This is a genomic window from Paractinoplanes ferrugineus (assembly GCF_016862195.1).
GTDB classification, from domain to species: Bacteria; Actinomycetota; Actinomycetes; order Mycobacteriales; family Micromonosporaceae; genus Actinoplanes; species Actinoplanes ferrugineus.
Map to the genome: position 1 here is coordinate 1 of NZ_BOMM01000057.1, position 55,829 is coordinate 55,829.

Annotated in this window: 54 protein-coding genes (1 of these 54 running past the window's edge); 22 read left to right on the forward strand and 32 right to left on the reverse strand. The window is 71.1% G+C overall.

Features of this window, described 5'->3' with window-relative positions:
• Window positions 1-3: 3 nt before the first annotated feature.
• Complete coding sequence (locus tag Afe05nite_RS32235; protein WP_203821048.1) at window positions 4-420, reverse strand: hypothetical protein; 417 nt, start codon at window positions 418-420, stop codon at window positions 4-6.
• A gap of 190 nt (window positions 421-610) precedes the next feature.
• Between Afe05nite_RS32235 and Afe05nite_RS32240 the strand changes: the two genes are divergently transcribed.
• The 3 genes from Afe05nite_RS32240 to Afe05nite_RS32250 all read left to right on the forward strand — a co-directional run bounded on the left by Afe05nite_RS32240 (window position 611) and on the right by Afe05nite_RS32250 (window position 4,502).
• Window positions 611-1,597: a LacI family DNA-binding transcriptional regulator gene (locus Afe05nite_RS32240; protein WP_239118369.1), complete on the forward strand. Its 987-nt coding sequence runs from the start codon at window positions 611-613 to the stop codon at window positions 1,595-1,597.
• A 133-nt stretch (window positions 1,598-1,730) separates the two neighbouring features.
• Window positions 1,731-3,134 carry a cellulase family glycosylhydrolase gene (locus Afe05nite_RS32245; RefSeq protein ID WP_203821050.1) on the forward strand — a complete coding sequence of 468 codons (1,404 nt, stop codon included), beginning with the start codon at window positions 1,731-1,733 and terminating at the stop codon, window positions 3,132-3,134.
• Window positions 3,135-3,263: 129 nt separating this feature from the next.
• Window positions 3,264-4,502 (forward strand): GNAT family N-acetyltransferase, encoded by a 1,239-nt coding sequence (locus Afe05nite_RS32250; RefSeq protein WP_203821051.1) that lies wholly within the window; start codon window positions 3,264-3,266, stop codon window positions 4,500-4,502.
• Between the two features lie 20 nt (window positions 4,503-4,522).
• On the opposite strand, the gene Afe05nite_RS32255 is transcribed toward Afe05nite_RS32250, so the two are convergent.
• A complete protein-coding gene (locus Afe05nite_RS32255) occupies window positions 4,523-5,281 on the reverse strand; it encodes a universal stress protein (protein WP_239118344.1) in 759 nt (252 codons plus the stop codon).
• A 146-nt stretch (window positions 5,282-5,427) separates the two neighbouring features.
• On the opposite strand from Afe05nite_RS32255, the gene Afe05nite_RS32260 reads away from it, so the two are divergent.
• Complete coding sequence (locus Afe05nite_RS32260; RefSeq protein ID WP_203821052.1) at window positions 5,428-6,249, forward strand: SAM-dependent methyltransferase; 822 nt, start codon at window positions 5,428-5,430, stop codon at window positions 6,247-6,249.
• A 41-nt stretch (window positions 6,250-6,290) separates the two neighbouring features.
• On the opposite strand, the gene Afe05nite_RS32265 is transcribed toward Afe05nite_RS32260, so the two are convergent.
• The gene (locus Afe05nite_RS32265) at window positions 6,291-6,896 is read right to left on the reverse strand and encodes a TetR/AcrR family transcriptional regulator (RefSeq protein ID WP_239118345.1); all 606 of its coding nucleotides are present in this window, start codon (window positions 6,894-6,896) and stop codon (window positions 6,291-6,293) included.
• A 106-nt stretch (window positions 6,897-7,002) separates the two neighbouring features.
• Here Afe05nite_RS32265 and Afe05nite_RS32270 point away from each other — a divergent pair, with 106 nt between their 5' ends.
• The 3 genes from Afe05nite_RS32270 to Afe05nite_RS32280 all read left to right on the forward strand — a co-directional run bounded on the left by Afe05nite_RS32270 (window position 7,003) and on the right by Afe05nite_RS32280 (window position 8,444).
• The gene (locus Afe05nite_RS32270) at window positions 7,003-7,797 is read left to right on the forward strand and encodes an SDR family NAD(P)-dependent oxidoreductase (protein WP_203821054.1); all 795 of its coding nucleotides are present in this window, start codon (window positions 7,003-7,005) and stop codon (window positions 7,795-7,797) included.
• Window position 7,798: 1 nt separating this feature from the next.
• Window positions 7,799-8,161 (forward strand): saccharopine dehydrogenase family protein, encoded by a 363-nt coding sequence (locus tag Afe05nite_RS32275; RefSeq protein ID WP_203821055.1) that lies wholly within the window; start codon window positions 7,799-7,801, stop codon window positions 8,159-8,161.
• 106 nt (window positions 8,162-8,267) lie between these two features.
• Window positions 8,268-8,444, forward strand: coding sequence for a hypothetical protein (locus tag Afe05nite_RS32280; RefSeq protein ID WP_203821056.1), 177 nt, complete (start codon window positions 8,268-8,270; stop codon window positions 8,442-8,444).
• Here Afe05nite_RS32280 and mmsB read toward each other — a convergent pair.
• The 3 genes from mmsB to chvE form a co-directional block, all read right to left on the reverse strand.
• Entirely contained in the window at window positions 8,419-9,651 is a 1,233-nt protein-coding gene (gene mmsB, locus Afe05nite_RS32285) for a multiple monosaccharide ABC transporter permease (RefSeq protein WP_203821057.1), read from the reverse strand. The genes Afe05nite_RS32280 and mmsB overlap by 26 nt on opposite strands.
• Window positions 9,648-11,189, reverse strand: a complete 1,542-nt coding sequence (gene mmsA / locus Afe05nite_RS32290; RefSeq protein ID WP_203821058.1) for a multiple monosaccharide ABC transporter ATP-binding protein — start codon at window positions 11,187-11,189, stop codon at window positions 9,648-9,650. The genes mmsB and mmsA overlap by 4 nt, the downstream gene beginning before the upstream one ends.
• Before the next feature lie 62 nt (window positions 11,190-11,251).
• Window positions 11,252-12,370, reverse strand: coding sequence for a multiple monosaccharide ABC transporter substrate-binding protein (chvE, locus tag Afe05nite_RS32295; RefSeq protein ID WP_203821059.1), 1,119 nt, complete (start codon window positions 12,368-12,370; stop codon window positions 11,252-11,254).
• A gap of 351 nt (window positions 12,371-12,721) precedes the next feature.
• On the opposite strand from chvE, the gene Afe05nite_RS32300 reads away from it, so the two are divergent.
• Window positions 12,722-13,492, forward strand: a complete 771-nt coding sequence (locus tag Afe05nite_RS32300) for a hypothetical protein (RefSeq protein WP_203821060.1) — start codon at window positions 12,722-12,724, stop codon at window positions 13,490-13,492.
• Window positions 13,493-13,589: 97 nt separating this feature from the next.
• Here Afe05nite_RS32300 and Afe05nite_RS32305 read toward each other — a convergent pair whose 3' ends face one another.
• From Afe05nite_RS32305 to pflB, 3 genes are all read right to left on the reverse strand, one after another.
• The gene (locus Afe05nite_RS32305; protein ID WP_203821061.1) at window positions 13,590-14,462 is read right to left on the reverse strand and encodes a hypothetical protein; all 873 of its coding nucleotides are present in this window, start codon (window positions 14,460-14,462) and stop codon (window positions 13,590-13,592) included.
• A gap of 93 nt (window positions 14,463-14,555) precedes the next feature.
• Window positions 14,556-15,326, reverse strand: coding sequence for a pyruvate formate-lyase-activating protein (gene pflA / locus Afe05nite_RS32310; RefSeq protein WP_203821062.1), 771 nt, complete (start codon window positions 15,324-15,326; stop codon window positions 14,556-14,558).
• A 2-nt stretch (window positions 15,327-15,328) separates the two neighbouring features.
• Window positions 15,329-17,581, reverse strand: coding sequence for a formate C-acetyltransferase (pflB, locus tag Afe05nite_RS32315; protein WP_203821063.1), 2,253 nt, complete (start codon window positions 17,579-17,581; stop codon window positions 15,329-15,331).
• 265 nt (window positions 17,582-17,846) lie between these two features.
• Between pflB and adhE the strand changes: the two genes are divergently transcribed.
• Together adhE and Afe05nite_RS32325 are read left to right on the forward strand one after the other, a co-directional pair.
• Entirely contained in the window at window positions 17,847-20,438 is a 2,592-nt protein-coding gene (gene adhE, locus Afe05nite_RS32320; RefSeq protein WP_203821064.1) for a bifunctional acetaldehyde-CoA/alcohol dehydrogenase, read from the forward strand.
• A 122-nt stretch (window positions 20,439-20,560) separates the two neighbouring features.
• Window positions 20,561-21,115, forward strand: a complete 555-nt coding sequence (locus Afe05nite_RS32325; protein ID WP_203821065.1) for a hypothetical protein — start codon at window positions 20,561-20,563, stop codon at window positions 21,113-21,115.
• 52 nt (window positions 21,116-21,167) lie between these two features.
• Here Afe05nite_RS32325 and Afe05nite_RS32330 read toward each other — a convergent pair whose 3' ends face one another.
• The 3 genes from Afe05nite_RS32330 to Afe05nite_RS32340 all read right to left on the reverse strand — a co-directional run bounded on the left by Afe05nite_RS32330 (window position 21,168) and on the right by Afe05nite_RS32340 (window position 24,572).
• Complete coding sequence (locus Afe05nite_RS32330; RefSeq protein WP_203821066.1) at window positions 21,168-23,054, reverse strand: IPT/TIG domain-containing protein; 1,887 nt, start codon at window positions 23,052-23,054, stop codon at window positions 21,168-21,170.
• Window positions 23,055-23,165: 111 nt separating this feature from the next.
• Complete coding sequence (locus Afe05nite_RS32335; RefSeq protein ID WP_203821067.1) at window positions 23,166-24,080, reverse strand: NAD-dependent epimerase/dehydratase family protein; 915 nt, start codon at window positions 24,078-24,080, stop codon at window positions 23,166-23,168.
• A 63-nt stretch (window positions 24,081-24,143) separates the two neighbouring features.
• On the reverse strand, window positions 24,144-24,572 hold the full coding sequence (locus tag Afe05nite_RS32340; protein ID WP_203821068.1) for a DoxX family protein: 429 nt from the start codon (window positions 24,570-24,572) through the stop codon (window positions 24,144-24,146).
• Between the two features lie 276 nt (window positions 24,573-24,848).
• Between Afe05nite_RS32340 and Afe05nite_RS32345 the strand changes: the two genes are divergently transcribed.
• Entirely contained in the window at window positions 24,849-26,330 is a 1,482-nt protein-coding gene (locus Afe05nite_RS32345; RefSeq protein ID WP_438869302.1) for a M1 family metallopeptidase, read from the forward strand.
• A 48-nt stretch (window positions 26,331-26,378) separates the two neighbouring features.
• Here Afe05nite_RS32345 and Afe05nite_RS32350 read toward each other — a convergent pair whose 3' ends face one another.
• The 7 genes from Afe05nite_RS32350 to Afe05nite_RS32380 all read right to left on the reverse strand — a co-directional run bounded on the left by Afe05nite_RS32350 (window position 26,379) and on the right by Afe05nite_RS32380 (window position 35,010).
• Entirely contained in the window at window positions 26,379-27,386 is a 1,008-nt protein-coding gene (locus Afe05nite_RS32350) for a sugar phosphate isomerase/epimerase family protein (protein WP_203821070.1), read from the reverse strand.
• Window positions 27,387-27,502: 116 nt separating this feature from the next.
• A complete protein-coding gene (locus Afe05nite_RS32355) occupies window positions 27,503-28,429 on the reverse strand; it encodes a sugar phosphate isomerase/epimerase family protein (protein ID WP_239118346.1) in 927 nt (308 codons plus the stop codon).
• 523 nt (window positions 28,430-28,952) lie between these two features.
• A complete protein-coding gene (locus Afe05nite_RS32360) occupies window positions 28,953-30,125 on the reverse strand; it encodes a Gfo/Idh/MocA family protein (RefSeq protein ID WP_203821072.1) in 1,173 nt (390 codons plus the stop codon).
• A 24-nt stretch (window positions 30,126-30,149) separates the two neighbouring features.
• Window positions 30,150-31,190, reverse strand: a complete 1,041-nt coding sequence (locus Afe05nite_RS32365) for a substrate-binding domain-containing protein (RefSeq protein WP_203821073.1) — start codon at window positions 31,188-31,190, stop codon at window positions 30,150-30,152.
• Between the two features lie 43 nt (window positions 31,191-31,233).
• On the reverse strand, window positions 31,234-32,238 hold the full coding sequence (locus tag Afe05nite_RS32370; protein WP_203821074.1) for an ABC transporter permease: 1,005 nt from the start codon (window positions 32,236-32,238) through the stop codon (window positions 31,234-31,236).
• A 28-nt stretch (window positions 32,239-32,266) separates the two neighbouring features.
• The gene (locus Afe05nite_RS32375; RefSeq protein WP_203821075.1) at window positions 32,267-33,823 is read right to left on the reverse strand and encodes a sugar ABC transporter ATP-binding protein; all 1,557 of its coding nucleotides are present in this window, start codon (window positions 33,821-33,823) and stop codon (window positions 32,267-32,269) included.
• Window positions 33,820-35,010: an ROK family transcriptional regulator gene (locus Afe05nite_RS32380; RefSeq protein WP_203821076.1), complete on the reverse strand. Its 1,191-nt coding sequence runs from the start codon at window positions 35,008-35,010 to the stop codon at window positions 33,820-33,822. The genes Afe05nite_RS32375 and Afe05nite_RS32380 overlap by 4 nt, the downstream gene beginning before the upstream one ends.
• 304 nt (window positions 35,011-35,314) lie before the next feature.
• Between Afe05nite_RS32380 and Afe05nite_RS32385 the strand changes: the two genes are divergently transcribed.
• A complete protein-coding gene (locus Afe05nite_RS32385; RefSeq protein WP_203821077.1) occupies window positions 35,315-36,478 on the forward strand; it encodes a YihY/virulence factor BrkB family protein in 1,164 nt (387 codons plus the stop codon).
• A gap of 45 nt (window positions 36,479-36,523) precedes the next feature.
• Here the strand turns inward: Afe05nite_RS32385 and Afe05nite_RS32390 are convergent, their stop codons facing one another.
• Genes Afe05nite_RS32390 through Afe05nite_RS32415 form a run of 6 tightly spaced genes read right to left on the reverse strand, consistent with a single transcriptional unit; the run spans window position 36,524 to window position 42,659 of the window.
• Entirely contained in the window at window positions 36,524-37,333 is an 810-nt protein-coding gene (locus tag Afe05nite_RS32390) for an ABC transporter permease (RefSeq protein ID WP_203821078.1), read from the reverse strand.
• Window positions 37,333-38,091: an ABC transporter permease gene (locus tag Afe05nite_RS32395; RefSeq protein ID WP_203821079.1), complete on the reverse strand. Its 759-nt coding sequence runs from the start codon at window positions 38,089-38,091 to the stop codon at window positions 37,333-37,335. Before Afe05nite_RS32395 ends, Afe05nite_RS32390 begins: the two co-directional genes overlap by 1 nt.
• Complete coding sequence (locus Afe05nite_RS32400; protein ID WP_203821080.1) at window positions 38,091-39,014, reverse strand: ABC transporter ATP-binding protein; 924 nt, start codon at window positions 39,012-39,014, stop codon at window positions 38,091-38,093. Before Afe05nite_RS32400 ends, Afe05nite_RS32395 begins: the two co-directional genes overlap by 1 nt.
• A 32-nt stretch (window positions 39,015-39,046) precedes the next feature.
• Window positions 39,047-39,568 (reverse strand): hypothetical protein, encoded by a 522-nt coding sequence (locus Afe05nite_RS32405; protein ID WP_203821081.1) that lies wholly within the window; start codon window positions 39,566-39,568, stop codon window positions 39,047-39,049.
• Window positions 39,565-41,430 (reverse strand): DNA primase, encoded by a 1,866-nt coding sequence (dnaG, locus tag Afe05nite_RS32410; RefSeq protein ID WP_203821082.1) that lies wholly within the window; start codon window positions 41,428-41,430, stop codon window positions 39,565-39,567. Before dnaG ends, Afe05nite_RS32405 begins: the two co-directional genes overlap by 4 nt.
• Before the next feature lie 11 nt (window positions 41,431-41,441).
• A complete protein-coding gene (locus tag Afe05nite_RS32415; RefSeq protein WP_203821083.1) occupies window positions 41,442-42,659 on the reverse strand; it encodes a deoxyguanosinetriphosphate triphosphohydrolase in 1,218 nt (405 codons plus the stop codon).
• Between the two features lie 44 nt (window positions 42,660-42,703).
• On the opposite strand from Afe05nite_RS32415, the gene Afe05nite_RS32420 reads away from it, so the two are divergent.
• Entirely contained in the window at window positions 42,704-44,260 is a 1,557-nt protein-coding gene (locus tag Afe05nite_RS32420; RefSeq protein ID WP_239118347.1) for a methyl-accepting chemotaxis protein, read from the forward strand.
• On the opposite strand, the gene Afe05nite_RS32425 is transcribed toward Afe05nite_RS32420, so the two are convergent.
• Window positions 44,254-44,613: a VOC family protein gene (locus tag Afe05nite_RS32425; protein ID WP_203821084.1), complete on the reverse strand. Its 360-nt coding sequence runs from the start codon at window positions 44,611-44,613 to the stop codon at window positions 44,254-44,256. The two genes, Afe05nite_RS32420 and Afe05nite_RS32425, sit on opposite strands and share 7 nt — an antisense overlap.
• Window positions 44,614-44,733: 120 nt before the next feature.
• Here Afe05nite_RS32425 and Afe05nite_RS32430 point away from each other — a divergent pair, with 120 nt between their 5' ends.
• From Afe05nite_RS32430 to Afe05nite_RS32450, 5 genes are read left to right on the forward strand one after another with little or no spacing between them, the layout of a single operon-like run.
• Window positions 44,734-45,249, forward strand: a complete 516-nt coding sequence (locus Afe05nite_RS32430) for a hypothetical protein (RefSeq protein ID WP_203821085.1) — start codon at window positions 44,734-44,736, stop codon at window positions 45,247-45,249.
• Between the two features lie 9 nt (window positions 45,250-45,258).
• A complete protein-coding gene (locus Afe05nite_RS32435; RefSeq protein WP_203821086.1) occupies window positions 45,259-45,639 on the forward strand; it encodes a hypothetical protein in 381 nt (126 codons plus the stop codon).
• Window positions 45,640-45,661: 22 nt separating this feature from the next.
• Window positions 45,662-46,711, forward strand: coding sequence for a DUF4388 domain-containing protein (locus Afe05nite_RS32440; RefSeq protein WP_203821087.1), 1,050 nt, complete (start codon window positions 45,662-45,664; stop codon window positions 46,709-46,711).
• 37 nt (window positions 46,712-46,748) lie between these two features.
• Complete coding sequence (locus tag Afe05nite_RS32445; RefSeq protein WP_203821088.1) at window positions 46,749-47,237, forward strand: roadblock/LC7 domain-containing protein; 489 nt, start codon at window positions 46,749-46,751, stop codon at window positions 47,235-47,237.
• Window positions 47,238-47,297: 60 nt separating this feature from the next.
• Window positions 47,298-47,669 (forward strand): hypothetical protein, encoded by a 372-nt coding sequence (locus Afe05nite_RS32450; RefSeq protein ID WP_203821089.1) that lies wholly within the window; start codon window positions 47,298-47,300, stop codon window positions 47,667-47,669.
• A gap of 149 nt (window positions 47,670-47,818) precedes the next feature.
• Here the strand turns inward: Afe05nite_RS32450 and Afe05nite_RS32455 are convergent, their stop codons facing one another.
• The 3 genes from Afe05nite_RS32455 to dusB form a co-directional block, all read right to left on the reverse strand.
• The gene (locus tag Afe05nite_RS32455; protein WP_275407530.1) at window positions 47,819-48,631 is read right to left on the reverse strand and encodes an MFS transporter; all 813 of its coding nucleotides are present in this window, start codon (window positions 48,629-48,631) and stop codon (window positions 47,819-47,821) included.
• Between the two features lie 87 nt (window positions 48,632-48,718).
• The gene (locus Afe05nite_RS32460) at window positions 48,719-49,849 is read right to left on the reverse strand and encodes a DUF2786 domain-containing protein (protein WP_239118348.1); all 1,131 of its coding nucleotides are present in this window, start codon (window positions 49,847-49,849) and stop codon (window positions 48,719-48,721) included.
• Window positions 49,850-49,928: 79 nt separating this feature from the next.
• Window positions 49,929-51,080, reverse strand: a complete 1,152-nt coding sequence (gene dusB / locus Afe05nite_RS32465; protein WP_203821090.1) for a tRNA dihydrouridine synthase DusB — start codon at window positions 51,078-51,080, stop codon at window positions 49,929-49,931.
• Window positions 51,081-51,179: 99 nt separating this feature from the next.
• On the opposite strand from dusB, the gene Afe05nite_RS32470 reads away from it, so the two are divergent.
• Window positions 51,180-51,662 (forward strand): XdhC family protein, encoded by a 483-nt coding sequence (locus tag Afe05nite_RS32470; RefSeq protein WP_203821091.1) that lies wholly within the window; start codon window positions 51,180-51,182, stop codon window positions 51,660-51,662.
• 9 nt (window positions 51,663-51,671) lie between these two features.
• Here the strand turns inward: Afe05nite_RS32470 and Afe05nite_RS32475 are convergent, their stop codons facing one another.
• From Afe05nite_RS32475 to Afe05nite_RS32485, 3 genes are all read right to left on the reverse strand, one after another.
• Window positions 51,672-53,051: a glycine--tRNA ligase gene (locus tag Afe05nite_RS32475; protein ID WP_203821092.1), complete on the reverse strand. Its 1,380-nt coding sequence runs from the start codon at window positions 53,049-53,051 to the stop codon at window positions 51,672-51,674.
• A 67-nt stretch (window positions 53,052-53,118) separates the two neighbouring features.
• Window positions 53,119-53,601 (reverse strand): hypothetical protein, encoded by a 483-nt coding sequence (locus tag Afe05nite_RS32480; RefSeq protein ID WP_203821093.1) that lies wholly within the window; start codon window positions 53,599-53,601, stop codon window positions 53,119-53,121.
• Window positions 53,602-53,687: 86 nt separating this feature from the next.
• Window positions 53,688-54,029 carry an antibiotic biosynthesis monooxygenase family protein gene (locus tag Afe05nite_RS32485; protein WP_203821094.1) on the reverse strand — a complete coding sequence of 114 codons (342 nt, stop codon included), beginning with the start codon at window positions 54,027-54,029 and terminating at the stop codon, window positions 53,688-53,690.
• On the opposite strand from Afe05nite_RS32485, the gene Afe05nite_RS32490 reads away from it, so the two are divergent.
• The 3 genes from Afe05nite_RS32490 to Afe05nite_RS32500 all read left to right on the forward strand — a co-directional run.
• Window positions 54,028-54,318 carry a DUF6703 family protein gene (locus Afe05nite_RS32490; RefSeq protein ID WP_239118349.1) on the forward strand — a complete coding sequence of 97 codons (291 nt, stop codon included), beginning with the start codon at window positions 54,028-54,030 and terminating at the stop codon, window positions 54,316-54,318. The two genes, Afe05nite_RS32485 and Afe05nite_RS32490, sit on opposite strands and share 2 nt — an antisense overlap.
• A gap of 110 nt (window positions 54,319-54,428) precedes the next feature.
• The gene (locus tag Afe05nite_RS32495) at window positions 54,429-55,325 is read left to right on the forward strand and encodes a metal ABC transporter substrate-binding protein (protein WP_203821095.1); all 897 of its coding nucleotides are present in this window, start codon (window positions 54,429-54,431) and stop codon (window positions 55,323-55,325) included.
• On the forward strand, window positions 55,322-55,829 hold the 5' portion of the coding sequence (locus Afe05nite_RS32500; protein ID WP_203821096.1) for a metal ABC transporter ATP-binding protein. Its footprint extends 275 nt past the window's final position; the window shows 508 of its 783 coding nt (coding positions 1-508); its start codon is at window positions 55,322-55,324; its stop codon lies off the right edge, out of view. The genes Afe05nite_RS32495 and Afe05nite_RS32500 overlap by 4 nt, the downstream gene beginning before the upstream one ends.

A 55,829-nucleotide genomic window follows, 5' to 3' on the forward strand; every position in this document is an offset into this window, starting at 1 on the left:
CTGCTAGCTGCCGAAACCGCCGCCGCCCAGCATTCCGCCGCCGGGGCCGCCGTTGCCCGCGCCGCCGCCCGGGAACTGGCCCTGCTGAGTGGAGCTGCCGCCGGAATCGACGGCCATGCCGATACCGAAGCCGGCCCCACCGGCCAGGGCCGCGGTCAGCGCCACCGCCGCCGCCACCTTCTTCCCGGTCCAGCGCCCGGCGCCGGACACCCCCGCCCCGTCGCCCGGGACAGGAGCGCCCGGGACAGCGGCACCCGGGACAGCGGCACCCGGGACAGCGACGGCTGGAAAGGCCGAGGTCGGCACGGCGGCGGTGGTCGGGACGGCGGCCCATCCCTCGGTAGGCGGCGCCCACGCCTGATCGGGAGCGGGCGACGTGGAAAAGGTGGTCGTGGGGGGCGTGTCCTGCTCAGTGCTCATGGGTCGAAGGTGCCGGACCCGGCTGTCCGCGGGCTGTGCCGGAGGTACGAATTGGTGCGGCGTGGGCCGGGAGGCAGCGTCAACACGGCGGAGACGGGTCCACGCCGGCCGGCCGGAAAGGCAACGTCTGCGAGCGAGTCGGGATTCATGAAAGTCGATGCCGTCCGGGGGTAGGGTGATCGCCGTGGGCATGCGCGAGGTCGCCAGCGCGGCGGGCGTCTCGGTGTCGACCGTGGCCAACGTGCTCAGCCGGCCGGCGATCGTGGCGCCGGCGACGGTCGAGCGGGTGCGGCGTGCCATCGACGAGGTCGGCTACGTGCCCAACGGGCCCGCCCGCCAGCTGCGTGGCCGGCCCAGCCCGATCGTCGGCAGCGTCACGCTCGACCTGGCCAATCCGTTCCACGCCGAGGTCAACCGGGGCATCGAGGACCGTCTCGCCGAGGCCGGCTGCGTGCTGCTGACATGCAGCACGGACCTGCGCCCGGCGACCGAGACGCGGCTGCTGCGAGTGCTCGAGCAGCAGGGCGTCCGCGGCATCATCATCTCCCCCGCGGACGCCGCCCAGCTGCCCGCGATCAGCCGCCGGGGCACCCCGGTCGTGCTGCTCGACCATCCGAAGGAGCGGCTCGACCTGTGCGCGGTCGCGGTCGACGACGTGCTCGGCGGCCGGCTCGCCGGGGAACACCTGCGGGCGCGCGGCCACCGCCGGATCGCCTATCTGGGCGCCACCGTCGATCCGGCTCCGGTGGCCCGGCGCCGGGCGGGCCTGCGGGCGGCGGTGGGCGAGATCATCGACGTCCGGGTGGACATGCACCCGCCGTCGCTCGGTGCGGCGGCGGCCGCGGCCGCGGAACGGATCGTCGCCCTGGCCCCGACCGCGGTGGTGTGCCTCAACGACACCGCGGCGCTCGGGCTTCTCGACGGGCTGGCGGCTCTCGGCGTACGCGTGCCGGCGGATCTTTCGGTCGTCGGTTACGACGACCTGCCGTTCGCGCGCCGGCTCGCCCCGGCACTGACCACCGTGCGCCAGCCGACATACCAGCTCGGCCAGGCGGCGGCCGAGTTGCTGCTGGACGAGGAGCGGCCCGGGCACACGCATCGGGAGGTGCGCTTCCAGCCGTCGCTGGTGGTGCGCTCGTCGACCACTTACATTGACGAACATCGCTTGACCGGGTAGCTTTTCCAGCACGTCGATTACAGACGTTACAACGGTGTCATTCAGACATCCCGAGGGCGAGCGCGTTGCCGGACGGCGGCGGGCTGGGGTGCGCACTTCCCCTTCCCCGATCCCCCGTTCCCTGAGGCAGGTCATGAGAAAACACCTCATCGCGCTCGGTGCCGTCGTGCTCGCGATCGCGGCCACCGTCGTCGGTTTCGGCAGCCCCGCCTTCGCGGCCACCGGTCTGCACGTCTCCGGCACCGACATCGTCGAGTCCAACGGCAACGTCTTCGTGATGCGCGGCATCAATCACGCGCACACCTGGTACACCAACCAGACCAGTTCGTTCGCCGACATCAAGGCCACCGGCGCCAACACGGTACGGGTGGTGCTGTCCGGCGGCCGCTGGACGGCCAACTCGGCGGCCGAGGTCGCCAACATCATCTCGCTGTGCAAGGCCAACAAGCTCATCTGCGTCCTCGAGGACCACGACACCACCGGGTACGGCGAGGACAGCGCGGCCTACACCCTCGACCAGGCGGTGAACTACTGGATCGGCCTGAAGAGCGTGCTGGTCGGCCAGGAGGACTACGTCGTCATCAACATCGGCAACGAGCCGATCGGCAACACCAACCCGGGCCAGTGGACCGCCGCCACCGTCGCCGCCGTCCAGAAGATGCGCAGCAACGGCTTCCAGCACCTGCTGATGATCGACGCACCCAACTGGGGCCAGGACTGGCAGTACACGATGCGGGACAACGGCCAGGCCATCCTCGACGCCGACACCCGGAAGAACACGATCCTTTCCATTCACATGTACGCCGTCTTCAACACCGCCGCGTCGATCGTGTCCTACCTCGACACGTTCAAGAGCAAGGGCTGGCCGCTGCTGATCGGCGAGTTCGGTTGGCAGTTCAGCGCCGGCGAGGTCGACGACCGGACGATCATGAGCGAGGCCGTGAAGCGCAACCTCGGCTATCTCGGCTGGTCGTGGTCCGGCAACACCGACCCGATCCTGGACATGACCACCGGCTTCGACCCGGCCGAGCTGACCACCTGGGGGCAGCGCATCGTCAACGGCCCCAACGGCTTGAAGTCGAACAGCAAGCAGGCCACCATCTTCGCCGGCGGCACCCCCACCACGTCGCCCACCTCGGCCTCGCCGTCCCCCTCGGTGTCGGTGTCGCCGTCCAGCTCGCCCTCGCCGTCAATCTCGCCGTCCACCTCCCCGAGCACCTCCCCGAGCCCCGGCGCCGGTGCGTGCTCGGCGTCCTACGCGGTGACCGGCTCGTGGCCCAGCGGCTTCCAGGGCGAGGTGAAGGTGACCGCCGGCAGTGCACCCATCAACGGGTGGACCGTGACGTGGACCTACGCCGACGGCCAGACCGTGTCCCAGGCCTGGAACGCGGCGCTGACCAGCAGCGGCTCCTCGGTGACCGCGAAGAACGCCGGCTACAACGGCAAACTGGCGGCCGGCGCCTCCACGACCTTCGGCTTCCTGGGTTCGTGGACCGGCACCAACCGCGTCCCCACGCCGACCTGCACGTCGAGCTGACCCCTTGACCGCGGAGCCGGGTGCGGGTGCGAACGCATCCGGCTCCGTGCCCGGCCCGCCACGCCGTCCCGCGGGCTCGCCGGGCGGCCCGGCCGATCTCGAGGTGTCCGCATCGGACATCATCGAGGCGTGGGCGACCTCCTGATCAATCTGCTGGCGAGCGTCATCGCCGGTACGGCCGTCTGGCTCGCGGGCTTCCTGCTGCGCCGGCGCAGGCTGAGCCGCGAGCGCGCCTTCTTCGGCCTCACCGCCGGGGCGAGCTGCCTGCTCGTGGTGTCCCGGCACGCGTCCTCGCCCCGCGAGTTCAGCGTCCACCGCCGCGACGTCGCCGCCCTGGTCGAGCTGGCGAGCATCGCCCGGGAGTGCGGCGCGCGCGCCGACCGGGTCGGCGAGAACCAGCCGGCCGGCGAGATCGGCCGGCTCACCGAGTTCTGCGTGGGCGGTCCCGGCGGTGCGAGCCCGCGCAGCGCCACCCACGTACGCACCATCCTGCGCGGCGTGACCTACCGGGTGTTCGACGAGGGCGAGCGCCGGATGTCGTTCATCGTCGGCGGCACCGAGTACACCTTGAGCCCGCGGACCAGCTACGTGCTGCTCGCCCGGTTCTGGGGCCCGGCCGGCGGCCACCCGGTGTTCTTCCTCGGCGGCCTGAGCGCGGGCAGCAACCTCGCCGGCGCCCGCTACCTCGCCGGCCACCACGCCGACCTCGCCCGCACGTACGGCGCGGACCGCCCGTTCGCCCTCGTGCTGCGGATCGTCGAACCGGCCGCCTACGGCACCGACTTCACCGAACTGGCCGCCGACGTGAGCGATGTCGCCTTCCGGCCGGGCCCCGTTATCGAGTTGCCCGCGCCGCCGGACCCGCACAGCATGAGCGCCATGAGTCCCACGGAGGCCGCCCGCCGGCCGGAACCCACGTCCCGCCGCGCCGGCCCGCAGGACGCCCCCGCGGTCGCGGACATCCTCATCCGGTCCCGCCGTGCCACCGAGAGCATCCCTGCGCCGGTCCACTCCGAGGCCGAGATCCGCGACTGGGTCGCCGCCGTCGTCGTCCCGGACCGGGAGGTGTGGCTGACCGAGGACCACACCGGCCGCCCCGTTGCCGTCCTGGTCCTGGACGACGACTGGATCGATCAGCTCTACGTCGACCCCGCCGCCACCCGCCGGGGCCTCGGCTCCCGGCTCCTCGAGCTGGCCAAGTCCCGCCGCCCGGCCGGCCTGCAGCTGTGGACCTTCGCCACCAACACCGCCGCCCAGCGCTTCTACCTCCGGCACGGCTTCACCGAGGCGGAGACGACCGACGGCTCCGGGAACGAGGAGAAAGCCCCGGACATCCGCTTCGTCTGGGCCCCCACCGCGGACTCGTAGCCCCGGGTGGGCAGCGCCGGTCAGGAGCTTGCCGGGACCACCGCGACGGTGCAGGAGCTGTGCCGCAGCAGGTGCTGGCTCACCGAACCGAGCAGCATGCCGCGCAGCGCGCCGCGGCCGCGGGTGCCGACGACCAGCATCTGGGCGGTCTCGCCGGCGACCGCCAGTTCGGTCGTGGGGCGGTCGACGGCCTCGTGCACCCGCAGCGGCACGGACCGGGCGGCGGCCAGTTCGGTGGCGAAGTGCAGGGCGGACCGGGCCGGGGCGGAACCGTCGACGCCGACGACGACGGGTGCGCCCGCCGGCGCCTCGCCCCGGACCACCACCACCGGGCAGCGGGCCTGGGCGCTCACCGCGATGCTGACCGAGCCGAACACGCCCGTCATGTCGTCGTGGCCGCGGCTGCCGAGCACGATCAGGCTCGCCTCGGCGGACCGCTCGATGAGGGTGCCGGCCGCGCCCGCCCGCTCGATCGAGATCTTGGTGCGCACGCCCGGGTGGGTCTGCCGGGCGTTGGCGACCGCCTCGTCGAGCATGCCGTTGACGGCCCGGTCGGTCTCGCCGCCGGGCCAGACCGGAGCCGCCCCGATGGTCCGGCTCGCCGGCGCCCAGCTCGGCCATTCGTAGGCGAAGAAGAACTCGACCAGGGCGCCGGTCCGGGCGGCCTGGCCGAGTGCCCACACCGCGGCGGCCTTGGCGTCGGCCGAACGGTCGTAGCCGACGATGATCTTCTTGGTGGTCTTGATGGTCTTGGCGGTCATGGCGGTCTTGGCGGTCATGGCGGGCGCCCCTCTCCGGTCCCTTCCATCGTCGAGTCCATCGATGTGACCGGGCAGGGCGAAGGGTCATCGCGGACCCGCCGAAGGTCCCGACCCGGCCGGCATATTCGGTCGACTTCGGGGCCCGGCGCTGCCATCCTGCCCGGATGACCGACGAGCGGGAACGCACGGCCGAGGCCCGGGACGCACAGCTCCGCCGGCGGTTCGACCGGCCGCGGTTCCCCCGCAGCGCGGGCTACGATCCGCTGTGGATGATCGAGAACTGGATGGGCCCGAATGCCCTCTGGCTGCTCGAATGGCTGTGCTCCGGGCTCGATCTGGCGCCCGGCTCCCGGGTGCTCGACCTCGGTTGCGGCCGGGCCGCCACGTCCATCTTCCTGGCCAAGGAGTACGACGTGCAGGTGGTCGCCGCCGACCTCTGGGTCAAGCCCACCGAGAACTGGCACCGCATCGACGCCGCGGGCCTGGCCGGGCGGGTGACGCCGATCCTGGCCGAGGCGCACGACCTGCCGTTCGCCGAGGGCTACTTCGACGCCGTGGTCAGCGTCGACGCCTTCCACTACTTCGGCACCGACGAGCTCTACCTGCCCTACCTGAGCCGGTTCCTGGCCCCGGGCGGGCGCCTCGGCATCGCGGTGCCGGGACTGGTCGCCGAATTGGACGACGGTCTGCCGGAGCACCTCGAGCCGTACTGGGAGCCGGATTTCTGGTCGTTCCACTCCCCCGCGTGGTGGCAGCGGTTGTGGAGCCGCAGCGGCGTCGTCGACGACGTACGCGCCGATTTTCTGGCCGACGGCTGGCGCGACTGGCTCGACTGGAGTGAGGCCGTGCTGGAGGTGACCGACAACGAGTTCGCCCTGCGGATGGTGCCCCGCGAGGTGGCGATGACCCGCGCCGACGCCGGCCGCCACCTCGGCTTCACCCGGGTCACCGCCCGCCGCGCCGCGCCCTGGGCGAACGCCGGCTAGCCGGGCGTCAGGGCCGGCCGGGCATCAGCGCCGGCCCAGCATCAGGGCCGGCCCAGCATCAGCGGCAGGACGGTGCGGACCTGGGCGGACAAGCCGGTCAGGACCGGCTCGCCGGCGCTCAGGTAGGTCAGCAACGCCTGCTGGAACAGGCCGTCGAGCATGCCGTAGGCGGCGGCCGGGCCGACTGCCGGTGGCCGGCCGGACAGGGTGGCGTAGCGGTCGACCACCCGCCAGATCATGGCTTCCAGGGTCGCGTCGATCTCGGTGATCGCCTCGCGCAGGCCGTCCTCGAACATGCTCTGGGTGCGCAGGTCGTACCAGAGGCGGTGCATCGGCGCCTCGTCACGGATGGTCTGCGCCAGTTTCGCGGCGAACGCCTCGACCAGTTCACCGGCCGTGGCCGAGTCGCGCACCACGGCGTCGTAGCGGGTCACGCAGCGCGCCTTGTAGTGGCGAATGCTGTAGATGACCAGTTCCAGCTTGTCGTCGAAGTAGTAGTGCACGACGCCGTGGCTGAACGGCGAATTGCCGGCGATCTCCCGCAGGCTGGCCCGGGCGTAGCCCAACTCCCCTAGCGTGAGCAGCGCGGACTCGGCCAGCTCGGTGCGGCGGCGGTCGAACTTGTCGACGGGGCGGGTGGCGGTCACCCCCGCATCGTACGAGCTTGACAAGCGTCCGGACATCTCTTGACAACTGTCAAGATCGGGCATGTGATGTGGGTCTCGTTCACCCCGCAACACCCCGGGAGCCTCCATGGCACAGCTAGATCTCACCGGACGTCACGCCCTCGTCACCGGCGGCGCACAGGGCCTGGGCGAAGGCATGGCCCGCGCACTCGCCGCGGCCGGCGCCTCCGTCGTCGTCGCCGACCTGCAGGACGACCTCGGCCCCGAGGTCGCCGAGTCGCTCGGCCACCGGAGCGGCTTCGTGCACCTCGACGTCACCGACGACGCCAACTGGGCGGCCGCCACCGACCAGGCGACCGGCATCATGGGCGGGCTCGACATCGTGGTCAACAACGCCGGCATCGAGATCACCAGCCTGATCGTCGACCTCGACCCGGCCGCGGTCCGCAAACAGCTCGAGGTCAACCTGCTCGGCACCGCGCTGGGCATCAAGCACGCGTTCCGCGCCATGCGGCCGGGCGGGCCGGCCGGCACCGGTGGCGTCGTCATCAACGTCGCCTCGGTGGCCGCCACCATCGCGTTCCCCGGCATCGCGGTCTACTCGGCCACCAAGTCCGGTGTGGACCGGCTCACCCGGGTGGCCGCCATGGAGTCCGGCAAGCTGGGCTACGGCGTACGCGTCAATTGCCTCTATCCCGGCCTCGTCCCCACCGCCATGGGTGCCGGACTCGCCGACGACGTCGCCCGGCTCGGGCTGTTCGGCTCGCCGGAGGAGGCGGTCGGCGCCGTCGTCGAGCTCACCCCGTCGGGCCGTCTCGGCGAGGTGACCGACATGGCCGACGCCGTCGTGTTCCTGGCCTCCGACGCGGCCCGCTTCATCAACGGCGCGGGGCTGCCGGTCGACGGCGGAATGGGGATGTGAGATGACCGCCAAGCCCGTCGTCGTCTACGGCGCCTCCGGTTACACCGGCCGACTGATCTGCGAATACCTCCGCGAGTACAACGTCCCGTTCGTCGCCGCCGGCCGCGACGCCGCCCGGATCGAGCAGTCGATGCAGGAGAACGTGGCCGGCATCGAGACCGCCGACTACGAGGTCGCCGAGGCCTGCCTGGCCGCCGGGACGCATTACCTCGACACGACGGGCGAGCAGGACTGGATGATGACGCCCGCAAGATGGCCGCCCGGCTCCGCGAGCACGGCCATGCCGTCGCCTATTACGAGAACGTCGAGGGCGGGCACGGTGGGGCCGCCGACAACGAGCAGGCCGCCACCATCTCCGCGCTGACCCTGGAGTTCCTCTGGCGCAACCTCGGCGGGGCACCACCCGATCGCCGTCGCCGACAGTAGTGTTCTCATCACTCCCAGCGATTCGGCGGAGGGGTTCGGCGGACGTGCGCAGCCTCGCGCTGGTGCCGGTCCGCGAGGCCGACCCGCTCGGCGCGATCGGGGTCCACCGGGCGAAGCCGTTCCGGCCGGCCGAGCCGACGGTCGCCCGGTTGCGGGCGCTCGCCACGGCGACCGGAACGGCCCTGGAGCGCATCCTCACTTGGCGCGGCGCTTGTTGGTGATGTCGAAGGCCACGGCCGCGATGAGAACCAGGCCCTTGACCGCCATCTGCCACGACGGGTCGACGTTCATGATGGACAGGCCCATGTTGAGTACGCCCATGATGAACGCACCGATGATCGCCCCGGTCACCTTGCCGATGCCGCCGCTGACCGCGGTCCCGCCGATGAACGCGGCCGCGATCGCGTCGAGCTCGAAGTTCTGCCCGGCGGCCGCCACCGCGGCGCCCGCTCGCGACGTGGTGACCACCGCCGCGACCCCGGCCAGCAGACCCATGTTCACGAAGATCATGAAGTTGACGCGCTTGGTCTTCACGCCGGAGAGCATCGCCGCCGGCAGGTTGCCGCCCATCGCGTAGATGTGCCGCCCGAAGACGGTGTTGTTCATGACGAACGTGTAGAGCAGCACCAGCCCGGCCACGATGATCAACACCACCGGGGTGCCGCCGGCACTCTTCGCCAGCAGGTAGGTGATGTAGCCGATGGCCAGCACCGCGAGGACGAGCTTGCCGGCGAACGCGGCGAACGGCTCGGCCCGCAGATCGTTGCGCAGCAGCGCACGGCGGGCGCGGAGCTGGGCCCCGGCCAGGCCGGCGATCGCGACGACGCCGATCAGCAGGGTCAGGCCGTCGAGGTCGGCGAGGAAGCCGAGAGCGCTCGGCAGCGAGCCGTTGCTGATGTCGTTGAAGCCGGCCGGCAGGCCCGCCACGGTGGTGCCGACGAAGACGATCGCCAGCCCGCGGAAGAGCAGCATGCCGCCGAGGGTCACGATGAAGGCGGGAATGCCGACGTACGCCACCCAGAAGCCCTGCCACGCGCCGACCACCAGGCCGAGCCCGATCGAGAGGACCACCGCGAGCAGCCACGGCACCCCGTGCTCGCTGATCAGCAGCGCGCAGATGCCGCCGATGAAGGCGACCACCGAGCCGACCGACAGGTCGATGTGGCCGGCCACGATGACCATCACCATGCCGATCGCGAGGATCAGCACGTACGCGTTCTGCTGGATCAGGGCCGCGATGTTGTTCGGGTACAGCAACTTGCCGTCGGTCAGGATCTGGAACAGCACGACGATCACGACGAGGGCCGCCATCATCCCGTACTGCCGCAGGTTCTGTCCCAGATAGGCGGTCAAGGACCCGCTGTTGCCGGTGCCGGACGGCTCGGCCGCCGGGGGCGGCGGCTGGTCCAGCGTCGTCGATGCGCTCACCGCGCTGCTCCGCTCTTCTCCATCGTCATGAAGCGCATGAGACCCTCCTGGGTGGCCTGTGCGCGGGGAATCTCGCCGGTGATCCGGCCCTGGCTCATCGCGTAGATCCGGTCGCAGATGCCGAGCAGTTCGGGCAGCTCCGACGAGATGACGAGGACGGCCTTGCCGGCGTCCGCGAGGCGGTTGATGATCTCGTAGATCTCGTATTTCGCGCCGACGTCGATGCCGCGGGTGGGCTCGTCGAGGATGAGCACGTCCGGCTCGGCGAAGAGCCACCTGGACAGGACCACCTTCTGCTGGTTGCCGCCGGACAGCTTGCCGACCGGCACGTCCACGCTCTCCGCCTTGGTCTTCATCTCCCGGCGGTACCGGTCGGCGGCGGTGATCTCCTTCGCCGCGTCGATAACGCCGAACCGCGAGATGCGCCGCAGCTTCGCGGCCGAGGTGTTGCGCTTGATGTCCTCGATCAGGTTCAGGCCGTAGTGCTTGCGGTCCTCGGTGGCGTACGCGATGCCGTGCGCGATCGCGGCGTCCACCGTCCTGATCGTGACCGGCTTGCCGTGCAGGTGGAGCTGCCCGGAGATGCCGCTGCCGTAGCTGTGCCCGAAGACGCTCATCGCCAGCTCGGTGCGGCCGGCCCCCATCAACCCGGCCAGCCCGACGATCTCACCGGCCCGCACGGTGAGCGTCGCGTCGTCGACCACGGTGCGGGTGCGGTCGATCGGGTGGTGCACGGTCCAGTTCTCGACCCGCAGGATCTCCTCGCCGATCCGCGGCTCGTGCTCGGGGAAGCGGTGGGCGAGGTCACGGCCCACCATGGCGCGGATGATGCGGTCCTCGCTCACCGGCTCGGCACCGCGCATGTCGAGCGTCTCGACGCTGCGGCCGTCCCGGATGATCGTCGTGGTGTCGGCGATCGCGGCGATCTCGTTGAGCTTGTGCGAGATGATGATGCTGGTGATGCCCTGGTCACGCAGTTGGCGGAGCAGGTCGAGCAGGTGGGCGCTGTCCTCGTCGTTCAGCGCGGCCGTCGGCTCGTCGAGGATGAGCAGCTTGACCCGTTTGGACAGCGCCTTGGCGATCTCGACGAGCTGCTGCTTGCCGACCCCGAGGTCGATGATCCGGGTGTCCGGCGGCTCCGCCAGGCCGACCCGGGCGAGCAGCTCGGCCGCCTGCTTGTTGGTCTCGGTCCAGCTGATCACGCCGCGCCTGGACCGCTCGTTGCCGAGGAAGATGTTCTCCGCGATCGAGAGGTACGGGCTGAGCGCGAGCTCCTGGTGGATGATCACGATGCCGCGCTCCTCGGAGTCGCGGATGGTGCGGAACCGGCCCGGCTGCCCCTCGAAGACGATCTCGCCCGCGTAGCTCCCGTGCGGGTAGACGCCGCTGAGCACCTTCATCAGCGTGGACTTGCCGGCGCCGTTCTCGCCGCAGACGGCGTGCACCTCCCCGCGCGCCACGGTCATCGTGACGTCCTGCAGCGCTTTGACACCGGGGAAGGTCTTGGTGATCCCGCGCATGTCGAGGATCGGACTCATGGTGGCCACTTTCGCCGGACGGCCGAGCCCCTTCTGACGCCGGGGCCCGGCCGTGAACTTGACTAGAGGCCGAGCTTGTCGGCGGTGTAGAAGCCGGAGTCGACCAGCTTCGCCTTGACGTCGTCCTTGGTGACGACGACCGGCGCCAGGAGGTACGACGGCACGACCTTGACGCCGTTGTCGTAGCTCTTGGTGTCGTTGGTCTCGACGGTGGCGCTCTTGACGATCTGGTCCACCATCTTGGCGACCTGGTCGCCCAGGGCCCGGGTGTCCTTCCAGACGGTCATCGACTGCTTGCCGGCCAGGATGTTCTTGGTGTTCGCCAGGTCGGCGTCCTGCCCGGTGACGACCGGCCAGCCGGCGCCCACCCGGTAGCCCTTGGACTCCAGCGACTGCTCGATACCCAGCGCCAGCGAGTCGTTCGGGGACAGCACGACGTCGATCTTCTTGCCGCCGGTGTAGAACGAGTTGATCCGGTTGTCCATCTCGGACTGAGCCTTCTGCGAGCTCCAGCCGTCGATGCTGACGTTCTTCCAGTCCTCGTCGCTCGCCGGCTTCTTGCCCGACGGGATGACCAGCTTGCCGCTGTCGACGTACGGCTTGAGCACGTCCCAGGCGCCGGAGAAGAAGAACTTGGCGTTGTTGTCGTCGGACGACCCGGCGAACGGTTCCAGGTTGAACGGTCCCTTGCCGCTGTCGAGGCCGAGCTGCTTGACGACGAACTCGCCCTGCATCTTGCCGACCTGGTAGTTGTCGAACGTCGCGTAGTAGTCCACGTCCGGCGTCGAGTTGATCAGCCGGTCGTACGCGATGACCTTGATCTTCTGCTGGGCCGCCTTCGCCAGGACCGGGCTCAGCGCGGTGCCGTCGATCGACGCCACGACCAGCACCTTCGGGTTCTGGTTGATCATGTTCTGGAGCTGGGTGATCTGCTGGTCGACCTTGTTGTCGGCGAACTGCAGGGTGGTCGTGTAACCGGCCTTCTTGAGCAGGTCGTCGAGGTGCGCGCCGTCGTTGTTCCAGCGCTCGAGACTCTTGGTCGGCATCGCGATGCCGATGAGGTCGGCGCTCGAACCGGAGCCGGCGCCACTGTCCTCGGCCCGGCTGGCGCTGCACGCCGTCGTCGCGGCCAGGGTCGCGGCCAGGGCTACCGCCGCGAAGACGCGGAGTTTCTGGGCCACTCCGGCGCCTCCTTTCTCTTTATTCCACTCAGATTTGTTTCCGCGGCCAACATAAACCCGCGGAGAAGGGCCGCCGAAGCGATTTTCAGTAACGAATCGCTAACGCGGGCGATTCGATTTCTAATTACCCTGAGCAGCACAAACCTAAGTCCTATAAAGGTCAGGGCCGAAGACCCTTTCTTTTGTACGACCACTGGTTAATTCCCCGGAGCTCGCCTGGAAATCGCGATCCGGAATTGACGCGCGGCGACCGCGTGAACGGACCCGTCAGCCTTTCGTCCGAGCTGCACGGGCCGCCTGTCGGTCTCCGGACGGATGCGCGGGCGGCGTCCGGACCGGTGGGATACGACGATGAAGATTCGGCTCAGTTCAAGGCCCGCGATCGCGGCACTGGCCCTCGCCGGCGCCGGGTCGGTGGCCGCGTTCCTGCTCGCCCCGGCCGCCCTCCTGAGTGGAGCCGGCGGCGCCTTCCCGGACGAAGCCGCACTGACCGACGCGCTCGGGCGCGGTCTCGTCGAGTACTGGCAGGGCGGCCGACCGGCCTATCCCGCCCTGCTCGCGAGCCTGGTCGACTACTGGTTCCGCTGGCACGCGATCAAGGTGCTGGTCAGCGGGCTGATGCTCGCGGTCTTCGCGCTGCTCGCGACCGCGCTGTGGCGCCGATATGTGCACGGCCCGGCCCGGTACGCGACAACCGCCGCCGGTGCCACCGTCCTTCCGGTTCTCGCGGCCGGGCTGCTGATCCTGAACATCCAGGCCACGGCCGTACCCCTGGTGGCACTGCTGCCGCTGGCCGACAGTGCCGAGTTCGTGCGCGAGGTCCGCGACGGCTTGACCGAGCCCGCCGGGCCCCCCGCGCTCGCCCGGCTTCTCGCCGAGGTGGCGCGCTACCACTGGGTCATGGCCGCGCTCGCCGGCGTGGCGATGGCGGCGACCGCCCTGGCCGCCGCCCACCTCTGGCGGCACCGCGGCACCGGTCCCCCGCGGGCGGCCCGCATGCGCCGTTCCCTCGCCGTGATCCTGGGTCTCACCGCGGCGCTGCTGCTCGCCGTGGCCGCGGTCAGCCTGCTGTCCGCCCTCGACCCACCCGCCGCGCTCCTCGGCCTCCTGGGCGAAGGGTGACGGGCGACGGGCGACGGGCCTCCACCGGCCGGAACGGCGAAGCGTTCCTGGTTCTCGGACCGGAACCAGGAACGCTTCGCCGCACTCGGGTGAGCTCTCAGATCTTCACCTTGGCGGTGATGCCGGAGACCACCGAGCCACGGGTGGACCCGGTGCCGGTGAGGTTGACGGCGGCGCCGATCGGCAGGCCGGCCAGGGTGGCCCGAGCGCCGTTGACCTTGATGGTGGCGTTCGGGGCGACGTCGAGCTTGACCGCGGCACCGTCGGCGTCGACCGTGACGACGCCCTTGGCGGCGTCCACCGCGGACACTGTGCCGGACAGCTTCAGGTCCCAGCGGGACAGCGCGGTCAGCGACTTCGCCGAGTAGACCTGGCAACCGATCACCGAGCCGAGGACCACGATGTGGGCCCCGGCCGGCAGGGCCGACAGGGCCACCTTCCGGCCGTCCAGGGTGATCGATGCGGCCGGGGCGACCGGGTAGCTCCGGGCGGTCCGGTCCGAGCCGAGCAGCGGGGTCACCGAGACGGTCTTGTCCTCGAGGTCGACCCCGGACACCGAGCCGGCCGCGACGAACGGGCGGACACTCGACGCGTCGACGCGGGTCGCCACCGAGACGCCGTCGGTGGTGTTGCCGGACAGCTTGACCCGGGCGCCGAGCGGCAGGGCCACCAGCTTGGCGGTGTTGCCGTCGAGCGTGACGGCGGCCTTCGGGTCGACCGTGACGGCGGTCCGGCCGTTGTCGCCGGTCAGGCTCAGTCTCAGGCCGCTCAGGGCGGCGAGCGTGCCGTCGGCCGAGAACACCGTGGCGGTGCCGGCCGCCGGCTTGGGCGTACCGGCGCCGGTGGTGGCCAGGGCGGGGCCGGCCAGAGCGGGGCCGGCCAGGGCGGGGCCGGCCAGGGCGGGGATGGCGCCGGTGACGGCGATGCCGGCTACGGCGGCGACGACGGCGGCACGGTGGCGAATCTTCAAGATGGGGGCTCCTCACATGGACGTCGGGTGACCATGACCATCGGTCGCCGAACGGATTCCAGGAGAAGCGAGCGGGTGTGCTTCGGTTGCTTGTCAGGTCGCGCTGACCGGCACGCCGTGGTCGGCGAAGACGGCGGCGGCCGCGGCCAGCTGGCCGGCGGTGGGCGGCGGCACCCCGTCGAGCGGATAGCGCAGGCCCAGCTCCTCGTACTTCGACACGCCCAGGCGGTGGTAGCCGAGCACGTCGACCTGGTCGACGTTGCCCCAGCGGGCGGCCAGTTCGGCCACTCCCTCGATGTTCTCCCGGGCGTCGGTCAGACCCGGGACCAGCACGAACCGGATCCGGATCCGGTTGCCGCGGGCCGCCAGCCGGTCGCCGAAGGTGATCGTCGGGGCCAGCGGAGCACGGGTGACCTTCCGGTAGAGCTCCGGGATCGACGACTTCACGTCGAGCAGCACCAGGTCGGTGTCGTCGAGCAGCTGGTCGGTGGCGCGGGCGCCCAGGAAGCCGGACGTGTCCAGCGCCGTGTGCATGCCGTACTCCTTGCAGCGCCGCAGGTAGGCCTCGACGAAGCGGGGCTGCAGCAGCGGCTCGCCGCCGGAGACGGTCACCCCGCCCCCGGCGGCCCGGATGAACGCCCGGAACGTCAACATCTTGGCGACCAACTCCTCGACCGCCATCAGCTGACCGTTGCGCCGCTGCCACGTGTCCGGGTTGTGGCAGTACTGGCAGCGCAGCGGGCAGCCGGCGAGGAACGTCACGAACCTGGTGCCCGGCCCGTCCGCGGCCGTCACGACGTCCCAGGAGTGCACCGAACCGGTCGGGACCAGGGTGTCGGGCGCCGGGAGCGGGCGGGCGACCATGGCTACAGCGCCCCGTGGAACGTACGCGAGACGACGTCCTTCTGCTGTTCGTGGGTCAGCCGCACGAAGTTGACCGCGTAACCGGAGACCCGGATGGTCAGCTGCGGGTAGTTCTCCGGGTGCGCCATCGCGTCCTCGAGGGTGGCCCGGTCGAGCACGTTGACGTTCATGTGGAAGCCGTTGACGGCGTTGTAGCCGTCGAGCACCCCGGCCAGGTTGGTGACCTGCTCGGTCCGGGTGTTGCCGAGGCCGGCCGGGGTCACCGTGGTGGTCAGCGAGATCCCGTCGAGGCTGTGGTCGTACGGCAGTTTCGCCACCGACATCGCCGCCGCCACCATGCCGTGCCGGTCCCGGCCGTTCATCGGGTTGGCGCCGGGGGCGAACGGCTCACCGGCGCGCCGGCCGTCCGGGGTGTTGCCGGTGGCCTTGCCGTAGACGACGTTCGACGTGATGGTCAGCACCGACTGGGTGTGCACCGCGCCGCGGTAGGTCGGGTGCGCCCGGATCTTCGCCATGAAGATCTCGACGAGCTCGGCGGCGATCTTGTCGGCCCGGTCGTCGTTGTTGCCGTACGTCGGGAACCCGCCCTCGACCGTGTAGTCCGTGACCAGGCCGTCCGGGCCGCGGACCACCCGTACGGTGGCGTGCTTGATGGCCGACAGCGAGTCGGCCGCGACCGACAGACCGGCGATGCCGCACGCCATGGTGCGCAGGATGTCCGAGTCGTGCAGGGCCATCTCGATGCGCTCGTACGCGTACTTGTCGTGCATGTAGTGGATGATGTTGAGCGCGTCCACATAGGTCCCGGCGAGCCAGTCCATCATCGTGTCGAACCGCTCGGCGACCTCGTCGTAGCTCAGCACGTCGCTGTGCAGCGGCGGCAGTTCCGGGCCGACCTGGGCGCCGGAGACCTCGTCGCGGCCGCCGTTGATCGCGTACAGCAGCGTCTTGGCCAGGTTGACCCGGGCGCCGAAGAACTGCATCTGCTTGCCGACCTCCATGGCCGACACGCAGCAGGCGATCGCGGTGTCGTCGCCGTAGCGCGGCCGCATGAGCTCGTCCGACTCGTACTGGATGGCGCTGGTGTCGATCGAGACCTGGGCGCAGAAGCGCTTGAAGCCCTCGGGCAGGACCGGTGACCAGAAGACGGTCAGGTTCGGCTCGGGTGCCGGGCCCAGGTTGTAGAGGGTCTGCAGGTAGCGGAAGCTGGTCCGGGTCACCAGCGGCCGGCCGTCGGTGCCGACGCCGCCGATCGACTCGGTCACCCAGGTCGGGTCGCCGGAGAACAGCGCGTCGTACTCGGGGGTGCGCAGGAACCGCACGATCCGCAGCTTGATCACGAAGTCGTCGACGAGCTCCTGCGCCCGCGACTCGGTCAGCACCCCCTCGGCGATGTCGCGCTGCAGGTAGATGTCGAGGAAGGTGGAGGTGCGGCCGAGCGACATGGCCGCGCCGTTCTGCTCCTTGACCGCGGCGAGGTAGGCGAAGTACAGCCACTGGACGGCTTCCCGGCCGTTCGTCGCCGGCCCCGAGATGTCGTAGCCGTAGGACGCGGCCATCTCCTTGAGCTCGGCCAGCGCCCGGATCTGCTCGGACAGCTCCTCCCGCTTGCGGATCACGTCCTCGGTGAACGGGCCGGCGGCGGCGACCTTGTCGGCCTTCTTCCGGGCGATCAGGTGGTCGACGCCGTAGAGGGCGACCCGGCGGTAGTCGCCGATGATGCGGCCACGACCGTACGCGTCGGGCAGGCCGGTGATGATGTGGGCCTTGCGCGCGGCCAGGATGTTGGCGTCGTACACGTCGAACACACCGGAGTTGTGCGTCTTGCGGTACTTGGTGAAGATGTCGGCGATGTCCTGCGGCACCTCGTACCCGTACGTCTTGAGACTGCCCTCGACCATCCGCCATCCGCCGTTGGGCAGGATCGCGCGGCGCAGCGGCGCGTCGGTCTGCAGACCGACGATGAGCTCGGCGTCCCGGTCGATGTAGCCCGGCCGGTGCGAGGTGATCGTCGACGGGGTGTTCGCGTCGACGTCGTAGATCCCGCGCTCGCGCTCCGCGGGGAACATCGCACTCAGCTTGGCCCAGACCGCCGTGGTGCGCTCGGTCGGTCCGGCCAGGAAGCCGGCGTCGCCCTCGTAGGGGGTGTAGTTGCCCTGGATGAAGTCACGAACCGCGACGCCGTGACGCCAGGCACCGTCGGTGAAGCCGCGCCATGGGTCGGTCCGGGTGGGTCGTACGTTGTTCTCGCTCATCGAGGTCGCTCCCCTTGACAGGTCCGGCGGAGCCCGCAAAGGCTCCACCCCCACCGTCGCACCCGGCCATCGCGCCGGCACCGGGCCGATGGTCCCGACCTCCGGTGCCGGGTGACCCCCGATCGCCGCCGTAGCCGGCCCCCGCCGCCTCGGCCGGAGGGGGCCGAAAGGCCCGCACAGCAGTGCCGCTCGTCTCTTCGGGACCGCCACCGGCGCGGATCAGGATGAGATCGCAGGCTGATGAACCCGATGAGGTGAGGATGCGATGGACACGCCCGACCAAGAGCTGGGCACCACGATCGACGTGCTGGTCACCAAGGCGCTCGCGGCGCTCGACGACTACCGCCGGTTCGACCAGGAGCGGATCGACCGGATCGTCAAGAAGTCGTCGGTGGCCGCCCTCGACCGGCACGCGGCGCTGGCTCAGCTGGCCGTCGACGAGACCGGCCGCGGCGTCTTCGAGGACAAGGCGGTCAAGAACATCTTCGCCTGCGAGCACGTCACGCACAGCATGGCGAAGCTGCGCACGGTCGGCGTGATCAGCGAGGACGAGATCAGCGGGATCGTCGAGATCGCCGACCCGGTCGGCGTGGTCGCGGGCATCACGCCGGTCACCAACCCGACCTCCACCACCATCTTCAAGGCCCTGCTGGCGCTGAAGACCCGCAATCCGATCATCTTCGCGTTCCACCCGGCCGCGCAGCGGTGCAGCGTCGAGGCGGCCCGGATCGTGCGGGACGCGGCCGTCGCGGCCGGCGCCCCGGAGAACTGCATCCAGTGGGTGGAGCAGCCCTCGGTCGCCGCGACGAACGCGCTGATGCGGCACCCGGGTGTCGCCACCATCCTCGCCACCGGCGGGAACGGCATGGTCCGGGCGGCCTACTCGACCGGGAAACCGGCGCTCGGCGTCGGCGCCGGCAACGTTCCGGCGTACGTGGAACGCAGCGCCAAACTCAAGCGGGCGGTCAACGACATCGTGCTGTCGAAGTCGTTCGACAACGGGATGATCTGCGCCTCCGAGCAGGCCGCGATCCTCGACGCCCCGATCTACGAGGCGGCCCTCGAGGAGTTCCGCATCCTGCACGCGTACGTCTGCTCGCCGGCCGAGAAGGAGATGCTGGAGAAACTGATCTTCGGCGTGGCCGCCCGCGGGGAGAACTGCGCCCAGGCTCAGCTGAACGCGTCGGTGGTCGGCCAGTCCGCCGCCTGGATCGCCGGACAGGCCGGGTTCAGCGTGCCGGCCACCACCTCGGTGCTGCTCGCCGAGGTCGCCGAGGTCGGCCCGGCGGAGCCGCTGACCCGGGAGAAGCTGTGCCCGGTGCTGGCCGTGCTGCGGGCCGAGGACCGCGCCGAGGGCCTGCGCCTCGCCGCCGAGATGGTGGAGTTCCACGGGCTCGGCCACAGCGCCGTCATCCACACCGAGGACGCCGGCCTCGCCCGGCAGTTCGGCGAGAAGGTCAAGGCGGTCCGGGTCATCTGGAACTCGCCGGCGTCGCAGGGCGGCATCGGTGACATGTACAACGCGTTCCTCCCGTCCCTCACCCTGGGTTGCGGCAGCTACGGGCACAACTCGGTGTCGAACAACGTCTCGGCGGTGAACCTCATCAACATCAAGCGCATCGGCCGGCGGACGAACAACCTGCAGTGGTTCAAGGTCCCGTCGAAGATCTACTTCGAGCCGCAGTCCATCCGCTATCTCACCGACATGCCCGACGTGCAGCGGGTCACCGTCGTCACCGACGACGCGATGGTCCGGCTCGGCTTCGTCGACCGGCTCAACCGCGTTCTGCAGCGCCGGCCGAACCAGGTCGCGCTGCAGATCATCGACGACGTCGAGCCGGAGCCGCGGATGACCACCGTCGACCGGGGCGCCGCGCTGATGCGGTCGTTCAAGCCGGACACGATCATCGCGCTGGGCGGCGGCTCGGCCATGGACGCGGCCAAGGTGATGTGGCTGAAGTACGAGCACCCCGAGGTCGACTTCGACGACATGCGGGAGAAGTTCTTCGACATCCGCAAGCGGGCGTTCGCCTTCCCGCCGCTGGGCGAGCGGGCCAAACTGGTCTGCATCCCGACCACGTCCGGCACCGGTGCCGAGGTCACCCCGTTCGCGGTGATCACCGACCACCGGACGGGCAAGAAGTACCCGCTCGCCGACTACGCGCTCACCCCCACGGTCGCGATCATCGACCCGGTGCTGACCGCCAGCCTGCCCCGGGTGATCGCCGCCGACAGCGGCTTCGACGCGCTCACCCACGCGATCGAGGCGTACGTGTCGGTCTACGCCAACGACTTCACCGACGGCCTGGCCCTGCACGCGATCCGGCTGATCTTCGCGAATCTCGAGAAGTCCGTGATCGACGCCGACCCGGACGCCCGCGAGCGCATGCACAACGCCGGGACCATCGCCGGTATGGCGTTCGGCAGCGCGTTCCTGGGCATCGTGCACGCGATGTCGCACACGCTCGGCGGGACGTTCCACATCGCTCACGGGCGGACCAACGCGGTGCTGCTGCCGCACGTGATCCGGTACAACGGCACGGTTCCGGCGAAACTGTCGGGCTGGCCGAAGTACGAGAGCTATCGGGCGCCGGCGCGGTTCGAGGACATCGCCCACATGCTCGGCCTGCCGGACCCCGGTCCGGAGTCGCTGGCCGTGGCGGTCGAGCGGTTGCGGGACGCGGTCGGGATCGAGCCGTCGTTCGCCAAGCTCGGCATCGAGGAGCGGGAGTTCATGGCGGCTCTGCCGCAACAGGCCCTGAACGCGTACGAGGACCAGTGCGCCCCCGCCAACCCGCGGATGCCGATGCTCGACGACATGCGGGAGTTGATGAAAGCGGCTTACTACGGGTCCTGAAAGTTCTGCAAGGTCTTGCAATAACACACCGACACCGTAGGCTTGGGCTGCCTACTTCCACTGAGGACGGCCACCCGCATTTTTGCCGGTGGCCGTTCTTTTGAGCAGCCCTGGAGAGCACTGTGCGACCGATCAGCAAGTTCTTGCTGGCCATGCTCGGCGGATTGGCTTTTGTCCTGACTTCCACCTCCCCGGCCGCGGCCGCCCCCACTCCGCAGAACCTCGGCGGGCTCGACCTGGGCGCCTACTGCCGCTCGATCGGCTACGCCGACGCCACCCTGGCCGGCTCGACCGCCTACGACTGGCACTGCGTCACCGGCGACGGCCGGCGCGGGGACCTGACCTTCGCGGCCGCCTGCCGGTGGACGTACGCCACCGGCGCCGCCGTCGACCGGATCGGCAACTTCCGCGACCCGGCCTCGGTGTCCTGCTGGCGGGTCACCCCCGCGATCGTCCAACCGGACTTCACCAACTACTGCACCACGACCGGGCACAGCGCGGCGGCGCTGCTCGGCACCACGGCGTACGACTGGCACTGCGTCTCGTACAACCGGAGCGGGCCGACCTACTACGACGTCGACATCCTGGCCGCCTGCTTCTACACAGTGGGTGGGGCGGCGACCGTCGAGCGCTTCGACAACTACTACGACCCGGCCACCTGGCAGTGCCGGGTCTGATCCGGCGCACGAGAAAGGGCCCCCGTGCGGGGGCCCTTCTTCGTGCCGCGGGTCAGGCGCGGGCCACGTACTTCACGGCCTGCGTGCTGGTGCCGGTCGCGCTGGTCACCGTGACCACGTAACTGCCGGCCGCGGTCACCGGGACGGTCACCGTCAGCCGGGTGTCGCTGACGACCTTGAACTCGACGTCGGTGTCACCGAACCTGACCCCGGTGGTGGCGCCGAAGTTGGACCCGTTGATCGTGACGGTGCCGCCCTTGGTGGCCGAGCCGGCGGCCGGGCTGAGCGAGCTGACCGCCGGCGGCGGGGTGACGTAGGTCAGGTCGACCGGGCTCGCACTGCCACCGGCCGCGGTGATCACTACCGGGACGGTGCCGGCGGCGTGGGCCGGGGCGGTCAGGCGCAGGGTCGTGTCGTTCACCCGGGTGGCCGAGACCTTCTTGCCGTCGATCGTGACGCTCACCGCGCCGACGAACGTCGTACCGGTCGCGGTCACGACCGTGCTCGCCTTGGTGCTTACCGAGGTCGTGCTCAGCGACGTCACGGTCGGGGCGTCCGGCAGCACGTACGTCAGGGTGGCCGTGGCGCTGCCGCCGGCGTTGGTGACGGTGACCGTGGCCGGGCCGGCGACGCGGGCCGGCGCGGTGAACGTCAGCGACGCCGCGGTCACGCTGCGGACGCTCACCGCGGTGGTGCCGACCTTGACCGTCGAGCCGGCCAGGTTGGTGCCGGTCACCACGATGGCGGTGCCGCCGAGGGTGGTCGTGGTGTCCTGGGACAGCGAGGCCACGGCCGGCGCCGGAGCGGAGTAGGTGAACTTGGTGCCCACGTTCGCCGCGCTGGTGCCGGCGGGGGTCGTGACGGTCACGTCGACGCTGGTGCCGATCTTCTGCCCGGCCGGGACGACCGCGGCGAGCGCGGTGGAGCCGTCGTCGGCGGTCACGTTGGTGAAGTCCGCCGCGACCATGCCGAAGTTGACCTGCGTGGCGCCGTCCAGGTTCCGGCCGGTGATCGTGACGGTGGTGCCGGCCGCCGACTTCGCCGCCGACAGGCCGGTGAGCTTGGGCCTGCTGACCGAGGCCACGCCCCGGTCGCTCATGCCCTCGACGGTGTACGCCGCCATCACCTTGCTGTTGACGAACGACCAGGCCAGCTTCGCGTCGCCGGCGGCGCCCCAGCGGGTGCCCCACGAGTTACGGATGATCAGGCCGGTGGAGTCGTAGCCGTACGCGGTGACCTGGTGGTAGCCCTGGACCGCGCCCGCGACGCTGGTGTACGGCGCGAGCGAGTTGACCTTGTTAAACGCGCTGTAGACCGGCAGCGAGACGGACACCGGGGTGCCGTCGGCCAGCGACTGCTGGATCGCCGTCTGCGCGGTGGTTCCGCCCTGGGTCCCGGAGAACAGCGTCGTCCAGCCGGTGAGCTTGTAGTTGTAGGCGTTACGGATCTGACTGCCGGTGGGCGGTTCCGAGTAGTCGGTGGTGCCCTGGTAGTAGTTCTCCTGCGTGTCGATGCCCATGTTCTGCTCGTTACGCAGCGCCGCCGTCACGGACAGGCCGGTGTTCGGGCCGGGCGTGCCCTGCACGGTGCGCATGTAGAGGTAGAGCGGCGCGTACGGAGCGCCGGAACCGGCGATGCTCCGCGCGTAGTAGCCGCTCAGGCTGTAGCCCACCGACCAGGCCACGCACGAGCCGACCTGGCCCTGGTCGCCGACCGCCGGCGCGCCCGCGCGCAGGTCGACGCTCGACGGCAGGCTGCCCTGGGCACGCAGCTTGAGCTTGGCCGCGACCTTGACCGTCGGCGGCACCAGGCCGGTCGGGTACGAGGCGCGGGTCGTGGTGGCCGCGACGGCCGGGAGGGCCGGCAGGAACACCGCACCGGTCGCGGCAACGGCCACCGCGAGCAGGCCATTGCTGATGGGACGGGCCTTGCGAGGCATCCGAGCTCCTTCCGGGGCCGCACGGCCCGCATTCCTTCGTGGCCATGGTCATCGGCGGCCACGCGCGGTCCGGGAGGATTCGGGAGGAGCATTGCGGTTGCGGAGCGGGTGTCAGCCGGGCGCCGAGAAGCTCTCCCGGAACGCCGCGTCCAGCGGCCGCCCGCTCACCGGCTCGACGAACAGGTCGGCGAGCATCAGGTCGGCGAGGTGGCCGAGATCGAGCCCGGACTCCTGGCGGAGCAGGGTCTGCACCGCCGCGCCGGCGCCGAACGCGGCCCGTAACACCCCCGCGGGCAGGCGCCGCACCGGCCGCGCCCGACCGGCCGCCGAGGCGACCCGGGTCATCATCTCGGCCCACGAGAGGTTCGCGTCGGCGACCGGGAGATCCGCGCCGCCGCCGTGTTCCAGGGCCTCCGCCACACTCCCGGCCACGTTGCGCGCCGTGACCACGGCGGTGCCACCGGCCGGCACCAGCAGCGGCGCGCCGGACCGGGCCCACCGCTCGAACGGGGCGGCCCAGTTCGGCCCCCGCTCGCCGGCCCGGCCGAGCACGAACGGCAGCTCGATCACGGCGACCGGCAGGTCCGGCCCGGCCGCCGCCCGCCCCTCGCGCGCCTGCTCCACCCGGCACCGCACGTACGTGTGCCGCTCGGCCAGCCGCCACTGCGGCCGCACCCGGTCGAAGTAGGTGTAGTACGACCCGAGAAGCACCCCGCGCGTGAGGCCCTCCTGCCGGGCCGCGGTGAACAGCCGCACCACCGGTTCCACCATGTCGCGCCGGAAGCGCCCGAGGATCGGCCTGGGCAGGGGACGCTGCTCGTCGGTACGGGTCGCGAAGACCACCCCGTCGTGCCCGGTCAGCAGCCCCCGCATGGCGTCGACCGAGGCGTCCGTGACGTCGAGCAGGTGGTCGACGCCGGCGCCGGGACTCCGGGCCGCCGTGGTGACCTCATGTCCGCGCTCCCGCAGCACCTCCGTGACGTGCGCCCCGATCAGACCACTGCCACCGACCACCAGAATCCGCACGGCCGCATCGTCCACCGAGGACCGGGGCGCCTGTCAAGAGGGGCGCCTCTCACCGCGGGCCGGTCACGCGTCCACCGTCGCCGGCGTCTCGGCCGGGGTCCGGCGCCGCATCGCGTCCAACGACCACGGGCCCGCCCCGGCCACCGCGATGGCCAGGAACGACCACGCGTACAGGGCCGCCTCGGCTCCGCCGTTCTGGATGGGGAGCAACGCGCGCGGCTGGTGGATGACGAAATAGGCGTACGCCATGGAACCGGAGGCCAGCACGGCCGCGGGCCGGGTGAACAGGCCGGCCGTCACCAGGATGCCGCAGATCAACTGGATCAGGCCGGCCCACCAACCCGGCCACTGGCCGACGGGCAACGCCTCACCCTTGCCCTGGTTCCCGCCGAACAGGCCGAGGACGGTGGCCGCGCCGTGCAGCGTGAAGAGCAGGCCGACGACGATGCGGAACAGCGACCAGACCGGTCCGGCGAGCTTCTGCGTGTCCATCGAATCTCCTAGGGGAGGGGAGGGGATCGACACAAGCTAATGTCACCGAATTGCCTGATTCAAGAGGTGCCACTCTGCCCGGATTTTTCCGGGTTGCCCCCGGCGCAGGTGACGAGACGCATCTCAGGAATTACTCAGAGCATGTGGCGTTCACCACAGCGAACGCCCACCACCGATCGACGCACTCCGATATGTTCGCGGGGATCGAACGACCAGCAGCGGGCCGCGACCCGGTCCGCCGACGGAAGGACACCCGTGCGACGACTGCTCGTGGCAATGTCCGCCACAGCACTGACCCTGGCCGGGGCTGCGACACCCGCGCAGGCCACCCCGGCCCACGCCGCCCCCGCACCGGGCGGCCCGGGCGCCGGCGACACCTACTACCCGGACTACGGCAACAGCGGCTACGACGTCGGCCACTACGACATCCGGCTGCGCTACACCCCGGCCACCGACCGGCTCACCGGCACCACCACCATCCTGGCCACCGCCACCCAGGACCTGAGCCGGTTCAACCTGGACTTCCTGCTCGACGTCTCGTCGATCTACGTGAACAACCGCCCGGCCACGTTCGCCCGCGAGGGAGACCACGAGCTGGTCGTCACCCCGGCCCGGACGATCGCCGGCGGCGGCGCGATGACCGTGGTGGTGCAGTATTCCGGCGTGCCGTCGACGGAGGTCGCCGCGGGTTTCACCGCCTGGACGCGGACGGCCGACGGCGCCGTCGCCGTCGGTGAACCGGAGATCGCCTGGTGGTGGTACCCGAGCAACGACCACCCCACCGACAAGGCGACGTTCGACGTCTCGGTGGCGGTGCCGACGGGTGTCGAGGCGATCAGCAACGGCACCATGCCCCGCCCGCCGGTGCAGGAGAGCCTCGGCTGGACGCGCTGGAGCTGGCGATCGCTGAAGCCGCAGGCGACCTACCTGACGTTCCTGACCGTCGGCCAGTACGACGTCACCCAGGACACCACCGCCGACGGCACGCCGGTCTACAACGCGTACTCGCAGCTGCTCACGCCCGAACTGCGGGAGGCCGCGCAGGTCAGCGTGGAGCGCACGGCGGAGATCACCGACTGGGAGAGCACGCTGTTCGGCCCGTGGCCGTTCGAAGCGCGCGGCGGCGTCGTCACCCCGCCCGGCACGCTCGGTTTCGCCCTGGAGAACCAGACCCGGCCCAACTTCGCGAGCTCCTTCTTCCGGCGCGGCGCCAACACCTCGGTGGTCGTGCACGAGAACGCGCACCAGTGGTTCGGCGACTCGGTGTCGGTGGCCGAGTGGAAGAACATCTGGCTCAACGAGGGCTTCGCCAGCTACGCCGAATGGCTGTGGTCGGAGAAGAACGACGAGGGCTCGGCCCAGGACCTCTTCGACTACCTGTACGCCCGGTACCCCGCCGACGCCCCGATCTGGACGACCGCCCCCGCCGATCCCGGAACCGACCGGCTGTTCGGCGACGCCGTCTACAGCCGCGGCGCGATGACCCTGCACCAGCTGCGGGTGGCGGTCGGCGACGACACGTTCCTGGAGATCCTGCGCACCTGGACCGCCGAGCACAGATACGGCAACGGCACCACCGAGCAGTTCACCGCGCTCGCCGAGAAGCTCTCCGGCCAGGACCTGGACGCCCTGTTCCAGGCGTGGCTGTTCACCCCGGCCAAGCCGGTCCTGGCGGCGGCCACGAAGCTGACCAGGCCGGCGATGCCCAGGTCCTGGCCCGAGATCAGCCAGACCCACGAACTCCTGCACAAGCACTGACCGGCCCGGCCGGGTGGGCGGACGCGGCGACGCGTCCGCCCACCGAGCTCAGGACGAGGACGAGAACGCGGCGTCGAACGCGGCCGTGGGCGCGTCGAACGCCAGGCGCCGCACGAACTTCAGCGCCTCGGGGGCGCCCACCAGGCGATCCATGCCGGCGTCCTCCCACTCGACGGAGATCGGTCCGGTGTAGCCGATCGCGTTGAGCGCCCGGAAACAGTCCTCCCACGGCACATCGCCGTGGCCGGTGGAGACGAAATCCCACCCGCGCCGCAGGTCGGCCCACGGCAGGTGCGAGCTCAACCGTCCGCGCCGCCCGTCGCCGGTGCGCACCTTGGCGTCCTTGCAGTCGACGTGGTAGATCAGGTCCTTGAACTCGAGGATGAAGTTGACCGGGTCGAGGTCCTGCCACACGAAGTGCGACGGATCCCAGTTCAGGCCGAAGGCGGGCCGGTGCCCGATGGCGTCGAGCGCCCGGTGGGTGGTCCAGTAGTCGTAGGCGATCTCCGACGGGTGCACCTCGTGCGCGAACCGGACGCCCTCGGCGTCGAACACGTCGAGGATCGGGTTCCACCGGTCGGCGAAATCCTGGTAACCGCGGTCGATCATGGCCTGGGACGCGGGCGGGAACATCGCCACCGTGTGCCAGATCGACGACCCGGTGAAGCCGACGACGGTCCGCACGCCGAGCCGGGCGGCGGCGCGCGCGGTGTCCTTCATCCGCTCGGCGGCCCGCTGCCGCACCGCCTCGGCGTCGCCGTCCCCCCACACGGCGGCGGGGAGGATGTCCTGGTGCCGCTCGTCGATCGGGTGGTCGCAGACGGCCTGCCCGACGAGGTGGTTGGAGATCGCGTACACCTTGAGGTTGTGCTTCTCCAGAACGGCCCGCTTGCGGTCGACGTAATCGGGCTCGGCGAGGGCCCGGTCCACCTCGAAGTGGTCGCCCCAGCAGGCGATCTCGAGACCGTCGTAACCCCATTCGCAGGCCAGCGCGCACACCTGGTCGAACGGCAGATCGGCCCACTGGCCGGTGAAGAGCGTGATGGGTCGGGCCATGTGATGTCTCCCCTGATCGCAGCCGTCATCGGCGGGCGGCGAGGGATGACCGACCGGTGTCACCGCGCGGACCCAGGTTGCGCCTCCTGGACCGGCCCACGGGGCTTACCGCGACCCTAGCGCACCGGGCAGGTCTCGACCTCGGGAGCGAGGCCGAGGGCGGCGAGCTCGGCGAGGAGGTAGGCGACGTCGGCGGCGATCTGCTCGGGCGTCTGGCCGGGGCCGCGTGACTGCAGGGTCAGGTATTCGGTGAGGGGCCCGGCGGCGCCGAAGACCTGACGCAGGGCGGTGCGCCATGGTTCGGTCGTGCCGCCGGGCACGGCTGCGAGCCGGACCTCGATCACCGAGAGGCCGGCGTCGGTCAGGGCCTCGATGCCACCGGCCGGGTCGGGCCAGCTCCGGGCGACGTGCCCGAGATCGAGGCACACCCCGAGGCGCTCGCGGTCCATGCGGCTCATCGCCGCGACCGTCTGCTCGGGAGTGTCGAGGACGAGACCGGGGGCGGGCTGGAACCCGACCCGCACGGCGCGCCCGTTCTGCCAGGCCAGGTCGGCGAGGCCGGCGGAGAGGCGGCGCAGGATGCCGAGGCTCGCCTTGTCGGCGGCCTCGGCCCAGCCCGGGCGCGGGCCCAGGCCGATGGTGCTGACGGCGCCGCGGACCGCGTCGGCGTCGAGCAGGTCGAGCAGGATGCGGGCCAGATCGAGCGTGTATTCGCGGCGGGCCGGCTCCGTCCACGAGGGCTCCACCCCGGCGCCGGACCGGGCCCCGGCATCGAGCTGAGCCCCGGAGTCGGGCTGGGCCGCGGCGTCGGTCGGTGGTTCGCCGCCGCCCTCGGCGAAGGGCGCCCCGCTCAACGTGACGACCTCGAGACGACGGGCGTCGAGTTCGGCACGAAGCCGGGTGCGGGCGCGGCTCTCCACGGCGAGGGCGGCGGCGAGGGTGGGCGGGAGCCACAGATCGACGCCGAGCCGGTCGGCACCGAGCCGGGCCCGGACGGCACCGTAGTTGTCGAGCTCGGCCACGAGGGCCGGTAGATTGCTCACCGGTCGTGCGGCGATCTCACAACTGAGGTGCACGATCCGGCCGGAAGGGTGTCTCAGCCGCATCAGAGTCCTCCCGGCCCGGTCGCGTCGGTGCAGATGCACGTGCATCCGCCCGTGCGTTCGCGTCCAGTATGGACCATGCCGCCACCGTTCCTCGACGCGCGCGGGGCGGTCCGTCGGGTTGCCATGACGCCTCCATCCGTGGGGTCCATCTACCCCCGGATACGAGCGTCATGTGTCCGCAGGATCAGTGGCGTACGCACCGTGCGACGCGGTGACATGGGCCGACATGATCAGAGAGTTCCGACAAGATCGGCGGTCACCGATGTCTGCGGATAGGGTGACCTGCCGGTGCGAGGGTGTGTGAGCAACCGGACACACCGCGGGAGAGCGTTATCTATATGCATCATGTGCACGTTCGGACACGCACGTGACGATCACTCGTGCGTCGGCGCACCGTCGCGGAGCCGGCCGGCGCGGGGCGCACCGCGCCGTTCCCTCACCGGCTCCGCGACGGACGTTCCTAGACGGATTCCACCTCGGTCCACTGTGCCGAGACGGCCGAGCGGGACACCGCGTCGAGCACCAACTGCACCTGCAACGCGTCGGTGAACGACGGCGCCGGATCCTTGCCGACCCCGATCGCCTCGATGAGGTCGCGCATCTCATGGGTGAACGAGTGCTCGTAACCGATCAGGTGGCCGGGCGGCCACCACGCGGCCATGTACGGATGCTCGGCCTCGGTCACCAGGATGCGGCGGAAGCCCTGCTCGGCGGCCGGTTGCCCGCCGTCGTAGAAGGCCAGCTCGTTCATCCGCTCGAAGTCGAACACCAGCGAGCCGAGCGAGCCGTTCAGCTCGACCCGGAGCCCGTTCTTGCGACCGGTCGCGAACCGGGTCGCCTCGTAGGTGGCGATCGCCCCGCCGTCGAGCCGGGCCAGGAACAGGGCCGCGTCGTCGACGGTGACGTCGCCGCGCTGTTCCCCGGCGGCCGAGGCGGACAGCCCGGCGGACGCCTCCGGCAGCGGCCGGGACTTCACGAACGTCTCGGTCATCGCGGTCACCGACCGGATCGAGCGGCCGGTCACGAACTGGGTCAGGTCGATGATGTGGGCGCCGATGTCGCCGAGCGCCCCCGAGCCGGCCACCTCCTTGCGCAGCCGCCAGACCAGCGGGAACTCCGGGTCGACGATCCAGTCCTGCAGGTAGACCGCTCGCACGTGGCGCAGGGCGCCGATCCGGCCGGCCTCGACCAGCCGGCGCATGAGGGCCACGGCGGGCACCCGGCGGTAGTTGAAGCCGCACATGCTGCGTACCCCCGAGGCCTGCGCGGCGGTCGCGGCCGCCGCCATCTCCCGGGCCTCGGCCACCGTGTTGGCAAGCGGCTTCTCGCACATGACGTGCTTGCCGGCGGCGAGCGCGGCGAGCGCGATCTCGGCGTGCGTGTCGCCGGGGGTGCAGATGTCGATCAGGTCGACGTCGTCGCGGTCGATCAGCGACCGCCAGTCGGTCGTGTGCGACTCCCAGCCGAGCTTCTCGGCGGCGGCGGCCACCCCCGATCGGGAGCGGCCGCACACCGCCCGCATCCGTGCCGACAGCGGCAGGTCGAAGAATCGGTTCACGGTGCGCCACGCCTGTGAGTGCGCGGCGCCCATGAACGCGTAGCCGACCATGCCGACCCGCAGCTGTTCCGACATGAAACCCCCTCCGTCTCGCGCGGTTCAGAAGCCGAGCGCGGCGTACCGGTCGGCGTTCTCCTTGGTGATCGTCTCCGAGGAGAGCGTGATCTCCTTGGGCACCTGCAACTCCACCAGGTCGTTCATGCCCTTGCCCTGACCGATCAACCGGGCCAGCGAGACGGCCGAGGAGGCCATCGACGGGCTGTAGGTGACAGTCGCCTTCAGGACGCTGCTGTCCGCCTTGATCAGGTCGATGGCGGCCTTCGACCCGGCACCGCCGACCATGAAGAAGTCGCTGCGGTTGGCCTGCTTGATCGCGGCCAGCACGCCGATGCCCTGGTCGTCGTCGTGGTTCCAGACCGCGTCCATCTTGGGCAGGGCCTGCAGCAGCGCGGTCGCGGCGGCCTGTCCCGAGTCGGCGGTGAACTCGGCCGGACGGCGGTTGGCGACCTTGAACCCGTACGTCGCCAGGGCCGTGTTGAAGCCCTGGCTGCGCTCCTGGGTCAGCTCGAGCGAGTCGATGCCGGGGATCTCGCCGATGATCGGATTGCTGATCCCCTTGCTCTTGAGCTGCTCGCCGATGTAAGCCCCGGCGGCCAGCCCCATACCGAAGTTGTCGCCCTTGATCTGCAGGCGGTAGGCCGCCCGCGAGGGGAACGCGCGGTCCAGGTTGATCACCGGGATGCCGGCCTTCATCGCCTCCAGGCCGGCGGCGTCGAGCTCCTTGCCGTCGTGCGGGAGCATCACGATCACGGTGGGTTTCTGCGAGATCAAGGTCGCCACGGCGGCCCGCTGCGCGGCCGCGTCGTTGCCGGCCGCGACGCTCTTGAGCTCCACGTCGGAGTACGCGGCGGCCTGCGCCTTGGCGTTGTTGGTGATGGCGGCGATCCAGCCGTGGTCGGCAGCCGGCGCCGAGAAACCGATGACCACCTTCTGGCCGGGCGCGGCGTTGGCGTCGCCGCTCTCGTTGGTCTTCACCTGGGCGCTGGTGCCGGGATCGTTGCTGGTGCAGGCGGTCAGCAGGGCGCCGGCACCGACGGCAGCCCCACCAAACAAAACGTTCCTACGCGACAAAGCGGACATGATTCCTCCCCAGGGGGTACCCGAAGTCAGGTTCGGGCCGAGGTCAGCGCTTGAGAAGTTGCGTGAGCGAGCGGTAGCGGAACTGCTGGATCAACACCGCGGCGACGATGATGCCGCCCTTGACCATGTTCTGGACCTCGGTGGAGAGGTTGTTGATCGCGAAGAGGTTGGTGATGGTGGAGAAGACCAGCACCCCGAAGAGGGCGCCGACGATGGTGCCGCGGCCGCCGGACAGCAGCGTGCCGCCGATGATCGCCGCGGCGATCGCATCCAGTTCGTAGAGGTTCGCCATGGCGGCCTGGGCACTGGTCGCCTGGGACGTCAACATGATCGCCGCGAGGCCGCAGCAGAGGCCCATCAGCGCGTACAGCATGAGGGTGTGGCGTTTGACGTTGATGCCGGCCAGCCGGGCGGCCTCGGGGTTGCCGCCGACCGCGACCGTGCGCCGGCCGAAGGTGGTGCGGTTGAGCAGCACCCAGCCGGCCGCGACCACCACCGCCAGCAGCCAGACGAGCAACGGGATGCCGAGCGGTCTCGTGGTGGCGAGGTTGTTGATCGTGTCGTTCGTGGACACCTGCGTCTGCTTGCCGGAGATCTGCGCGGCGAGGCCGCGCGCCGACACCAGCATGGCGAGCGTCGCGATGAAGGGCACCAGGCGGCCGTACGAGATGAGTACGCCGTTGACGACGCCGACCGCCAGCCCGACCACCAGGGCCGTGAAGATCATGCCGAGGGCACCGTAGCTCTGCGTGGCGAGCGTCGTGCTCCAGACCCCGGCGAGGGCGATGATCGCGCCGACCGACAGGTCGATGCCGCCCCCGACGATCACGAAGGTCATGCCGACCGTGACGACGCCGATCGCCGACGCCTGCTGCAGGATCGTCAGGACGTTGTTGCGCACCCAGGTCGGGTCGGCGTAGAGCTCGGGCCGGGTGACGACGCCGATGACCACCAGCACGACCAGGACCCCGACCAGCCCGAGGTTGCGCACCGCGTTGTCGTCCAGATTCCAGCGCCGTTGTCTCGCCCGAACCGCTTCGGCTGTCACGCTGATCCCTCCGTCGGCCCGCAGGCGGTCATGCCGGCTCCCCTTCCAGCAGAGACCCCGCCATGACGAGGTCGAGGACGGTGTCTTCGTCGAGTTCGTCGGCCGGGGCCTCGTGCACGAGCCGGCCCTCCCGCATGACGAGCACCCGGTCGGCCAGGCCGAGCACCTCGGGCACCTCGCTGGAGACGAGCAGCACCGCCACCCCGTCCTCGGCGAGCCCGCGGATCACCTGGTAGAGCTCGGCGCGGGCACCCACGTCCACGCCCCGGGTGGGCTCGTCGAGCAGCAGCAGCCGGGTCCCGCCCAGCAGCCAGCGGCCGACCACCACCTTCTGCTGGTTGCCGCCGGACAGCGTGCGAGCCGGCCGGTCGACGTCGCGCGGGCGCAGTTCCAGCAGGTCGGCGGTCCTGAGCGCGGCGGCCCGCTCGTCGCGGGCGGCGGTGAAACCGCCGTGCGCGAACCCGGCGAACGACGCGAGGGTCATGTTCTTGTAGACCGGCTCGTCGAGCAGCAGCGCCTGGCTCTTGCGTTCCTCGGGGGCCATGCCCATCCCCCGGCGCACGGCCGAGCCGACCCCGGTGATCCGGTGACCGTCCATCGTGACCGTGCCGGCGTCGGGCCGGCGCGCCCCGAAGATCGTCTCGAGGAGCTCGGAGCGGCCGGAGCCGACCAGGCCGGCGATTCCCACGATCTCGCCGGGCGCGACCGCGAGGGACGCGTCGACGAACTCGCCGTGCCTGGTGAGTCCCTGCACGACCAGGACCGGGTCGGCCACCGGGGCGCCCGCGGCCGGCTCGGCCGGCCGGGCCGGGAACAGGTATTCGATGCTGCGGCCGGTCATGCTGCCGACGAGCTCGCGGGTCGGCGTCGTGCGGGCCGGCAGGTCGGCGGCGGTCGTGCGGCCGTCCTTGAGCACCGTCACGCGGTCGCCGATCTCGCGGATCTCGGCCAGCCGGTGCGAGATGTAGATGACCGCGATGCCGTTCGCGGTCAGGTCGCGGATGATCCGGAACAGGTTCTCGACCTCGTCGTGGGCGAGCACGGCGCTGGGCTCGTCCATGACGATCAGCCGGGCGTCGTGCGAGAGCGCCCGCGCCATGCTGACGATCTGCTTGCCCGCCGCGGGCAGGGCCTTCACCAGCCGGTGGGGCGGGATCTCGGGGTGCCCGAGCCGGGCCAGGATCTCCCGCGTGCTGGTGGCGATGGCCCGTCGCCGGGTGAAGCCGAACCGGCTGCGCTCGTGGCCGAGGAACGCGTTCTCCGCCACCGACAGGTCGTCGACCAGGTCGAGCTCCTGATAGATGGTGGCGATGCCGGCACGCATGGCGGCCTGCGGGGTGGCCGGCGCGAACGGATCGCCCAGCCAGCTGATCTCGCCGCCGTCCGCATGGTGCACGCCGGCCAGCACCTTGATCAGGGTGGACTTGCCGGCCCCGTTCTGGCCGAGCAGGCAGTGCACCTCGCCGGCGCGGACCGCCAACTGCACGCCGTCGAGGGCGCGCACGCCGGGGAACGTCTTGACGACGTCGGTCAGCCGCAGGACGGTGTCCGCGCCGGCCCGCCGTGACTCGGTTCCGGCGCTCACGACGCCTGCTCGAAGGCCATGTCGCTGGCGAGCACGGCCGCACCCGTCACGCCGGCGCGGCTGCCCAGCTCGGACAGCACCACGGGCAGGTTCCCGGTGGCCAGCGGCAGCGACCGGCGGTAGACGACGCTCCTGATCTCAGCCAGTAGCACGTGCCCGAGTTGGGCCAGACCACCCCCGATCACGATCATCGAGGGGTTCGCGAACGACACCAGCGTGGCGAGCACCCCACCGACGCGCCGACCGCCCGCGCGGATCAGCCGGATGCAGGTGACGTCCCCCTCGGCCGCCCCCTCGGCAACGTCGCGAGCCGTCAGTTCGGCACTGGCGGCAAGCCTCTCGGCCAGGGCCGGCGACTCCCCCGCCCGGGCCGCCGCGAGCGCGTCGCGGGCCAGCGCCGCCCCGCTGAACAACGCCTCCAGGCAACCGGCGTTGCCGCAGGAGCAGACCGGCCCGTTCGCGTCGACCTGGATGTGCCCGATGTCGCCGGCGCAGCCGTCGATGCCCCGGTAGACCGCGCCGGCCAGGTGGATCCCGCAGCCGATGCCGGTGCCGATCTTGACGAACAGGAAGTCGTCGATCGAGTGCGCGACCCCGCCGTGCCGCTCGCCGATGGCCATGATGTTGACGTCGTTGTCGACCACGGCCGGGCAGCTGTGCTCGCGGGCCAGCAGCTCGCGCACCGGGTAGCGGTCCCAGCCCGGCATGATCGGCGGCGACACCGGCACGCCGTCGCGGAAGCTGACCGGACCCGGAACACCGATGCCGACCGCGTCGAGGCGCTCGTAGGCCCCGTCGATGCGAGCCTTGGCGAGCAGGTCGTTCACCCGCTGGAGGATCACCTTGGGGCCGGACCGGATGTCGGCCGCCTCCCGATAGGCGGCGACCGGCTCGAGGCGGCCGTTGACCACCTCGATGTCGATCGAGCTGGCGCCGAGGTCGACGGCCGCGAACCGCAACCGCGGGTGGATCTCCACCAGGGTCGACCGGCGCCCGCCGCGGGAGGCCGCCATGCCCGCCTCGGCAATGAGCCCGGTCGCGACGAGCCGCTCGACCTCGGCCAGCAGGCGCGGCCGGGTCAGCTCGAGCCGGTCACCCAGCTCGGCCCGCGAAACCGCCCCCTCGTCCCGCAGGAGACACAAGATCCGCAGGTGGGGAGCATCGGACAGGAACACGGACACCTCCATGTGGGGTCACACACGCGGTGTTGCGCTCGTCACACTAAGCCGCTTCCGCCCCGCCAGTCCAGACCTTCTGGCAGCCGATTAGAAAGTTTCGTCACCAGAAGCAAAAGTGGGCACGGCGAACCGCCGATGATCAAAGGACGGCGCGCCGCCGCCGCGGGAACGCGGATGTGCCTGAAAGTGGGCTGTGAGTTAGTAACCCCTGTCGGGTGGGCATTGCGTTACCGGCCGTATCCGCACGTGGCGGGGGAGGGAACCCCGTGCGGGAGGCGGCCGGAACGACCGCCTCGCCCGGAGGGATCCCGCAATGAAGCTCTTCCACAGGCACGACAAGGACCAGCCGGACACCAGCGCCGCCGACGAGCGTGCCCTCGACAAGGACAGCCGAGCCGGCAGCCGGGAAGGGCGCGACGACAAGGCCTACACCAGCGGGTCCGGCGACTACGACCTCGCCGCCGCGGCCACCACCAAGACCGGACCGGACGACGACTACTCGGGGCCCAGGACCCCGCCCGACGCGGGCCCCGACTCCCCCGCCGCACTCGGCGGCAAAGGCCTGTTCGCCGCGGTCAAGCGGACCTTCAAGCAGTTCTCCGAGGACAACATCTCCGACTGGGCCGCCGCGCTCACCTATTACGGCGTGCTGTCGATCTTCCCGGGCGCCCTGGTGCTCGTGTCGATCCTCGGCCTGCTCAGCGCGAACGGCCAGGACACGGTCAAGAACACGATCAGTGAGCTGACCGGCAACCAGCAGGTGCGTGACCTCGTCAACACCGTGCTCGACCAGGTGAGCGACAGCGGGGCGTCGAGCTTCACGGCGATCCTCGGTCTGGTGCTGGCCTTCTGGTCGGCCTCCGGTTACACGGCCGCGTTCATGCGCGCCTCCAACGCCGTCTACGACGTCCCCGAGGGCCGGCCGATCTGGAAGACGCTGCCCATCCGGGTCTGGGTGACCGCGGTCATCGGCCTGATGCTCATCGTGTCGGCGTTCATCGTCATCTTCACCGGGGACCTGGCGCAGGTGGTCGGCGAGAAGCTCGGCTTCGGCGGCGTCGCCGTCACGACCTGGAACATCGCCAAGTGGCCGGTGCTCATCCTGCTGGTCAGCCTCATGTTCGCGATCCTCTACTGGGCGTCGCCGAACGCGAAGACCGGCGGTTTCCGCTGGGTCAGCCCCGGTGGCATCTTCGCCGTGGTGCTGTGGCTGATCGCCTCCGGCGCGTTCGCGATCTACCTGGCCAACTTCGCCAACTACAGCAAGACGTACGGCACGCTCGGGGGTGTCATCGCCTTCCTCGTCTGGATGTGGATCTCGAACATCGCCATCCTGCTCGGCGCCGAACTCGACGCCGAACTCGAACGCGGCCGGGCCATCGCGGCCGGGCACGACCCGGCCGACGAGCCGTTCCTGGAGCTGCGCGACGACCGCAAGCTCAAGAAGGGCAGCGAGCGTGGCCTGAGCACGAAGTGACGTCGAACCGAGAAACGGCCGCTCACCGCAGTGAGCGGCCGTTCCTCACTTGCACAGCATCCCGGTCATCCGGCGGCCGGCGATGCTCAGGCCGACCGCGAACAGCACGACGAGGTAGAGCACGTCGAGCGCCTGGACCCAGCCGACCGGGCCCAGGCTCAACGCGCGGGTCAGGTCGACCGACCGGTACAGCGGGGTCACCTCGACCACCCAGCGCAACCACTGCGGATAGGCCGTCGCCGGCGCGAACGTGCCGGAGAACAGGAACAGCGCGAACTGCCCGTTCGCGATCAGGTCGAACTCCTGCCAGCTGCGGATCAGGGTGGAGATCGTCATGCCGAGCGCCCCGAACGCGAACCCGATCAGGATCGCCGCCGGCAGCATGGCGAGGGCACGCGCCGGGCTGGTCAGATCCATCGCCACCATGATCGCCAGGAACGCGGCCGAGTAGAGAACCCCGCGCGCCATCGCCCAGGCCAGCTCCCCCAGGGCGATCTCGATCGGCCGCACCGGCGTCGCGAGGATCCCCTCGTAGAGCCGCATGAACTTCATCTTCCCGAAGAAGTTGAAGGTCGTCTCGGAGAGCGCGCCGGTCATCGCCGAGGCGGCCAGCATCGCCGGCGCCACGAACTCGGCGTAGCCGACCAGCCGGCCATCGCCCAGCGCGAGGTCGCCGATCAGGCCGCCCACCCCGACGCCGATCGAGAACAGGTAGAGCACCGGCTCCAGGAAGCCGGACAGCAACACGATCCAATAGGTCGAGCGCAGACAGGCGATGTTGCGCTCGGTCACCGACGCCGCCCGCCGGCCCGTCCCCTCGAACGAGATCAGCCGCGGCAGCACCAGGGTCACCATCAGAACACCAGCCGGCGGCGGAAGAGGCGGTGGGCGAGCACGCATCCACCGGCGCACCACACCAGCAGATAGCCCAGGTGCACCAGGCCGAGCCAGCCGGGCGCCCGGCCCAGCATCGCGTCCCGGCTCAGCTCGACACCGTGCCACAGCGGCAGCGCGTAGGCCGCCCAGCGCAGCACCACCGGCAGCGACTCCACCGGGAAGAACACCCCGGAGAACAGCGACATCGGCAGGAGCGCGAACCGCATCAGGATCGCGAGGTAGCTCTCGCTCGGGATGACCGCGCTGTAGGCCACCGTCGGCGCCGCCACCGCCAACCCCACGATCAGCGCCACCACCAGGGTCAGCGGCGCCCACCACGAGTGCACCACCCCGAACGCGACCGCCACCGCCAGGAACGCGGCCGCGCTCACCAGGATGCGGAACAGCATGAACGCCAGATGACCGCCCAGGATGTCGGCCACCCGCAACGGCGCCGCCGCCTGCGCGAAGTAGACCTTCATCCACTCGAAGTAGCTCATCACCGGCCAGGTCGCCTCGCCGAAGGCGGCCTGCGTCGCGGCCGACGCGACCAGGCCGGGCACGATCCAGTCCAGATAGGGCACGCCGTCGACGCCGCCGGACACGAACGCGCCCACGCCCACCCCGAAGCCGAGCAACGTCAGCAGCGGCCCGGCAAGCGTGGACAGCGCGCTCGACCGCCACGTGCGGCGGTAGTTGACCAGGTGATATTCCAGAACGTACGAAGCGGCGACCATCAGTCCACCAGCGTCCGGCCGGTGAGGTGCAGGAACACGTCCTCCAGGCTGCTGCGACGCACCAGCACGCCGGCCGGGTCGAGCGACCGGCGCTGCACCTCGGCGACGGCCTCGTCGCCGTCGGCCACGTAGAGCAGGATGCGGTCGGGAAGCACCTCGAGCCGCTCCCCCAGGCCGGCCAGCTTCTCCGCGTAGGCCTGCTGGGACCCGGTCGCGAACCGCAGCTCCACCACCTCGCGGGTGGAATAACGCTCGATGAGCGCCCGCGGCGAGCCCGCCGCCACGATCTTGCCGCCGTCCATCACTACGAGGCGATCGCACAACTGCTCGGCCTCGTCCATGTAGTGCGTGGTCAGCACCAGCGTCACGCCTTGCTGCTTGAGCCGGAACAACCGCTCCCACACCAGGTGGCGCGCCTGCGGGTCGAGGCCGGTCGTCGGCTCGTCGAGCAGCACCATCTCGGGCTCGTTGACCAGCGCCCGGGCGATCGTCAACCGCCGTTTCATGCCGCCCGACAGCGGCTCGACCTTGCTGTCGGCCCGCTCGGTGAGCTGCACGAACTCGAGCAGCTCGGCGGCCCGTTGCCGGGCCACCCGGCGCGCGATGCCGAAGAACCGGGCGTAGGTCGTCAGGTTCTCCCGGACGGTCAACTCGATGTCGAGGTTGTCGAGCTGCGGGCAGACGCCCAGCTTGGCCCGGATCGCCGGGCCGTCGCGGCGCGGATCGAGGCCGAGGATCCGCAGCACGCCGCCGGTCGGCGGGGACACACAGCCGATCATGCGCATGGTCGAGCTCTTGCCGGCACCGTTGGGACCGAGGAAGCCGAACGCCTCGCCCCGGCGCACGTCGATGTCGATCCCGTCGACCGCGGTGAAGTCGTCGAACCTCTTCACCAGGCCACGGGCATGTATGAGGGCATCCACGCGACGACCCTAGAGAGGGGGTACGACAAAACTCAGTCCGGCGGGGCCGTCGCCGTCCGGGCCGCCGACACCAGCTCACCGGTCAGCTCGACGACCGCGGGCAGGTTCACCGGCGTCCCCGAGTCGTAGCGCACCGCCCAGCTCAGCCCGTTCTCGCCGGGCACCCGGCGGCCCACCACCCGCACCCCGCCCGCCGAGAACGGATGATGCGAGGTGTACGCCACCGACCTCGTCACCCGGGTGCGCACCTGGTCGGGCAGCTGACCCGGCTCCAGCAGCAGGAAACCCACCACCGGCCCGTCGATCAGCACCGCGTACTCCGGGCGCTCCTCGGCCACCTCGGCCGGCGTGATCCTGAGCTCCCGCCCCGACCACGCGGCCTTGTGGATCTCGTGCCAGCCCAGCCGCCGGGCATCCGGCAGCCACAGGCCGTGGTTCGTGGCCACCAGCGCCCGGTCGTCGGCGAGCGGCGCCCACGCCACCACCCGCTCGTCCGGTCCGAGCTTGGGACGCAACGCCGCCGGTAGCTTCGGCTTGCGGGAGAAGAGACTCACAGACCACCTGCCGCCTGATCGCGCAACGCGCGCGCCTGCTGTTCGAGTGAGAAGAGCTCCCCGGCCAGGGCCAGGTATTCATCCTTGTGCGCCACCGGGTTGAGCCGCTGCACCTTCGACTTGAGATCACGGATCCGGGTGGTCACCGAGCCCGCCTGCAGCCGGGCCAGGGTGATCTGCACGTACCGCGGGTCGACCACGCCGTCCACCCGCAACGGCTCGACCGACAGTTCCGAGATCAGGCCCCGGCCGGCGAGATCGTCGCAGCCGTCCCGGACCTTCTCGATCCACACCACGCCACCGGACGACGCCGAGGACGCCCCGCCGGCCGCCGCGATCGCCTCCCGGATCGCCCGGTAGACCGCGTCGTTGTAGTCGTCGGCGCCGACCGTGTCGAACATCGGGCCGGCCAGCACCGGTTCCTGCAGCGCCAGTTTCAGCGACTCCCGTTCGACCAGCCGCTGCGGCGCCTCCGCGGCGCGGGCGGGCGGCCGGGCGGCCTGTTCGGCGGCGACACCGCGCAGCGCCGAGTTGACGGCCCGCTGCACCGGTTCCAGGTCCATCCCGAGATCGGCGGCGAGCTTACGGGCGTACTCCGGCCGCTTCTCCCGGTCCTTGATCTTGGCGACCAGCGGGGCCGCCTTGCGCATCGCCTCGACGCGGCCCTCCACCGTGTCGAGGTCGAAGCGGGAGATGGTGTGCCGCAGCGCGAAGTCGACGAGCGGCTCCCGGGCGGCGATCATGTCGCGCACCGCCAGGTCGCCCTTGGCCAGCCGCAGGTCGCACGGGTCCATGTTGTCCGGGCTGACCGCGATGAAGGTGCGGCCGACGAACCGCTGGTCCTCCTCGAAGGCGCGCAGCGCCGCCTTCTGCCCGGCCGCGTCGCCGTCGAACGTGTAGATGATCTCGCCGGTGAAGCTGTCGCTGTCCATCAGCAGCCGGCGCAGCACCCCGATGTGATCGATGCCGAAGGCCGTGCCGCAGGTCGCGACCGCCGTCGGCTCGCCCGCCTCGTGGCAGGCCATCACGTCGGTGTAGCCCTCCACGATGACCGCCCGGCCGCGCTTGGCGATCTCCCGTTTGGCCTGGTCGATGCCGTAGAGCACGTGCGACTTCTTGTAGAGCGGCGACTCCGGGGTGTTCAGGTATTTCGGTCCGTCGTCGTCGTCGAACAGCTTGCGCGCGCCGAACCCGATCACGTCGCCGGACAGGTCCTTGATCGGCCACAGCAGCCGCCGGCGGAACCGGTCGATGAGCGACCCGGAGCGGGCCGGCTTGGTGAGCCCGGCGGTGTTCAGCTCCTCGGCGGTGAAGCCCTTCTTCAGCAGATGCTTGGCGAGCGCGTCCCACGAGTCCGGCGCGAACCCGCATCCGTACCGTTCGGCGGCGTCGCGCCCGAACCCGCGCTGGGCGAGGAACTCGCGGGCCTTGCGCGCGCCCGGGGTGCTGAGCTGATCGCGGTAGAACTCGAGCGCGGTAACGTGGGCGGCGAGCAGCCGGGCCCGCTGCCCGGCCTGCGGGCGGGGCCCCGGGTTGGGCGAGTTGTCGGTCTCGTAGCGCAGCTGGATGCCGGCCCGGGAGGCGAGCCGCTCGATCGACTCGATGAACGACAGGTGTTCGGCGTCCATCAGGAACTTGATCGCGTCCCCGCCCTGCCCGCAGCCGTGGCAGTAGAAGACGTTGCGGGCCGGGGCGACGGTGAACGACGGGGTCTTCTCGTCGTGGAACGGGCACAGGCCCTTGAGGTTGCCGCCACCGGCGGAGCGCAGGGTCACCGACTCACCGATGATGTCGGCGATCGAGGTCCGGTCACGGACCAGCGCTATGTCCTCGTCCTTGACCCTGCCCGCCACGGCATACATCCTGCCTCGCGTCAGGAGCGGGCTGCCACCAGGGTCCGGTGCCACTCGACGGCGGCGTGGTCGGTGAGCGACGCGACCTGGTCGATCACCACTCTGAGTGCGGCGGCGTCACTCCCGGCGGCCGCGTGCAGGGGCCCGAAGACCACATCGAGCCGTTCCGGTGTACGCCTGAGCGCGTCGACCAGCTCGGCGAGGATCGTGCGCTGCTGCTCGTACCAGCTCTCCGCCGCCCTGGTGCGCATCACGTAGCGCAACGCCATCGCCTTGAGCAGCGCGCACTGGTTACGGACGGTTCTCGGGACGATCAGGTCGGCCTCGTACCGGCGGACCGGATCGGTGCCGTACCGGCTCTGCGTGGCGCCGACGGCGGAGGCCACGAAGCGGCCGGTGAGGATGCTCGTCATCCGTTTGAGTGCGATCTGGGCGGTGTAGGTGCCGTCGTGACCGGCGACCTCGGCGACGACCGGGTCGGCGAGCAGCCGGTCGAGGGTGCCGGCGAGGGTGTCGGCCGGTTCGTCGGAATAGACGGCGGCGGCGTCGGCGCACAGGGCGGCCCGTTCGGCCGGGTCCTCGAGCAGCGGCCGCAGGTTCAGGTAGCCGCCGTGCACCCCGTCCTCGACGTCGTGCACCGAATAGGCGACGTCGTCGGCCCAGTCCATCACCTGGGCCTCGAGGCAGCGCCGCTCGCCGAGCTCGGCGGGCGGGTGCATCCAGTCGAAGACCGGCCGGTCGTCGCCGTACACGCCGAACTTGCGGTATCCGCTCCGGCGCGGCCACGGGTACTTGGCGCAGGCGTCTAGGGAGGCGCGGGTCAGGTTGAGGCCGGCGCCGGGGACCTTGGCCTCGAGCCGGGTCAGCACCCGCAGGGTCTGCGCGTTGCCCTCGAACCCGCCGCAGGCCTGGGCGACCTCGTCGAGGGCGGTCTCGCCGTTGTGCCCGAACGGCGGGTGGCCGAGGTCGTGGGCCAGGCCGGCGACGTCGACGACGTCCGGGTCGCACCCGAGTCGCGCGCCCATCTCCCGGGAGATCTGGGCGACCTCGAGGGAGTGGGTCAGTCGCGTACGCAGGAAGTCGTCGGACCCGGCCGTGTGCACCTGGGTCTTGGCGGCCAGCCGGCGGAAGCCCGCCGAGTGCAGGACGCGGGCCCGGTCGCGCTGGTACGGGGTTCTGCCGTAGCCGCTGTCCTTGGCCGGCTCGGTGCACCATCTCTGGGCGTCGGACGCCGTCATGATCCCAGCCTAAGCGGCTGGTGCCGGTTGCCGATGTAGTAGCCGTGGAGTCCGTTTCGCCCGGCCGTCGTGGTCTGACCATCGTTACCCGGCTGCTGCTGATGGGCGCGGCGGGTCTGGCGTCGGTGGCGCTCGTGGTGGCGTTCGCGATCTACAGCTCGCACGTGCAGGCCGACGCGAGCCGCGACATCGCGCGCGTGTCGGACGGCATGAGCCGGCAGTGGAACGCCGACATGATGCACGACGCGTTGCGGGCGGACGTGATGGCGGCGCTCTACTCGGCGGCGACGGCGGACCCGGCAGCGGCTGCGGAGCACCGCCGGGCGATCCTGGCGAACTTCGACGCGGCGGCCGTCGAGGCCCCGGCGGTGCTGGCCGCCGACTACGCACGGGTCCGCCCGCGAGTCGTGATATATGCGGATACGGCGGTCTCGCTCGTGGACTCCCGGTCGGCCGCTCAGCTGCCCGGCTACCTGAAGATCTACGCGGAGCTGGAGGAGCAGCTCGGCGCCCTCGACGACGGCATGATGCGGGCCGTGCGGACGGCCAGCGACCAGGGTGTGGCCTCGTCGCGCCGGAGCGACCTGGTCATCGGGCTGGCCGGCCTCGCCGGCGCGCTGCTCACGGCACTGGCCGGGGGGCGGACGGTGCGGGCGATCCGCGGGCCGCTGCGCGAGATGCTGAGCGGGCTGCGGGCGGTGGCCGGCTGCGACCTGACCGTCCGGGTGCCGGTGCTGCGGGGCGACGAACTGGGCGAGATGGCGGGGGCACTGAACGGCGCGATGACCTCGCTGCGGGAGACGGTGGCCGCGACGGCGTCGAGCGTCGGCACGCTGAGCTCGGCGAGCGGCGACCTGCGGACCCTGGCCGGGGACCTCGACGCCTCGGCCGAACAGACCTCGGCGCAGGCCCGCCGCGCGGACAACTCGGCGCGGCACGTCGCGACGGCGGTCAGCGACATGATGACCGCGACCGACGAGCTGGCCGCGTCCATCCGGGAGATCGCCCGGCAGACCGCGCAGGCCACCGAGACGACGACCGCGGCGACCCGGGACGCGGCCCGGACGGCGGAGGCGGTCAACCGGCTCAGCGACGCCAGCCGCGAGGTCGGCGACATCGTGCGGCTGATCACCAACATCGCCGAGCAGACCAACCTGCTGGCCCTGAACGCGACGATCGAGGCGGCCCGCGCGGGCGCCGCCGGCAAGGGGTTCGCCGTGGTGGCGACCGAGGTGAAGGACCTGGCGCAGGAGACCGCGCAGGCCACCGCCGACATCACCGCCAAGATCTCGGCGATGCAGGAGATGACCGGGGGCACGGCGGCCGCGATCGCCTCGATCACCGACGTGATCGGGCAGATCGACGACGGTCAGCGGACGATCGCGGCGGCGGTGGAGCAGCAGTCGGCGACCACCGAGCTGATGTCGCGCAACGTCGGGGAGGTGTCGGCGGCGGCCGGGGAGATCAGCGGGACGGTCACCAACATCACCCGGTCGACCGAGGCCACGGCGGAGGGGGCGAACACCACGCGTACCTCGGCCGAGGTGGTCAGCGCCGCGGCCGGGGAGATCCGCACGCTGATGGCGCGCTTCCGCTACTGAGGCCCTTTCCCGCTCAGGACGCAGAACTCGTTGCCCTCGGGGTCGGCCAGCACCACCCACGGGACGTCGTCGCCCTGACCGATGTCGGCGAGCCGGGCGCCCATGTTGACCAGCCGCTCGACCTCCATCTCCTGGTCGTCCGGGCGCAGGTCGAGGTGCAGGCGGTTCTTCACCGTCCGGGGGTCGGCCGAGGTGCCGAACAGCAGGCCGGGCAGTTCCGCCGGGGTGCGGCGGATCTCCACCTCGTCCGGGGCCTCGTGCACGATCGTGTATCCGAGGGCCTCGGCCCACCAGCGGGCCAGCCGGTGCGGATCTTCGGCGTCCACGACGATCTGTTCCCAGCGGACCGGCATGTGGCCCCCTCCTTATCGAAAAGTGACGATCATGTTACGCGCCCACTGTCGAGGGACCGACTCCCGTACGCCGGACCGGCCGTGCGACGAAGCCGTTCGATGCGCCCGACGATCCGAGATGTGGAACGACTACGGCTTCTGCTGAGCGAGCTGGGTGCGGCCGGATGGACCGGAGCACTGCACATCGGGGGTACACCCGGCGGCGTGCTGCATCTGGCCGGCGGCCGGATCTCGTACGCCGAGACGCCGGCCACGCCCGGCCTCGGGGAGCGGCTCGTCGCGTCCGGCCGGTTGAGTCACCGGGCCTGGTCGTCGGCGGCCGCCCGGCGCACCGCGCGGGTCCTGCTGCGGGACGGGCTGATCGGGCGCAACGAGTTGGAGTCCCGGGTGGCCGCCGCGGTCGCCGACGCGGTCGCCGAGATCCTGCGGTCGGGTCACGGGCCGGTGCGGCTGGTCGCCGGCGAACGGCACTGGCTCGGCGATTTCGGCCTGTCCGGCCTGCGTAACCGGCGTGGCCTGACCATGACGCACACCGGGTGCGACTCCTCGCCGCACGGTCGCCGCAGGATGGCCCACGGTGACGGCGCGGGGCTTTCCCCGGGTCGCCGCCGTTCGGAGGGGGCAACGCAGCGCTGAGGGGAAAGAGTGCCCGGCGTCGATCACTGTCTGCAGGAGGCCATGGCGATTCCCGGCGCGGTCGGCGCCAGCATCGTCGACTACACCACCGGCTTCCCGGTCGCCACGACCGGAGCCGCACCCAATTCCGACCACGAGGCCGCCGCGGCCGGCACGGCCGATGTGGTCCAGGCGGCGACCAGCCGGTCGCTGCTGGTCTCGGCGGTACCGCACGACCTGTTGGAAGACCTGATCATCACGACGGCCGGCGGCTATCACCTGCTCCGGCTGGTGCACACCGAGTTCGACAGCCGGCTCGTCCTCTACCTCTGGCTGGACCGGCAACTGGGGAATCTCGCGGTGGCCCGCCGCCGGATGCAGAAACTCGCCGACGACCTGGTCGCAACGTGAATCGATTTCGACGGGAGACCGCGTGACCGCCACCAAGACCGCCGGGCCGGCGCGCCTGCTCACGCAGGTGGCGGCCGACCGGCAGACCGGAGCGCTGGTGGTCGGCGGCCACCCGGGCGGCGCGGTCTACGTCCTCGAGGGCCGGGTCATCTACGCGGAGTCGCCGGCCGCCCCGGGCGTGGGCGAGCTGCTGACCGCGTCCGGCCGGCTGGCGGGCCGCACCTGGCAGACGGCCATCGACCAGGGCACCTCCACCGCCCGGGTGGGCCGGCTGCTGGTCGAGCAGGGCCATCTCACCCAGGGTGAGCTGGAGCTGTGCGTGCTCGGCGCGACCTACGACGCCGCCTACTTCGCGCTCTCCCCCACCGGGGCGCCCGTCGAGTTCCTCGACGGCGCCATGCACTGGCTGGGGCCGGTCGCGCACATCGACCCGGCGGCGGTCAACCGGGAGGTACGCCGGCGCACCCGGATGCTCGACTCGATCTTCCCGGACGCGCGGGTGGACACGGCGGCGGTCACCCCGGTGGCCCGGCCGCCGCGCGAACGGATCACGCTGACCGCCCTGCAGTGGGAGCTGCTGGTACACGCGGACGGCCAGCGCACCCCCGCCGACCTGGCGTTGCTTCTGGGGCGCGCGGGCTTCGCGACGATCGCGGAGCTGCGGCGCCTGGCGGCCGCCGGCCTGCTGGAGCTGCCTGAGGTACGGGCGGAGCCGCCCGAGTTCGTCCGGCTGCCGGTGGCCCGGGGCGCGGCGGTGGACGTGCGCCGCCCGCCGCCGGCCACCGGCGACCCGCCGCCCGCCCCGCCGGTCCCGTCCGTCCCGCCGGTCCCGCCCGCCCCGTCGGTCCCGCCCGTCCCGGTCGTGCGAGGGCCCCGCCCCGAAGACAACAGCAGCGCCGGCCCGGTCAACAGCACCGGCGCCGGCACGGTGTACCGGCCGCCCCGGCTGGCCCGCCGAAAACCCGGGGCGAAGCTGCCGAAGGAGGTCGCCGGGGAAGCCCCGCCGGCCCACCCCGGCACCGATGAGGTCCTGCTCAAACGCATTCGTACCGCACTGAGGGCTTTGCGGTGACGCGCGCACCCCCTGCTAACGAGAAAGAGAGCCGAGGATGACGGTGGATCCGGCGGTACTCGAGGAGCTCGACCGTTTGCGTTCCCGGTTGCCGGAGCTCTCCGGCAGTGTGCTCGCCACCACCGACGGGCTGGTGGTCGCGCACGACGCCCACGAGCACGAGCCGGACGGCCTCGCCGCGCTGGCCGCCGCTCATCTGGCGCTGGCCCGGCGGTTCGCCCACGCGGTGAGCCACGGCGGCCTGCGCGAGTCGGTGGTCGAGTGCGACCGCGGCTACATCACCACCTACACCGCCGGGCCGAACACCCTGCTCACCCTGGTCACGTCCGGGGACGCCAACCTCGCGATGGTCCACCTGGAGGCCCGCCGGTGCGTACGCCGGCTGGTGCGGATCCTCACCGTGGAGGCCAAACCGAAGGCCCGGCCCGAGATTCCCACGCAGCCCGGCCCGGGGGTGCCGCTGGCCCGGCGCACCCCGATGGCCACCCTGCCCCACAACGCCCGGCGCCGGCAGGCGACCGGCTGATCCCCGGTACCGCCGGCGAAGCGGCGGTCCGTCATCCCACCGCAACGGAGGAACCATCCCATGCCCGACATGGACACCGCCCTCAAGGAGATCATGGAGATCGACGGCGCCGTCGGCGTCGCCCTCGTCGACCACACCAGCGGCATGGCCCTCGGCACCGTCGGCGGCGGCAAGGAACTCGACCTGACGGTCGCCGCGGCCGGCAACACCGACGTGGTGCGCGCGAAGCTGCGGGCGATGGAGATGCTCAACATCTCCGAGAAGATCGAGGACATCCTGATCACCCTGGACAGCCAGTACCACATGATCCGCCCGCTCACGAGCCGCTCCGGCAAGGGCTTGTTCCTGTACGTGGCCCTGCGCCGCGACCGCTCCAACCTGGCCATGGCCCGCCACCAGCTCCGCCGCATCGAGAACGACCTCGACGTCTGACCGCGACCCTCGTCCGGTGTGGTCCCGGGGGTGGCGGTGGCGCGCGTGCCCGCTCCCGGCGGGGAGGGCCAGGCTGTCCTGCCCTCCCCGCCCACCGGCCGCTCACCCGCCGCCCACCCGCCGCCCTCGAGGCCGCCCAGCGGCACCGGTCATCGCCGGCGGGCGACCTCGAGGGCGGCGGTGCCCAGCAACGGGATCGCGGCGATCGCGAACAGGGTCGTCAACGTGATCGGCAGCGCGAACCAGGCGTACAGGACGACCGCGAAGACCTCGGCGGCGAACCCGCTCACCGACAGGACGGTGGTGCGGGCCGCGCCGGTGATCTGCTCCTGCAGGCGGGTCTCGGCGCGCAGCGTCGCGAACTGCAACAGGCCGAAAGCGGCGGCGACGACGACCATGCCGGCGAGGTTCGCGGTGAGCGCGCCGGCGGCGAGAAGGACGGCCGCGACGACGGCCGCCCCGGCCGGCAGCGGCGGCGCGGCGTAGCGTCCGGCGAGCGCGCTTCCCGCGGCCATCGCGAGGGCGGTGAGGGCGAACAGCAACGGTACGGCCGTGGTCGGCGCGCCCTTCTCGCGGGCAAGCAGCGGTAGATATTCGTCGAGGGCGCTGAAGCCGGGCAGTAGCGCGGCCACCGCGACGGCCAGGATCATGCGATGCCCACCAGCCGGTAGCCGCCCGCGGCGAAGGCGGGCGTCGCGAGCAGCGTCGCCGCCGAGCCCGCACAGCACGAAGCCGAGCGCGAAGCCGGGGAACGCCGGCCAGCTCAGCCACAGCGCGTAACCGGCGGCGGTGAGGAGCTCACCGATCGCGTAGAGGCCGCGACGGGACCACGCGTCGGCCAGCGCGCCGGAGGGCACCTCGAAGGCGAACGAGACCACCGACCAGATCGCGAACAGCGTGGAGATCTCCCCGGTGGACAGGCCCGCGTCGGCGAACAGCAGCGCGTAGACCGGGTAGAGCAGAACTCCGTCGGCGCAGGCGCGGACGGCGTAGAGAAGCGGCGGCGATCAACGTCGGGGTGGATGCATGAGTTCATCCTCCGCCCGCGGTCAACCCAGTTTTGCCTCGTCGGCGGCGGCCCGCCCGGACTCCCAGCCCTCCAGGCTGTCGACGCGGCTGCCGCGGGCCCGGACCGTACGCGGGAAGGACTGCGCCATCGCCTCCCGCACCCGCAGGTCGCGGCCGCGCAGCACCGGCAGCAGGTCGGTGTGCCGCTCGATCTCGTGCCGGGTGGTCCGCTCGAGCCGTTCGCCGATCCGGTGCGCGTAGGCGACCAGGAAACTGCGCCGGAACGCTTTGACGCGGGCCTTGCCCTTCACCGGTTCGTCGCGCGCCATCGCCCTGTTGGCCTGCACCAGCAGTGACGTGTAGAGCAACTCCACCGCGTCGATGTCGGCGTCGAACCCGAAGACGGTGGAGAAGGCGAGCTCCGGCGACCAGACGGTGTGACAGTGATTGGCTCTCGCCACGGCGTCGAGCAGGGCCGCTTTCTCGCTCTCGTACGGGTGGTCGACCCCGACCCGGCGGGCCAGCGGCACCGACTCCGGTGCGGCGGTCAGCACCGATTCGATGCTGTGCTTGGCGATCAGCTCCTGCGCCTTGGCCGAGAACGCTTCCGCCTCGGCCGGGAACTCGGTGCCCTCGGCCTTCGCGAGCAGGGCCCGCACCCGGTCGAGGATCCGGTTGTCGGCGCCCTGGTACCGGGCGGTGCCGACCGTCCCCGGCGGCGGGACGAGGGTTTCGATGCGCGGCAACCGGCGCAACTCCAGCAGGAGCCCGAGCGCGGCGTCGTGGCGCCTGATCCGGTCCAGTTCGATGCGGTCCGGCCGGGTCCGGTCCGCCCCGGTCCGGCCGGCCGCGGGCAGGTCATCCACCTGGGCGCGCCACCGCGGGTCGACCTCGCGGAACCTGGTGAGGTGCCGCCGCACCGCCTCGGCGACGATCTGCGCCTGCCCCGGCTCGCCCCGCCGCGCGACCACCCGATGCAGCTCAGCGGGCTGCCACCCGCCCTGGAACAGCCGGTCGACGGCGGCGTCGACGGCGGCGACGAGCACCGCGTCGGCGTCCGGCGTCCCGGCGAGCGCATCGAGCCCGGCCTCGTAGCTCAGCTCGCCGGCAAGCACCGCCCGCACCGTCTCGGACGCCTTGACCCCGGCGTTGTCCTGCTGGATGGCGTCCACCTCGTACTTGTCACGGTGATGTCGGCGATGCTTTCGGCAGGCCGGTGTTACGAAAGCCGGGGGTTACGAAAGGCCGGTGTCAGCCGCCGGACTCGTCGGTCTCGGCGCCCTCGGGGACGGTGTCGTCGTCCCGGCTGTCCAGCCAGCCGTACGGCAGCGAGACCTTTCCCGGCGCGTTCACCCGGCCACGCGGCTGGCCCAGGGCCTCGGCCGGGAACGGTGTCGCCGGGTCGAGCATCGCCAGCAGGTCGTCCAGCTCGGCCAGGGACGAGATCATCGCCAGGCGCCGGCGCAGGTCCCCGCCGACCGGGAAACCCTTCAGGTACCAAGCGACGTGCTTGCGGAAGTCGGCACAGCCGTGCTTCTCGTCGCCCAGGGCGTCGACCAGCAACTCGGCGTGCCGGGACATGATCTTCGCGACCTCGCCCAGAGCGGGCAGGACCGGGCGGTAACTCGCGCCCTGGGTGAACGCCGCCTCCAGGTCGGCGAACAGCCACGGACGGCCCAGGCAGCCACGGCCCACCACGACGCCGTCGACGCCGGTGTGGTCGACCATGCGCAGGGCGTCCGAGCCCTCCCAGATGTCGCCGTTGCCGAGCACCGGCACGTCGAGGGCCTGCTTGAGGGTGGCGATCGCGTCCCAGTCGGCCGTGCCGGAATAACGCTGCTCGGCGGTGCGGGCGTGCAGGGCGACGGCGGCCACTCCCGCTTCCTGGGCGGCGAGGCCGGCTTCGACGTACGTCAGATGGTCGTCGTCGATGCCCTTGCGCATCTTGATGGTGAGCGGAATGCCGAACGGCCGCGCGGCCTCGACCGCCTGGGACACGATGCGGCTGAACAGACGCCGGCGCCACGGCAGCGCCGAACCGCCGCCGCGGCGGGTGACCTTGGGCACCGGGCAGCCGAAGTTGAGGTCCACGTGGTCGGCCAGGCCGTCCTCGCCGACCATCCGGACCGCGGCCGCCGTCACCTGCGGGTCGACGCCGTAGAGCTGCAGGCTGCGAAAGCCCTCGTCCTCGGCGAACGAGATCATCTTGAGCGTCTTGGGGATCCGCTCGACAAGCGCCCGAGTCGTGATCATCTCGCAGACGTAGACCCCACCGCCCTGCTCACGGCAGAGCCGCCGGAACGCCACGTTGGTGATCCCGGCCATCGGCGCCAGCACGACGGGCGGGTTCACGGTGTGGTTCCCGAGCGTCAGCGGCTTCGCGGTCTTGAGCGGCGCAGTCACACTCCCGAGGATGCCATGCGACCGGCAGCAGCCGGAAATTGCGCCGGCTCGGCTTCGCCTACCCGGCGCGGGTCCCGGGCGTCTGGCAAAGTCGGCCGCATGGCAGACGTGGCGGGGCACCGACGGCTTGTTGTCGTGTTCGAGTCGCCGGTTGCGGAGGCGATGCTCCGGCTTGCCGTCGAGCTCGGGTTCAAGGCCGTGCTCGTGGAGCCGGACGAGGTGCGCCTGCAAGGGACCCCGCGGCCGCACGGCGATCAGGTGGTGCACGATCTCGCGGCGGCCGACCTCGACGAGGGCACCGATGTCGTGCTCAGCGACCACCACCGGGCCGAGATCGGGGTGGTGCTCAAGGAGGCGCTCGCGGCGCGGACCCGGTGGATCGGGATTCTCGGCAAGCCGGCCGTCGAGGGGCCGCACGTGGCGATGCTGCGGGAGCTCGGGGTGCCGGCGGCGGAGATCGGGCGGGTGCACCGCCCGATCGGCCTCAACATCGGCGCCCGGACCCCGGCCGAGATCGCCGTGGCGACCCTGGCCGGGCTGATAGCCGAACGTAACGGCCGACCGGGCGGGTTCGAATTCTGACCCGGGGAACTAGCAGCCGGGCAGGCGCTTGATCAGGTAGTCCTCGATGTGATCGAGGGAGATCCGCTCCTGCTTCATGGTGTCGCGGTCACGCACCGTCACGGCGTCATCGTTCAGGGTGTCGAAGTCGACGGTGACGCAGAACGGCGTACCGATCTCGTCCTGCCGGCGGTAACGCCGGCCGATCGCCTGCGAGTCGTCGAACTCGACGATCCACCGCTTGCGCAGCGTGTCGGCCAGGCCGCGGGCCTTCGGGGACAGCTCCGGGTTGCGCGACAGCGGCAGCACCGCGACCTTGATCGGGGCCAGTCGCGGGTCGAACCGCATGACCGTGCGCTTGTCGACGCCACCCTTGGTGTTCGGGGCCTCGTCCTCGTCGTACGCCTCGAGCAGGAAGGCGAGCACCGCGCGGGTCAGGCCGGCGGCCGGCTCGATCACGTACGGCATCCAGCGTTCCTGCTTCTCCTGGTCGAAGTACGACAGGTCGACGCCGGAGTGCTTGGAGTGCGTGGTCAGGTCGAAGTCGGTGCGGTTGGCGATGCCCTCGAGCTCGGCGAACTCGGTGCCGCCGAACTGGAAGCGGTACTCGATGTCGACGGTGCGCTTCGAGTAGTGCGAGAGCTTCTCCTTGGGGTGCTCGAAGAAGCGCAGGTTACTCTCCGACAGGCCCAGCTCGCGGTACCAGTTCCAGCGCTGCTGCAACCAGTACTCGTGCCACTCTTCGTCCTTGCCGGGCTCGACGAAGAACTCCATCTCCATCTGCTCGAACTCACGCGTACGGAAGATGAAGTTGCCCGGGGTGATCTCGTTGCGGAAGCTCTTGCCGACCTGGGCGATGCCGAACGGCGGCTTCTTGCGGGCCGCGGTGGCGACGTTGTTGTAGTTGACGAAGATGCCCTGGGCCGTCTCCGGGCGCAGGTAGTGCAGCCCGTCAGCGCTCTCGGTCGGGCCGAGGTAGGTCTTCATCAGGCCGTTGAACATCTTCGGCTCGGTGAAGGTGCCCTTGTTGCCGCAGTTCGGGCAGTTCAGCTCCTGCAACGAGGACGGCGGCGAGCCGTGCTTGGCCTCCCACGCCTCCTCGAGGTGGTCGGCGCGGAACCGCTTGTGGCAGGACTGGCACTCGGTCAGCGGGTCGACGAACGCGTCGAGGTGACCGGAGGCGGCCCACACGTCGCGGGCCAGGATGACGGCGGAGTCGAGGCCGACGATGTCGTCACGCTGCTGCACCATCGTGCGCCACCACTGGCGGCGGACGTTCTCCTTCAGCTCCACGCCCAGCGGACCGTAGTCCCAGGCCGAGCGGGTCCCTCCGTAGATCTCGCTGGAGGGGAAGACGAAGCCCCGGCGCTTGGCCAGGGAGACGACGGCGTCGATACGGTCGGCGGGCATGTTCCTCCTACGCCGGCTGGGTGTCGGCGGGGACATGGTGGGTTGGCTATCAGGACAAACAGCGAGATTACTCCCCGAGCCGGCACAGTTCTAACCCGCCCGTGCCGCCCGTGTCCTGCTTGAGGACGGCGTCGAGCTCGCCGGTGTCGCCACCGCTGTAGGTGACATCGACCGGCAGGGTCAGCGTCGTGAAGTCGAGGTCGCCGAACGTCCACCGGGTGATGGCCTGCTCACCGGTGACCCGGCTGCGGAACTCGGCGGGACTCTCGTCGTCCTGCGCGTCGTCGCACAACATCCCGTACGCCTCGTCGTAGCGCTTGTCGCGCAGGGCGCCGAGATAGTCGCCGACCGAGGCCTCGGCGTGCTCCTGCAGGGAGCCGGTGGCGGAGATGCCGATGCCGACGAGCGCGGCGGTGCCGCCGCCGCAGACCAGCACGGCGACGGCGACGGCGATGCCGATGCCCCAGCCGATGCGTTTGCCCCGGCCCTCGACCGGCGGGGCCGGGAACGGGGGATAGACGCCGGGGCCCTGAGGCGGGGCGGGAATCATGTGGCCCAGGTTAGTCGCCCCACCCGGATCCGTGGTCGGCGCCAGGGTGTGGTTCAGCGCCGGGGTGCGGTCAGCGCCGGGTGCGGTCAGCGCCAGGGTTCGGCGGCCCGGTCGCTGGCGGTCACGGTCACCTGGCCGCCGGGCTCGGCGGAGGCGAGGGTCTCGAAGGCGGACGGCACGTCGACCGACTCGGACAGCAGCGGGGTGGCGTGGACCTTGACGTCGAAGCCGCCCAGGGCGCGCCGGTAGGCTCCGACGGACTCCCACTCGGTGACGAGCGTCCAGTGGTCGGGGTCGTCGATCGCGCGGGTGAGCCGGCCGGAGAGATAGCCGGGGCGCTCGGCCAGCGCGGTGAGGGCGGCATGCGCCCGGAGCACGAAGCCGTCCTGCGTTTCCCCGGGGACGACGAAGCGGTTGAGCACGAGCATGAGACGAGCGTACGCAGGCCTGGGAGGCATCACGGTGGCGACGTCCGACTACGTTCTGCGCCGGCTGGCGCGGGTGAACCCGACGGTGGCCTTCATCCTGGCGCTGGCACTGATGCTGGGCGGCCTGTTCCTGCCCGGGATCATCGGTGCCGCGCTGCTGTTCCTGCTGGCCGCGGGCCTGGCGGCGCTGACCTTCACGACGTGGGCGGTGCAGAAGCCGGCGACGCGTACGGTCCGGGTCCTGATGCTTCTCCTGCTCCTCGCCGCGGTGGTCGCGAAGGCGATGTGACGTCCCAGCCAGGTGAGGCCCCAGCCAGGTGACGTCCCAGCCAGGCGGAACCGGGCGGAGAACACATGCGCTTTTGACAATCATTATCATTGTCGGCGAGAGTGGGTGCTATGCCCCGTGCCCTGCTCGCCGCCGTTCTGGTGCTCGCCGTGGCGGCCGGCTGCGGCGCTCGCGCCTCGGCCGGTGGCTTCACCGCCGGCCGGCTGAACGTGGTGACCGCCTTCTACCCGCTGCAGTTCCTCAGCGAACGCATCGGCGGCGGCACGGTGCGCGTTCTCAACCTCACCAAGCCGGGCGCCGAACCGCATGACGTGGAGCTCAACCCGCGCCAGGTCGCCGACGTCGCCGACGCCGGCCTCGCGGTCTACCTGAGCGGCTTCCAACCGGCCGTCGACACCGCCGTCGAGCAGGAGGCGAAAGGCCACTCGTTCGACGTGGCCTCGGCGGTCGACCTGCTGCCCTACACGCAGGATTCGGAAGAGGACGGCGACAAGGACCCGCACGTCTGGCTCGACCCGGTCCGCTTCGCCACGATCGCCGGCCAGCTCGGCGACCGGCTGGCGGCGGCCGACCCGGCGAACGCCGCGAGCTACCGGAGCCGGGCCAGGCAACTTCAGGACCAACTACGAGACCTCGACCGGACGTACGCGCGGAGCCTGGCCACCTGCCGCCGCCACGAGCTCGTCACCAGTCACAGCGCGTTCAACTACCTGGCCACCAGGTACGGCCTGACCCAGGTCGGCATCACCGGCATCTCGCCCGAGGCCGAGCCCGCCCCGCGCCGCCTGGCCGAGGTGGCCCGCACGGCCCGCGCCACCGGCACCACCACGATCTTCTTCGAGACCCTGGTCAGCCCGAAGGTCGCCGAGACCATCGCCCGCGAGGTCGGCGCCCGCACCGCGGTCCTCGACCCGCTCGAGGGGCTGACCGACCCGGCGGCCGACTACTTCAGCGTCATGCGGGCCAACTTGGCCGCCCTGACCACGGCATTGGGGTGCACCGCATGACAGTCGTCGACGTACGCCGGCTCGCCGTCGGCTACGACGGCCGGGAGATCCTGCACGACGTCTCCATGTCCGTCCGCGCCGGTGAGGTCGTCGCCGTCCTGGGCGCCAACGGCTCCGGCAAATCCACCCTGATCCGGGCGATCCTCGGGCTGGTCCCGCCGATGCGCGGCGGCATCGACCTGTTCGGCGTCCCGCAGCGCAGGTTCCGGGAGTGGGCGCGGGTCGGTTACGTCCCGCAGCGGCTCGGCGCGGGCAGCGGGGTGCCGGCCACGGTCGGTGAGGTGGTGGCCTCCGGCCGGCTCGCCCGGCGGGGCATGTTCCGCCCGGCCGGTGCCGCCGACAAGGCCGCGGTGCGGTCCGCCCTGCAGGACGTCGGCCTGCTCGACCGCATCGGCGACCCGGTGTCGACCCTCTCCGGCGGACAGCAGCAGCGCACCCTGATCGCGCGCGCCCTGACCGGCCGGCCCGACCTGCTGGTGCTCGACGAGCCGACGGCCGGGGTCG

What these genes read in the sequence shown, in the direction of transcription:
- Afe05nite_RS32235 (WP_203821048.1), bottom strand. Translation starts at nt 420, where the DNA reads ATGAGCACTGAGCAGGACACGCCCCCCACGACCACCTTTTCCACGTCG.
- Afe05nite_RS32240 (WP_239118369.1), top strand. Translation starts at nt 611, where the DNA reads ATGCGCGAGGTCGCCAGCGCGGCGGGCGTCTCGGTGTCGACCGTGGCC.
- Afe05nite_RS32245 (WP_203821050.1), top strand. Translation starts at nt 1,731, where the DNA reads ATGAGAAAACACCTCATCGCGCTCGGTGCCGTCGTGCTCGCGATCGCG.
- Afe05nite_RS32255 (WP_239118344.1), bottom strand. Translation starts at nt 5,281, where the DNA reads ATGACCGCCAAGACCGCCATGACCGCCAAGACCATCAAGACCACCAAG.
- Afe05nite_RS32260 (WP_203821052.1), top strand. Translation starts at nt 5,428, where the DNA reads ATGACCGACGAGCGGGAACGCACGGCCGAGGCCCGGGACGCACAGCTC.
- Afe05nite_RS32270 (WP_203821054.1), top strand. Translation starts at nt 7,003, where the DNA reads ATGGCACAGCTAGATCTCACCGGACGTCACGCCCTCGTCACCGGCGGC.
- Afe05nite_RS32275 (WP_203821055.1), top strand. Translation starts at nt 7,799, where the DNA reads ATGACCGCCAAGCCCGTCGTCGTCTACGGCGCCTCCGGTTACACCGGC.
- mmsA (WP_203821058.1), bottom strand. Translation starts at nt 11,189, where the DNA reads ATGAGTCCGATCCTCGACATGCGCGGGATCACCAAGACCTTCCCCGGT.
- Afe05nite_RS32300 (WP_203821060.1), top strand. Translation starts at nt 12,722, where the DNA reads ATGAAGATTCGGCTCAGTTCAAGGCCCGCGATCGCGGCACTGGCCCTC.
- pflA (WP_203821062.1), bottom strand. Translation starts at nt 15,326, where the DNA reads ATGGTCGCCCGCCCGCTCCCGGCGCCCGACACCCTGGTCCCGACCGGT.
- pflB (WP_203821063.1), bottom strand. Translation starts at nt 17,581, where the DNA reads ATGAGCGAGAACAACGTACGACCCACCCGGACCGACCCATGGCGCGGC.
- adhE (WP_203821064.1), top strand. Translation starts at nt 17,847, where the DNA reads ATGGACACGCCCGACCAAGAGCTGGGCACCACGATCGACGTGCTGGTC.
- Afe05nite_RS32330 (WP_203821066.1), bottom strand. Translation starts at nt 23,054, where the DNA reads ATGCCTCGCAAGGCCCGTCCCATCAGCAATGGCCTGCTCGCGGTGGCC.
- Afe05nite_RS32340 (WP_203821068.1), bottom strand. Translation starts at nt 24,572, where the DNA reads ATGGACACGCAGAAGCTCGCCGGACCGGTCTGGTCGCTGTTCCGCATC.
- Afe05nite_RS32345 (WP_438869302.1), top strand. Translation starts at nt 24,849, where the DNA reads ATGTCCGCCACAGCACTGACCCTGGCCGGGGCTGCGACACCCGCGCAG.
- Afe05nite_RS32350 (WP_203821070.1), bottom strand. Translation starts at nt 27,386, where the DNA reads ATGGCCCGACCCATCACGCTCTTCACCGGCCAGTGGGCCGATCTGCCG.
- Afe05nite_RS32360 (WP_203821072.1), bottom strand. Translation starts at nt 30,125, where the DNA reads ATGTCGGAACAGCTGCGGGTCGGCATGGTCGGCTACGCGTTCATGGGC.
- Afe05nite_RS32365 (WP_203821073.1), bottom strand. Translation starts at nt 31,190, where the DNA reads ATGTCCGCTTTGTCGCGTAGGAACGTTTTGTTTGGTGGGGCTGCCGTC.
- Afe05nite_RS32380 (WP_203821076.1), bottom strand. Translation starts at nt 35,010, where the DNA reads ATGGAGGTGTCCGTGTTCCTGTCCGATGCTCCCCACCTGCGGATCTTG.
- Afe05nite_RS32385 (WP_203821077.1), top strand. Translation starts at nt 35,315, where the DNA reads ATGAAGCTCTTCCACAGGCACGACAAGGACCAGCCGGACACCAGCGCC.
- Afe05nite_RS32390 (WP_203821078.1), bottom strand. Translation starts at nt 37,333, where the DNA reads ATGGTGACCCTGGTGCTGCCGCGGCTGATCTCGTTCGAGGGGACGGGC.
- Afe05nite_RS32395 (WP_203821079.1), bottom strand. Translation starts at nt 38,091, where the DNA reads ATGGTCGCCGCTTCGTACGTTCTGGAATATCACCTGGTCAACTACCGC.
- dnaG (WP_203821082.1), bottom strand. Translation starts at nt 41,430, where the DNA reads ATGTATGCCGTGGCGGGCAGGGTCAAGGACGAGGACATAGCGCTGGTC.
- Afe05nite_RS32415 (WP_203821083.1), bottom strand. Translation starts at nt 42,659, where the DNA reads ATGACGGCGTCCGACGCCCAGAGATGGTGCACCGAGCCGGCCAAGGAC.
- Afe05nite_RS32425 (WP_203821084.1), bottom strand. Translation starts at nt 44,613, where the DNA reads ATGCCGGTCCGCTGGGAACAGATCGTCGTGGACGCCGAAGATCCGCAC.
- Afe05nite_RS32445 (WP_203821088.1), top strand. Translation starts at nt 46,749, where the DNA reads ATGACGGTGGATCCGGCGGTACTCGAGGAGCTCGACCGTTTGCGTTCC.
- Afe05nite_RS32450 (WP_203821089.1), top strand. Translation starts at nt 47,298, where the DNA reads ATGCCCGACATGGACACCGCCCTCAAGGAGATCATGGAGATCGACGGC.
- Afe05nite_RS32470 (WP_203821091.1), top strand. Translation starts at nt 51,180, where the DNA reads ATGGCAGACGTGGCGGGGCACCGACGGCTTGTTGTCGTGTTCGAGTCG.
- Afe05nite_RS32475 (WP_203821092.1), bottom strand. Translation starts at nt 53,051, where the DNA reads ATGCCCGCCGACCGTATCGACGCCGTCGTCTCCCTGGCCAAGCGCCGG.
- Afe05nite_RS32480 (WP_203821093.1), bottom strand. Translation starts at nt 53,601, where the DNA reads ATGATTCCCGCCCCGCCTCAGGGCCCCGGCGTCTATCCCCCGTTCCCG.
- Afe05nite_RS32490 (WP_239118349.1), top strand. Translation starts at nt 54,028, where the DNA reads ATGAGACGAGCGTACGCAGGCCTGGGAGGCATCACGGTGGCGACGTCC.
- Afe05nite_RS32485 (WP_203821094.1), bottom strand. Translation starts at nt 54,029, where the DNA reads ATGCTCGTGCTCAACCGCTTCGTCGTCCCCGGGGAAACGCAGGACGGC.
- Afe05nite_RS32495 (WP_203821095.1), top strand. Translation starts at nt 54,429, where the DNA reads ATGCCCCGTGCCCTGCTCGCCGCCGTTCTGGTGCTCGCCGTGGCGGCC.